This is a genomic window from Dysgonomonas reticulitermitis, from assembly GCF_054601275.1.
In genome coordinates this window covers 57,672-115,342 of record NZ_BAAHWU010000002.1, presented here as the reverse complement: position 1 = coordinate 115,342, position 57,671 = coordinate 57,672, and the positions used below count along the sequence as shown (strand labels likewise).

The window sequence follows — 57,671 nt, the reverse complement described above, 5'->3', positions numbered from 1 at the left end:
TGTTTTAGAAAAATCATTATCCCTGATCGTTGATAACATGCCGGAGAAATTTAGCCCCAGGTCAGAAGCTATGTAATAAATACATAATCCTACGGATACAATTAGGCAGAATGTTTTAAGTGAATCTGTCCATATCAGGGATTTTACACCTCCGCGATATGTATAGAGCCATACTAATCCTACAGTAAATATAACATTAAGAATAAATGGTAATTCGAGAGGAGCAAAGACTAATAATTGTAGTACAATGCAAACCAAAAACAGGCGTACAGCCGCTCCCAACATCTTAGAGATAAAAAAGAACCATGCTCCGGTTTTATATGATGAAATTCCGAAACGATTCTCCAGATACTCATAAATGGATGTAAGGTTCATTTTATAAAAAAGGGGGACTAACACGAAGGCAATGATAAATTGCCCTACAACGAATCCCATTACCATTTGCATGTATGAAAATCCACTGGCGGCAACCATTCCGGGCACTGATACAAAGGTTACTCCCGATATGGCAGAGCCTATCATTGCAAAAGCAACTATGTACCATGGCGATTTACGGTTTCCGGTAAAGAACCCTTGATTGTCAGCCTTGCGTCCTGTTATATAGGATATTGCAAAGAGGATGGCAAAATAAAACGCTATAGTTATTAATACTAGTATTGGGCTCATTCTTTTGATTTTTTATTCTTCGTATAACAAATAAGGTTTACGTTGTAGTCTGAATTTTTCCACATCGCTTTTCCACATTTTTTTGATTTCGTCAGCCGGTTTCCCGTCTATAATCATTTTTCGGATATAATCTACACCCACTAATTTTTCAAAGAAAGAACGGAAGAAGTGATCACCCATATTCAGATTATTATAGGCGTCTATTATATATGTAAGGTCAAAACCTTTGGCAAATATTTCATCGTCTGACATATTTCTCAAATCAACGCCATAACAGAGTTTATTTAGTTGAGGTGGATTTTTAGCGCCGGAAATGCTTCTTGGTGTAAAAGAAAAAGCGTATCCTTTCATATTGGGATGCCCGTATACTTCGAATGGAAAGGAAGTTCCACGTCCTAAACTCACGGGAGTGGCCTCAAATAAACAGGTCGAAGGATATAAGTAAATGGATTTCATAGTTGGCAGGTTTGGCGATGGTGCTACCGGTAATTTATATAACATCTTGTGTGTATAATTCTTACACTTGATAACTGTCAGGTCACATGTTTTACCATCAGTCAGCCATTTTTCTCCGTTTACCATCAATGCCAATTCTCCTAGTGTCATGCCATGTACAATAGGAATCGGTAGCCAACCAACACCGGATTTATGTTTCATATCTAGTATTGGACCATCAATATAATGTCCGTTGGGGTTGGGACGATCAAGGACTACTACTTTTTTCCCGTACTCAGCACAAACATCCATTAATCTGACCATTGTTACATAATAGGTATAAAATCTTAAACCTACATCTTGGATATCTATTATTAATATGTCGAACATATCCATAGATTCTTTACTGGGTTTACGCTCCTTTCCATCATAGAGAGAGCGGATAGGCACCCCTGTTTTTTCGTCTACAGAACTGCCTACATGTTCTCCTGCATCAGCATTTCCTCTGAAACCATGTTCCGGCGAGAATATTGCGACAACATTAATTTTTTCTCTTACCAGCATATCCACAAGGTGCTCATTGTTAACGATGCCTGTATGATTAGACATTACTGCTATGCGTTTTCCTTCGATAAGAGGATAGTATTCATTCGTAGATTCTGCTCCTACCTTAATATTGTTTTGCGCATGGGATACAGTGAACAAAATAAATAATAAAAGTGTGATATTCAATCTTTTCATGGTTTGAATCCTTTGGTTTGTTTTTTAATAGTCAAAGATAAAAGATTAGACACTAAGTTTCTTCGAGGTTCTGACTTAAAATGATTACAAAACAAATATATGATGATATTTTAAATTTCTATTATATGGAATAATATAAATCTTTGCAATTAACAATTATTTATAATTATATACGTAAATTAATAAAATATAGCCTTGCTGATTATACCGGTTTATCTTTGCTGACCGTGTTTGCGGGTTGGTGATACATCGTTTGCTTGCTATTATTTTAATTAATACTTTAGTTTAGTTAACATGTATGAATAAATGTATATGAAATGAAAATTTGATGTATCTTGCGGCTTTATCTGTTTGCATATTTTGCTTTTCTCTTTCTTTTGTTGCATTTTATATAAAAATATCTGAAATAAATATAATAAAATTTAAAATAGAAAAATGTATCTAAAGAGATCCATAAAAACCTTATATATTTGTATTGTTCAGGTAGATTATAATGCTATATATTATAATAAAGTAGTATTTATGAAGAACATCTCTATCCTAATTTTAATTGTTATTTCTCTGTTGTTTCTCACAGTATCACTGTATGGACAGCGCTTTCGTTTTGCTCTTGTTACAGATTTGCATGTAACGAAAGATTCGTTGGCTTATAATGATTTGAAACGAACAGTAGAACAAATTAATAATACGTCAGATATCAGTTTTGTGCTGGTGACCGGAGATATAACAGAGGAAGGGGACAGGGAATCGTTGTATAAAGCTAAAAGCTTACTGGATAAACTGAAAGTAAAATATTATATTATTTCGGGAAATCATGAAACCAAGTGGAGTGAATCAGGTTCTACTGATTTTGGACACATTTTCGGATCGGAAAGATTCAAATTTCAATATAATGGTTATACATTTTTAGGGTTTGCTACAGGTCCCATTATCCGCATGATGGATGGGCATGTCGCTCCTCAAGATGTAGCATGGCTCGAAAAAGAATTTTCTTCTGCCAAGCCTGATGAACCTTTTATCTTAGTTACTCATTATCCGCTACAAGATGGAGATGTGGATAACTGGTACGAGGTAACGGATGTAGCTCGTAAGTATAATGTAAAAGTTGTGCTCGGTGGGCATTACCATAGCAATAAACTATTGTCATATGATGGAATACCCGGGATATTGAACCGGTCGAATCTTCGCGATAAAGCTGATAACTTAGGCGGATATTCTATTTACGATATAACCGGTGATTCTATAATAGTATATGAGCAAAAAATAGGGCAGGAAATCCGAAAATGGGGTAGCTATTCTTTAAAAAAGGAATATTATACAGCGGACAATAGCCTGTATAAACGTCCGTCTGATACTGTTAATCAAATATATCCGCAAGTCCATAGAAAATGGATGGCTGAAATCGGTCGTACGATATACTCATCTCCAGTACTTTATGAGAAAAATATTTATGTAGGTGACGATGCGGGTTTTTTGACTTGTCTCTCTCTAAAAGACGGAAGAAAAATATGGGATTTTAAAAGCGGTAATCGGATTGTCGGTACCCCTGCTGCTAATAATGGTATTATAGTCTTTGGCTCCGCAGATAAAAATATATATGGATTGGATGCGTCATCAGGTAAACTAGTCTGGAAATATCCGGCTAAAGAAGCTGTTTTAGGGGCTGTGACTATTGATAATAATATTGCATATATAGGTGCAGGCGATCATACAATGAGAGCTTTGGATATAAAGACCGGTAAATTAGTGTGGGAATATAGCAATGTTAAAGGTTATATTGAAACACGCCCTCTTATTTATCAGAGTAAATTAATTTTTGGAGCATGGGATACAAACATGTATGCATTGGATATGCATACGGGACGATTGTTATGGACATGGAATAATGGTCTTCCCCGAATGCATTTTTCTCCTGCAGCTGTTTGGCCTGTGGCAGCTTACGGAAAAGTATTTTTTTCAGCTCCGGACAGGGTGCTTACCGCAGTAAACGCAGAGACAGGAAAAACGGTATGGCGTACAAATGAATCTACGGTTCGCGAGACGATCGGTTTATCGGCCGATGGTACTCGTATATATAGCAAAACAATGCAAGACAGTGTAGTTTGCTATTCAGCGATAGTTGACGAACCTAAAAAAATATGGTCTGTAAATGTTTCCTATGGCTATGATCATGCTCCATCAATGCCCGTGGAAAAAGATAATGTAGTTTTCGGCAGTACGAAGAACGGATTGATTTTCGCTTTGGATGCTAAAAATGGAACTGTTCTGTGGAAATATAAAATTGGGAATTCACTTATTAATACTGTAGTTCCACTTAGTGGAAAGGAATGTTTATTTACCTCAAGCGAAGGGATTGTAGGTATTATTTCCAACAAAAAATAATTGTCCCTAATTAATTGTACTCAAATTAAAACCAAATATTATTGTAAAACATAAATTGAAGCGCTTATGGTAATACTTTAAAAAAGCAAACAGGAATCTTTGAATCTATCTTTAAATCTTTTACATGTTTTTTATACCTATAATAATGAATTTGATTCAAAATTTATGTTTAAGGGATTACAAAAATAATGAGGAATTAAATACACTCGTATTTTATTTTGGATTCTTTTATTCTTGGAAATCTTAATTTTAACAATCGTTGACTGTCTATAAATAGGTTTCTTTTCATTATTTGCCAATTGATTCATTTAGTAGGAGAAGTATCAAATTAATAAACAAAGTATTATGAATAACTCAAAACAAGGCAAAAACAAGCTGCTAAAAAAAATTCTCTGTTTGTTAGCTGTTGGAATTGTATATTCCTTCACAAATAGCTATGCAACGGATCTAAAAGTGCATTCGGATGGGCAGTCAGAACAACAACAAGCAAGAATTACGGTTAAAGGGACGGTTACAGACACTGGCGGAGAGCCTCTGGTTGGAGTAAGTGTTGCCGTTAAAGGAACAACTCAAGGGGTTTTAACAGATGTTAATGGAAGTTACTCCATAACTACTACTTCAGGAGTAACCCTCGTATTCTCTTATCTGGGGTATACATCGCAATCGAAAGTAGTCGGAGCCCAAACTATTATAGATATAACCTTAGTAGAATCGGCTCAGACTATGGACGAAGTCGTAGTTACGGCTCTTGGCATCAAGAAAGAAAGGAAGGCATTGGGTTATGCTGTTTCCGATCTGGATTCGAAAGAGATATTGAAAAATAAGAATCCGAATGTCATCAATTCCCTGGCAGGTAAAGTGCCGGGTGTAAACATTACGCAGAACAGCGGTGCAGCAGGTGCAGGAGCAACTATCGTTATTCGCGGCGGAAATTCCACTTCGGAAGGGCGTGCCAACGAACCTTTGTTTGTGATCGATGGCGTGATTTACGACAACTCCACGCAGGTGATTGGTAACAGTGCAACCGACGGTATGACGCGTAACGCCACTACCTATTCCAATCGCGTGATGGATATTAATCCTGAGGACATCGAAAATTTGTCTGTTTTGAAAGGCGCGGCAGCGGCAGCGCTTTACGGATCGCGTGCGGCAGACGGTGCTATCATCATTACGACAAAGAAGGGTGCAGAAGGAGCTGTGAAAGTAGACTTTTCCAGTAAAATGAACACTTCATGGGTAACAAAACTGCCCGAAGTTCAAAAAGAGTTTGGACGTGGATATTATGAAAATAACGGTGTTTTCAGTGACATGACCTATCAGTCATGGGGAGAAAAGTTAGGAGTGGGCACTCAGTTGTACGACAATATCGGCAATTTTTTTCAGAGTGGAGTCGTTTATGATAATAATGTAAGCCTAGCCGGAGGTTCTAAAAACGGATCATTCTTCTTGTCAGCGTCCAATTACAATCAAGATGGTGTCGTACGACAGACAGCATATGACAAGACTACAATCCGTTTCAACGGGGAGCAGAAATATGGGCATCTGACGGTGGGCGCTAATGTGGCCTACTCTATTTCAAATACGGATAAAACGTTGACTTCTAGTGGTTTGTGGGATGGCGGCGGTAACGGAACCATGAACGCTATTTACAGCTGGCCCTTGACAGAAGACATATCGAAATATGTGAACGAGGACGGCTCAAAATACCGCCTGTTTGACGGACAGTGGGATTTGGCATCCGACAAGGAAAACCCATACTGGATTATCAATAAAAACAAGATGTCCGATAAGACAAAGCGTTTTACCGGCGCATTGAGTGCTTTGTTTAAGATTACAGACTGGTGGGACGTATCGGCGCGCTTAGGTTACGACCAGTACACCACGGACGCCTATTCCTATATTGCTCCGGGTAGCGTTGTGAAAGAAATGTATCAAAACGGACGTTTGAGTAAGAGCGATTACGGCTATACATACATTTCTACTAACGTGATGAGTAATTTTCATAAGACTTTCGGGGATGTAGACTTGAACCTGATGCTGGGTACTACGTCCGAAGATACGGAACGCCTGAGTCAGACGCATTGGGGATATAACTTTATCACCGCAGGTACAACCAGTTTTTCCAATATATCCAAGGAGAACCGGTTTTTTACGGATGCTACAAGCCGTAACCGGCTAGTTGGTATATACGGCGAATTACGTGCGTCTTACAAAAATATTCTTTACTTGACTGTAACAGGGCGCAATGACTGGTCTTCAACGCTTCCTTTGCAAAACCGTTCTTATTTTTACCCGTCTGTCAGCGCATCGGTTGTATTTACCGAACTATTACCGAAAAACGATATTCTTACGTTCGGTAAGATTCGTGCCAGTGAAGCCGGCGCGGGTAAGAGTGCTCCAGCTTATGCTACGCAGACTTATCTTGTCAGTCCTTTCACTTACGGTTCTTATACCGGCGTGGGTAATCAATATACAAGTGGTAACGCCTTCCTTGTGCCCGAACTGCAAACGGCATGGGAAGTGGGTACGGAATTGAAATTTCTCAACGGTCGGCTGGGACTGGATTGGACATATTATCACAGCCAGACTAAAAACCAGATTGCATCTCCACGTCTGTCCAATGCTAACGGATATATTATGTCTAGTATCAACTCAGGTTCTGTAATCAATGAGGGTATGGAAATAGCCCTCACCGCCAAGCCTATTCGGACAAAAGATATTGAATGGAACGTTACGCTTAATACATCTTACAACCGAGGCCGTTTAGGTACTTTCCTCGAAGGTGTAGGCAGTTTTATCCTACCGATGCACAGTTCGGTACCATCAAAGCCGCGTCTGTTCCTAACGGCGGTTATTTTCTTGGTATGGTCGGTACACGCTACGCTTATGAAACGAAGGAAGTAATCGAAACTGTAAATGGCAAAGAAGAGAAAAAACAAGTGGAAGTAGAGGGTGGACGCTATCAGGTAGATCCGACAACTGGCCTGTACAAGGTATCAGCTGAAACTGCAACGGTTGTAGGTAACCGCGAGCCGAAATTTATCGGCGGGTTGAACAATACGATCAGCTACAAGAACCTGACACTGTCCTTCCTGCTTGACTTCCGCCTGGGCGGGGACGTATATAACGGTACTGAATATTATCTGGCTTCCAATGGTTTGAGTAAGCTGACAACGGCTAACGGACGCGAATACGTTAACGTAAAAGGCGTTGACAGCAAGACTGGCGATGATGTTGACCTGACTTATTATGCCGATCAGAACTATACCATCAATGGTACGTCTTATTCGGGCAAAGCCATGATACAGAAATACTGGTCTAATTATCTGTCGAACTCTTATAACTTCATCACTTCTGTAAACTGGTTGAAACTGCGTTCGTTGTCTGTCAGCTATGATTTTACCGACCTGATCAAAAAACAGAACATTATCAAGAGATTGTCCGTAACGGTTATTGGCACCAACTTGCTGACCTTGACCAATTACAAAGGTATGGATCCGGAAGTAAGCACGGCTGGTGGTACGGGCGGTTCAGGAGCTACGGGCATTGACTACTGTAGTGTACCTTCCACATCCAGTTTCTCTTTGGGAGTGAATCTAACATTCTAAGTAAAAACAGATAAAATAGAAGATTATGAAGAAAATTAAATATATGGTCGTATTGGGTTGTATACTTATGTTGGGTATGATTTCCTGCAACGATTGGCTTGACGTCAATACCGATCCTGACAACCCGAACAATGAAACAGCGCTTTTAGCCAACAGGCTGCCGTGGATACAGAAGTTCTATCAGTACTCTGCGGGAGTTACCAATATGCGTACTTCCTGCCAGTCTGGAGTTTACTACAGCAACAGCGCCAACAATACTTATTTGGCTGTGACGTGGGCATGTCAGCCTGGTTCTACTACTACATCTTATCAGACATGGTTCGTTGCTGCGGCAGCTAATTTGAACGACATGTACAATACGGCTCAGAAGCAAGGCGCCTATCACTATATGGCTGCTGCTGACGTAATGCACGCACTGGGCTTCATGGAAATGCTTGACCTGTATGGTGAAATTCCATATACCGAAGCATTGGGCGCTTCCGTAAGCCCCGCTTATGATGACGGTAAGACAGTCTTTGAGGGTTGTATTGCCAAGCTGGACGAAGCAATTGAACTTTTCGGCAAAGCTCAGGAATCCGGAGCTGAACAGTTTTCGGCTGGCGATATGTGGAACGGCGGCAATGTGAATAAATGGTTGAAACTTAGCTACGGCTTGAAAGCTCGTTATCTGCTGAAGCTGTCCAAGAAAGCGGAATTTAGCCCGGACGCCCTTTTGGATTGTCTGTCTAAAGCCCCTCAATCCAACGCCGACAATACGGTGGCTGTTTGCTATAACAAGAAGGATGATGTGACCGATTACCTATTTGGCGACCCTATTATGACAAACGGTAATTTCGACTATGTGGCATGGGGTTCAAACCAACGCATCTCTAAATATTATTATGACTTGCTGACCAATATGCGTGGTTCTGGTGTGGAAGACCCGCGTATGAGCAAAATTGTTCCGGCCATGATGGTTAATATGAAATTGAGTACTGATGGCAAGGTTATGTCTTATGAATGGTTACGTTCCAAAGGGGTTGATTTTTACGGCCCGTCTGAGCGTTTGTTAAAGGGAGGCGCTACTTCTATCGCTCTTTATACATATGCAGATAAAGATACAGATGTGAAATATAGTTTTGCAGGCGCTCTACCTGCCGATCGTACGGCTTTTATTAATGGGCTGAATGCCGGAAACTATAATTATACAGCCGATGCTGATGCTATAACCGTTACCTATCCGAAGGGATCGCATTTTATAAACAATGGAAATTACATATTAGCAGGCGATACTGTATATGTAAATCTGCGTCAGTACTCTACACTGACAGGCGGCTCTGACGAGATGGATATGAATTGGTATGCCTCAACTTCCGGAAAAAGTGCCGGAGCCGTGGCTTCCACAGGCTCATTTCAGATCCGTCCAAACTCGGATCAGGAAATCCTAACTTACCACGAAATGTGCTTCATCAAGGCAGAGGTTTACATGAGAAAAGGAGAAAAGGCAAATGCGCTTACCGCATACAAGGACGGTATCAAGGCTCACATGGACATGATGCAGACTAAACTGACAGAATGGCAATCGGCGGGTTACGACAATCCGGACATGATGCCGATGGATATAAGCAAGATGTCTTCGTATCTGGCCAGTGCTGCTGTATGCCAAGATGCAGGCAGCCTGACAATGGCCGACATCATGTTACAAAAATATGTAGCTATGGGTTGTAGTCTTGAAAACTGGAACGATATGCGCCGTTTCAATTACAGTGCGGGCAATATTGGTAGTTTCGGCATGGTTTATCCGGGTTATGGACGTAGCCCGCTGTTTGCAGGTCAAGCAGAGATAACAGGTACTACGCCGACCGATCCTACTTACTGGATGCGTCGTTGGAGGATGCCTAACGCACTTGAGTTACAGTACAATACGGTAAATGCTATGGCTGCTAACAAGCATGCCATGGATTTGAATATCTGGTGTTACCCTGTTTGGTGGGATTGTGCTACAGATGACGAGTATAACAATTATATTAAGTGATATAAAAGGATTGTAATGAGCGAAAAGGAGCTATTTAAAAGCGCAGCTCCTTTTCTTCTCTTTTAATATAAAACTGGTTAAATGAAGCATATAATATCATTACTCATTTTGTTAATCGCAGGATGCAACCTATATGCGCAACTGTCGGTAGTAAGCCCTCAGAAAGCCGGGTTGGACAAGCAAAAACTAGCTTATGTTGATGCTGTTGTTCAACAGTCTATCCAGAAGGGAGAAATTCCTGGGGCTGTACTGGCTGTAGTACGTCACAAGAAAATCGCCTATTTGAAAGCTTATGGAAACAAACAGGTGTATCCTGATACTATCGCAATGACTACCAATACGGTGTTTGATCTTGCTTCGGTAAGCAAATCCGTATCAACGGCTATATCTACAATGATATTACTGGAAAGGGGACAGATCAGATTGAGAGACAATGTATCATTGTATATTCCCGGTTTTCAACCATGGACAGATCCTGATTCGGGAAGAAAAAAGAATATCAGGATCATAGATCTGCTTACTCATACATCGGGTCTTCCTCCTTATGCTTCGGTGGAAGAGTTAAAGAAAGAATATACAATGCCTAATCCGGATGGATTAATCACACATATATCGAAAGTGAAACGTAACAATGAACCCTCTACGGTATTCGACTATAGTTGTTTAAATTTTATAACTCTACAACGCATTATCGAAACAGTATCGGGAATGAGTTTACAAAATTTTGCCAAACAAAATATATTTATTCCTTTAGGCATGCGTCATACAGACTATAATCCTACCGGAGAAACATTGGATTGGGTGGCGCCTACTCAGAAACAAGCTGATGGTTCTGTGCTAAAAGGAAAGGTACATGATCCTTTGGCCGGTATAGTCAATGGAGGAGTTTCGGGCAATGCGGGGGTATTTTCCAATGCCGAAGATCTGGCTGTATTAACAGCCATGTTACTCAACAATGGAGAGGTAAAAGGTGTACGAATTTTAAGCCCTTTAACAGTGAAGACCCTTAGGAGTGTACCTCGCGGATTTGAAAAATTTGGCCGGGCTTTAGGTTGGGATGTATATTCCGGATATGCCAATGACGGAGATATTTTTGACGTTTCGGCTTATGGTCATACAGGTTATACAGGTACATCAATTACTATCGATCCTGAGAGTGATACAGCTGTCATATTGCTTACAAATCGTGTCCATCCCGAAGACAAAGGTGCTGTATCACGCTTGCGTGAAGTGGTTGCCAATGTGGTTGCTGCATCTATAACGGACATGAAATTCTGAAAGAAACAATATTGATCATAACCCCAAAGGTTGGTAGTCATGTTTGATTATCAACCTTTGCCATTTTAAAAAGCCTTGAGGCTTTTGATACACCCGCCCTCATTATATATGAAAAATGATTAAAAAATGTTCGTAAATATAAAAATGTATTTGTATGTTTTTATATTATGTCTGTGTTTCTGTATTTTATAATTATTTCACAAACTATTAAAATTAAAATATTGAAAATATATATAATAAAATACAAAATAAGGAAATATATCTAAAAAGATCGATAAAAACCTTATATATTTACATCGACCAATGATAGTATGCTATTCTATTTTATATGATTGTTTACACCATGAAAAGCATTTCTGTCTATATTTTACAGTCATTCCTTAATTTCTTTTGATTGGATCTATATGTATTATCCTGATATATGTTGGTCTTTGTAATAGGTGATGACGGAAGGAGGGTGCTGGAAGTTAAAATTTTATTAGTTGTAATGATATGAAAAAATTAAATTTCTGCTTGATTTTGCTAATGTTATTTTTTGCATCTGTTTCTGCCCAGTCCAATAAAAGGTTTATACGTGGCGTATGGATTGCAACTGTTGCTAATATAGACTGGCCTTCGCAAAAGGGTCTCCCTTCAGAAGATCAAAAACAGGAGATGATAAACTTGTTGGACAATGTGAAGGCGTATAACATGAATACTGTTATCTTTCAAATAAGACCGACTGCAGATGCCTTCTATAAGTCCAAATTCGAGCCTTATAGCCATTGGTTGACAGGAGTACAAGGCCAAGACCCGGGTTATGATCCGTTGCGATTTACTATTGACGAATGTCATAAACGAGGGCTGAATATACATGTGTGGCTCAATCCATATCGTATAAATAATGACACTGTGGGCTATAACACATATGCAAAAGATCATATTATGAATAAACATCCGGAATGGGTAATAAATTATGGTAAAGCTAAATATTTCAATCCGGGTTTGGATGAAGTCCGCGAATTTACATGCAATGTTGTAAAAGATATTGTAAGTAACTACGATATAGATGCAATACATATGGATGATTATTTTTATCCTTACAAAATTGCCGGACAAGAATTTCCTGATTCTATGACATTTGCAAAATATCCACGTGGATTTAAAAACAAAGAAGATTGGCGCAGGAATAATGTCAATTTGATAATAAAAGAAATAAACGAAACAATAAAATCTGCCAAGCCTTGGGTCGAATTTGGAATTTCTCCATTTGCTATTTGGCGTAATAAAACAGAAGACCCCCGCGGATCAGATACGAAAGCAATGACCAATTACGATGGTCTGTATGCCGATATTTTATTATGGCAGGAAAAAGGATGGATTGACTATGTACTACCTCAGTTATACTTTAATATAGGATACCAAATTGCAGACTATGCTATCCTGGCCGATTGGTGGTCAAAATATAATTATGGAGCGAATGTATATGCAGGCCTGGCTCCATATAGAATTTCTAAGGATGCCAAACAAAAAGAGTGGCATAACTCAAAGGAGCTTATCCGTCAGATAAAAAGAAATATGTCAGACCCTAATATTAAGGGAGAAATATATTTCAGTGCCAAATCTTTGTTTAACAAACCTGAAGTAAAATTAGAAAAGCAGTTGAGTAAAAAAGAATATAAATACCTGAGCATCTCACCCGAAAACAATAGAATTAAACGCATTGAACCTGAAAATCCGCAAGATGCATCAATTCAAATGATTGATGATCAAAATATTTCTTTAAAATGGCAGCGTGGCAAAAATGCCAAACGTTTTGTTATTTACAAATTTAAAAGGAATAAACCGGTAAATAAAGATAATCCCGAGAGCATTATTGCTGTAACCGGCTTAACAGAATTAGCAATACCATGCAAAAACAAGAAAGATTTAGAAAAATACAGATACGGAATAACTAGTTTGAGTCCTTCTCATTCTGAGAGTTCTATCGTATTTTTCAATTAATAGGTTTTTGGAATGATAAAAGTCAATGTTTTAAAGCATTGTGCTGTTCAATTTAAAGTCTAAAAATATCGAACTAAATTATCGAAAATAATGAATATATATACAAAACTGATAGCTTATGGAAATATTCTAACATCAAATATTCTAACATCTTATTTTTTATTTTAAATGTGTTTTATTAGGTCTTTGTATGTAGATCAAGTTAATAATACTATGCCCCGTAAAATTACGATCTCAATATATAGACTGTAATATTTAATTAATAACAAACTATTATGGACAACTTAAAAGAAAGTAAAAGTTCAATGCTGAAAAAAGTTCTTTGTTTGTTGGTCATTGGGCTTATATGCATCTTTATAAATAGCTATGCAGCGGATGCCAAAGTACATTCTGACGGACTGTTGGAACAGCAACAAACAAGAATTACAGTTAAAGGAAAAGTTATAGATTCTAGCGGCGAGCCCTTGGTTGGGGTAAGCGTTGCCGTTAAAGGAACCACTCAAGGGGTTATGACAGATGTTGATGGTAGTTACTCCATTACAGCTACATCTGGAGCAACTCTCGTATTCTCCTATCTGGGGTATACATCGCAGTCGAAAGTAGTCGGAACTCAAACTACTATAAATATAACCTTAGTGGAAACAGCCCAGACTATGGAGGAAGTTGTAGTAGTGGGCTACGGTACCCAGAAAAAAGAAAACCTGACCGGTGCCGTAACTTCGGTTGATGTTGGCAAAACATTAACCAGTCGTCCTATTGCCGATGTCGGACGCGGATTGCAAGGTTCTGTACCCGGGCTATCGGTTGTTGTGGCCAGTGGGGAAGTTGGTTCAGACCCAATAATGAAAATACGTGGGGCTGTCGGTTCCATCAATGGGTCTTCGTCTCCGTTAATATTGGTGGACAACGTAGAAGTGCCGAGTATACAAATGATTAATCCGGACGATATAGAATCTATATCTGTGCTGAAAGATGCAGCTTCAACTTCTATTTACGGTTCCAAAGCTGCCTTCGGGGTTGTTTTGGTGACCATGAAGAAGGGCGCTAATACAGAATCTGTGACAGTTTCTTATTCAGGAAATTTTTCTTGGCAGAATAGGTCTAAACCATTGAATATGGCCACGATAGACGGACTTCAATACACATTGGACGCTTACAGAACCCGTAATCCTGAAAGTCCGGGCACAGCTGCTGTGGGAAATATGTGGAAAATGAACGAGGAAAGTTTAGAAAAAACAAGGTTATGGATCGAAAAATACGGAGGCAAGGTTAACCCTACCGATCCGGTTGTCTATGGCAGGGATTGGTATGTAGATGCCGCAGGTAATAAACTGGGAATCCGTGTATACGATGCTATTGACGCTCTGGTAGCCGATTGGACGCCTACGACGACTCACAATCTGTCTGTCACAGGCCGTAACGGTAAAACTTCGTACAATGTAGGGTTAGGGCTGCTTGACCAGTCAGGTATGACTAAAAATGCAAAATTCGATGATTTCAGACGATATAACGTATCAATAAAGCTCTCTACGGAAATTAACAAGTATCTTGTATTGAGAGCCGGCGCTATGTATTCCGACCGGATAAAACGTTTCCCTAGCGTAAATGGATATACCGCCGATCCATGGCTGTACGCTTATCGTTGGGGTAGCTTGATGCCTGTGGGAACGGTGGATCAATTCGGCAATCAGATGAGGAATCCGGCTTACGAATTGGCCGAATCGACCACATCGAGTGTGCGCAACATTTATTCGAATATTAACTTGGGGGCTACTGTTAATTTTACTAAAAACTGGAACCTCAACTTTGACTACACTTTCTGGACACAAGAGGATATCACCGAAAGGTCTTACTCTATTTTTACAGGAGGAGATACATGGTATGGTCCTATCGCCTGGACGGACGGAGTGGGTGACCGTGTTTATGTGAATGCAAACGGAGATGTGGTAGATCCATGGGACTACGACGCAATGCCGGCATACCGCTTTAACCAGATTTCATGGCCGGGAGATGGAACATCTGCTGCTGCTTATATAAACAGGAATTCACTTAGGACAAACAGCCATACATTCAATGTTTATACTACATATAACTTGAAGTTGAACGAAACGAACGCTCTTAAGTTTATGCTCGGTATGAACAGTGTTGCTTCCGATTACAAGAGCCACTATGGACAATTAACAGGATTATACAATTATGAGAATCCTCAATTCAGTTATGCGACTGGCACGCCAACTGTATCGGGTACTGCCGGATGGAGTTCGTTGTTGGGTTATTTCGGACGTGCCAATTATTCGTTTAGCGACAGATATTTGCTGGAAGCCAACCTGCGTTACGACGCCTCATCTAAATTCCCCAGCCGTTTATGGTGGAAGGCCTTTCCTGCTTTCTCGGCGGGGTGGGTAATATCCAACGAGGAATTCTTCAAACCTGTGGAGAATATTTTTTATTTCGCGAAGTTTAGGGCTTCATGGGGTAGTATAGGCGACCAGTCTGTCTCAAATAATCTGTATATACCATCCATGGGTGGTGTAAGCAAGACCACATGGCTGGGCTCTGATGGAACACAAACTTATACGTATGCTACGCCGGCCGCAGTGCAAAGAGATATCAAATGGCAACGTATAGAAAATTTGGATCTAGGTATCGATCTCCAGTTCTTGAAAGGCGACTTGGGCGTTACGTTCGACTGGTTCAGGCGCGACACGAAAGATATGATTATGGCGGGTGATGCTCTTCCGTTCACGTATGGAGCTTCCGCGCCTCAAGGTAACTATGGTAACCTGAGAACAAAGGGATGGGAAGTGTCTGTCAATTATAATCACCGGTTTAGCAATGGTATAGGTATCAGTGCGTTGGCTACTGTATGGGACAATGTTACCTATATAACAAAAGGTCCGGATTGGCAAACGCCATGGGAAGACAGGTCTATTGGTAGTACCTTTGCTACGGGCGCAAGATACGGAGACATTTGGGGATATGTAACGGATCGCTTGTATCAGGAAGAAGACTTTGTGCGCGGCGATGACGGTAAATTTAAGAAAGTGACTATTATACTTAACGGGACGCCTAAGCAATCATACATGCTGGCAGGACAGAATCCTGTTTACCAAACTTGGTTTGAAGACGGCATCGGTGTCGTGATATTCCGTCCGGGAGATGTCAAGTTTATGGATATAAACGGCGACGGATATATTACTCCGGGCAGGGGAACTTTCGGCGATCCGGGCGACCGCAAAGTGATCGGTAACTCTACTCCACGCTACGAATACGGGCTCAGGCTGGGAGCCGACTACAAAGGTTTCGACTTATCTGTTTTCTTGCAGGGCGTAGGCAAACGCGATATATGGGGTAGCGGACAATTGGCTATTCCGGGCTATCATGCGTCGGACGGCGCTATGCCGCAGGCTATCGCCGGGGATTACTGGCGGCAGGACAGGACAGATGCCTTTTATCCCCGTCCGTGGGATAACCAGGGTGAAAATACCAATTACAGTTTGCAGGTACAAACCCGTTATTTGTTGAATATGGCATACGCCAGAATCAAGAATATCACGGTTGGTTATTCGATCCCTCCTAAATTGTTGAAAAAAGCACTTATGTCGAAAGCTCGTTTTTATGTCTCACTGGAGAACTTCATTACTTTCGACAACCTGAGTGGATTACCTATTGATCCTGAGGCTATAAGCGGTTACTCCATGTTTAGTAACAGCTACAATCTGGGACGCACCGGCACAGGTACGCCTATGTTCAAATCTGCCTCTGTCGGGGTACAGTTAAGCTTCTAAAACAATAAATTCGAAAAATATGAAAACAATAAATATCAAAACGATAATAATGTTAATCGCCATGTCCGCGCTGTTTTTCTTTACGGCTTGCGAGGATGTGCTCGACCGTCCGCCGCTGTCGGAAGAAAATGATGATTCATTCTGGACTAGCGAATCTAAATTGAGGTTGTACGCCAATGGCTTTTATCCACGTTACTTCGTGGGTTATAACTCAGGCTGGGGGACCGAATACGCACCTCTTAACGGTTATGAGTTCAGCGACGATATGGTGGCTAACGGCGCTCAAACGGGTTTTGAACTGTCTGTGCCTAACGATAGGGGAAATAATACCTCTACGCTTACTACGATTCCTTGGTTGGCAAATTATAGTGGTCCAAATTGGAATTTCGCATGGCCGCGGCGCGCGAATATTATGATTGACCGCATCAATAACCGGATGGGCGGCGTACTGAACGAGGAGCAGAAGAACCACTGGCTGGGAATCGGCCGCTTTTTCAGAGCGATGGATTACGCCGGGTTGGTGCAGGTTTTCGGCGATGTGCCATATTACGACCACGAAGTGAACAATGTTGATCCTGCCGATATATACAAGCCTCGCACACCCCGTGATGAAGTGATGGATGCCGTGTATGACGATTTTGTTTTTGCTATGCAGAATGTAAGGTCGGACGATGGTGCCATGAATGTGAACAAATATGTAGTGGCTGGCTTTATAAGTCGCTTGGCTCTGTTTGAAGGCACATGGCAGAAATACCATAAAAATAACAACGAACGCGCAAAGAAATTTCTCAATCTTGCTGTAGAAGCGGCCAATTTGATCAAAGGCAATGGTAAATACGATGTTGTGACTGAATTCCGCAATCTGTTCAATTCCGAAGATCTGGCGGGAAATAAAGATGTTATATTTTATCGTCACTATGATCCGAATTATGGTATAACACATTGTGTGTCTTCTTATTGCAATTTGTCGGAAAATAGATATACTAACCCGAGCCTGTCATTAGTAAAGGCGTTTATCTGCAACGATGGATCTGATTGGCAGACATCAGCAACCGCCGCTAACAAGAATTTTGACATGAGCAACCTGATTGCGACCCGCGACCCGCGTTTCGAAGCGACATTCTTCCCAAGGGCTACTACACGGTCTCTTAGTTCTTGTATTTACACTGTTAAGTTTATCAGCCGGATAGGTGTTAGTTATGAAGGAAGTGGTTTACCGGCAGAATTTACAAGTACGAATAATAAAAATGATTATCCTGTCATACGTTACGCGGAAGTATTGTTAAATTGGATCGAAGCCAAAGCCGAGTTAGCTACATTGGGGGGAGACGCTGTTACACAGGGCGATATAGACATTTCCATCAATAAGATACGCAACCGTCCTATTGCGTCGGAAGCTGTGGCTTTAGGCGTTAAGAAAACGGCCGCTTTGAGTTTGGCCGGGCTTCCAAGCAGTCCCGATAAAGGCGACGTGCCTCAACTAATCTGGGAAATCCGTCGCGAAAGGCGTATGGAAATGGCTTTCGAATATTCGCGCTTATTGGACCTGAAACGTTGGAAAAAACTGGAATATATGGACCCTACGCTGAATCCTGACATTATCAGGGGAACATGGATTAATGCCAATTCCACTGCGTTGAATTCCCTGCTTAAGCCCGATATATTGGCTGTTACCGATATGAATGGGACAGTAATAGTGTATAATGGCTCTAACGCCGCTCAGATGATTGGATTCTATTCTCCTACCAATATAACGGGACGCCAGGCTTTCCTCGGTGTGCTGAATGTGAATCCTTATCTGGCTCCGGTAGGAAGAAACCAACGGATCGAATACCAGAAGAAAGGTTATGAGTTGGCTCAGACCGAAGGTTGGCCTAGTGACTTATAAGATATGGGTTATGTTTAAAATTAAAATAACGTGATTATGAAGAATTTAACAAAATATATAGGATTGCTGGTTGTCCCGTTTTGTTTGATGATAGCCTCTTGTGAAAAAGAGGACAAATATCTTGACAGCACAGCTGACGAAGTTGTGATATATGGTATTAAAATTATCAACGGAGGGCTTAGCGGCACAGAGACTATCGTGGGTACGGTGGACGAGAATACGAAGGAAATTACTTTTCCGGAAGTTCATGAGGAGAGCGATCTTTCGCATGTCAGGTTTGAAGCCGAACTACCCGAAGGCGCTTATTTAGATGAAAATGATTATAATTTTGTGATGGATGAAGGCGATACCCAGAAGAAACGCCTTATAGCTGTTGTCAATGGTTTGAGAAAACGTTATTACTTTGCTACTATAAGGCTTGACGTACCGGTATGGGGTGCAGATTTTGCTAAGAGTAAAGTCAAAGTTTACGACTATTCGGCTGCTACTCTCAATCTGGCAGATTATGCCGCCGGTAGTATCGATAAACCTATATATAACAACGATGCTTCTTATGGACGCCAATATGGATTAAGTTTGCAGAATGTTTTGGTTGTTAATAGGAATGCGTCAGGGCCGGGCTTAATTAGATTGTCTGACATCAAGCAAGGTAATATCGGCAACGTATCTGCTTTAAACGGATCGGATGTGGCGACTGAAGCATGGTATTCGAGCGGAGGATTGATAACGAACGGCCATGTGTACATAAGTAATGGTACTCCTTGGGGTAATACTTTGTATATCAGGGTTTGGGAAGAAAGTCATCCGGAAGCGGTGCCTTCGATAATTTCTTATGATTACCCGGTAGCGCCGAGGCGTTATGACGGCTTTTTGTCTGCCAATATCAATGCCGAAGGAAACGGTTATCTTTTTATATCGGGCAATACCAATGTCCCTGTATCCGAAAAATTAATCAGATTTGCGGTTTCCGGATTTTCAACTAAAACAGATGTTGCTTTGTTCCCAGGCACAGAACCGCTTACCGGAACTTGGGCGGCTATTAACCATGTACCGGGAACAGACGACGAATATATTTATAGCGGATGGAACAGCAATAGCGCTCCAGCCAGATTAGTAGGTTCGAACGGAAGCGTTCAGTATGCTATTCCTACAGATAAGATCGGTGCGACTAAAGGAGATGCGAAAGTTGTTGTTTTCAACCAAGAGCGTTATCTGATTGTGATGGATGCTGCGGGAACTTTCTATGTATATGATATTACGAAGGGCGCTACAACACAGGCTGCGCTCGAATTAATGAATGTGGCTGATCCTTTGTTCTCATATTCATTGGGCGCGGCTGTTGCACCAGGAAACACTTCGATGACCACAGCATGGGTTGCCGATGGAAATGATACTTTGTATCTGCTGGCAGGCGGTGTACAAACTGGATTTGCAGTGTTTGAAGTTTCTAAAAAAGTGAAAGCGAATCAGTAAATAATAGAGACGTAAACAGTTTTTCCCTTTGTTTCATGACGAAGGGAAACTGTTACGAAAACCGTGCTCTATTTTACATATAAACTAATTTAAACATATGTATTTATGAGAAAAAGAATAAATATAATAAGCTTATTGCTTGTCTCGTTGGCCATGATAATGGCTTCGTGCAAGGATAGCGATGATCCGGTATCGGAAGAAACAGTGATTTATAAAATCGGTATCGCGAATGCTGGTCCTTGGGGCGATTTACATGTTGAGGGAATAATCGATGAAAAAGGAAAAAGCATTACTTTTGCAGAATTACCGGCTGGAACAGACCCTACTTGTATTCGTTTCGCCAAAAAGCTTTCCGATGGGGCTCAGCTGGATCAAAAGGAATATGATTTTTCATCGGCTACCTATCCGGTTTCTAAAACTATTACCGTGATTAATGGTTCGAGTACACAGGATTATGTGGTTATTCTCAGCTTTGAACCTGCTCCGGAACGGAGGATCTACTCTATCAATATCAATGCCGGTTTTGCAGGCGACGTACAGATTACAGGAATAATTGATGAAGAAAACAAAACAATTTCCTTCCCTGTGTTGCCAGCGGGGACTAATCCTGCAACCATCAGTTTTGACGCGGAGCTGTCCGAAGGGGCAATGCTGGATGCATTGACATATAATTTTACGTCGGAAACATGGCCTGTAACCCGTGATGTTACAGTAATCAGTGGAGTATTCACTACGGTATATTGGGTTACCATCGAAGGTATCGAAGAAGACGTAATACCTGCGACGGAAGGCGGCGCCGATTTCAGTAAAATCAAAGTTTACGACTATTCGGCTGCTACTCCTACTCTAAGTGACTTTGGGACAGGAAGCATTGACAGCCCGACTTATAGCGCAGCGAACACCGATGGCCGCCAATATAGTTTAAGCTTGAATAATGTGCTGGTTGTTAATCGACCTGACAAAGGACCGGTTCTACTTAGTATTGCAAACCTGAAAAATGGAACGCTTACACCTACCGCTTTGACAGATTATAATACCAATCCTAGTGATCCTCTCAGCGCGTCATATGCCGCTAATGGAGGCGTTTTGATTAATGGGCATATATATACTTGTAATTTACTTGCGTGGGGAACCGCCGGATTAATTTTCAGGGTTTGGAATGAAACCACTCCTACGGTTACACCTACGACTATCACTGTGAATACTACTGATATACAAGGATTTTCAGGTCGTTACGATGGCTTTGTGTCGGCTGACATCGATGCGTCGGGAAATGGATATTTATTTACGCATAGTAATAATAATGGAACAACAGGAGTGGCTAGAGTAGCTGTTTCAGGATTCACCACAAAAACTTCTGCTGCTCTCATATCATCTGTCACTCCGCATCCGGGCACATGGTCGACCTTGAATCGTGTAGGCGGAGCAAGTAATGAATATATCTATACCGGGCATGAGGGAGCGATCAATCTGACAAATGCCAATGCGGAAATATTGTACACTGTACCTGTAAGCGTTATTGCTACCGATCAGGGTGTCGATGCCAAAGTCTTTAACTTCAACGATGCGCGTTACTTGATTACTATGAGTGCTACCAGTGCCGGTGGAGATACATTCTTCAGAGTATACGATATTACGCAGGGCGCCACTGTGACAGGGTCTACGCAAGACGCTCTTCAGGCATTGACGGCTGAAAATATAAACGAGAAAAAGGTATTTGAATATAACCTGAAAGGAGCCGCTGGACAAGATAAGTCTATCAGCACTGCATGGATTGCAGACAGTGATAGGCTGTATCTATTGAGTGGCGCTGTGGGAGCTGGTTTTGCGCTGTTTGAAATACCTAAGAAACAACCTTAAAATAAAGTTTTACTTCCAATCCCTGTTTACAGGATAGGGATTGGAAGTGTTTAAAAAAAAGAAAGATGAAACAAAGCCTGAAATATTTATTATATGTATTAATATTGGCATTTGCCGTATCCTGCGGTAGCGATCCTGAATTGGAGCTTCCTGATCCTGGACCGGAACCCCCGCCGCCTACTGCGGAAATCGAGCTCGCAGTCAAGGAAATGCGAGCTGCATGGATTGCGACTGTCTGGAGTTTGGATTGGCCTCAGAACATACATGGGGTTGCCGGACAGAAAAAAAAGTATACAGACTTGTTGGAAACGTTGGCGGCGGCAAAACTGAATGCCGTGTTTGTTCAGATAAGACCGACAGCAGATGCATTTTATAATTCGCAGTATGAGCCTTGGAGCCGATGGATTACCGGTACGGCCGGACAGGACCCAGGCTATGATGTACTTGCTTTCATGATAGAAGAAACACATAAACGGGGATTGGAGTTTCACGCATGGATGAATCCTTACCGCATAACTACAAGAACTGATAAATCGGTTTCGTTTCCGGCTTTGGATTCTAAAATTCCTGCCAATTTGATAAAAGACTATGATAAGATACGCATCTATAATCCTGCTTTGCCAGCGGTTCATCAACGCATAGCGGACATAGTGAAGGATATGATTACCAAGTATGATGTGGATGGTATCCATTTCGACGACTATTTTTATCCTGACCCGGGGGATTATGCATCCACAGGGTTGAACGATGCTACGGAATATACTCAATACGGCACCGGTTATAGTTCAGTGGCGGCGTTTCGGCGGGGCAATGTGGATAAGATGGTGCAAAAGATTTATGAAACAATAGTCCAGTACAAACCCGGAGTCGCTTTTACCATTAGTCCGGCAGGATCGCCTTCTTATAACGACGAGCTTTATGCCGATACTAAAAAATGGTGCCAGCAGGGATGGGTAGACGCGATCATTCCCCAATTGTATTCTGCTACGGGATCAGCCTCTTCATCAACTACTTTTACCTATCGTGTAGGATGGTGGGATCAAAATTCTTACAACGCTATTCCGATGGTCGGGTACGCCTTGAATAAATTCGGCGATGGCGAGTCAACCGGTTTCCAAACTACCGTGGAATTGGTGAAGCAGTTTGCTGAAGCGCGGTTTTATTCCAAGATAAAAGGAAGTGTTTGGTACAGCGCGAAATATTTCGATGAAAATAAAATGGGAATTGTAAATGTGATTAAACAGCAGTTATATCCCCGCCCTGCCATTATTCCGTTTCTTGGCCGTAAAACTGTGGCGGAATCGGCTCCTGTCAGCAACGTTTCTATATCGGATGGTAAACTGACATGGAATGCCGCGTCTGGGTTGAGGACGATAATCTACAAAGTAGAAAACAAGAAAGGGCTGGTAGTTGCCATAACGTCGGATCGGGAATATACGCTTACCGAAAAAGGCGATTATTGCTTGACTACTCTAAATGAGGATAATGTGGAAAGCACGGTGCAAAAAATTACGTATCAGTAAGATAGTCGCTCGTGGCTATAAATTTAGATAACCTATAACGCAGATTCCTTCATCCCCGTATGGGGGATGAGAGTCTGAGACTTTTTTATGAAAAAAATTATTTTTATTTTATTTACAATATCTGTGCTATTTTCCGGTTGTGAAAAAGATGAAACACCTTGGGAAAATGAACAGGAACAAGAGCCGGAGGATGAACCTGTGAAACAGGTTGCAATCGCCTATGTCACATGGTATGGTACCGCCATTCCCGATCCGGCTTATATTACCCACTTGAATTATGCTTTCGCCGAACCTTATTTGAGGAACGGTGTTTATGAAGGATTTAAATTACAGGGCAACAGGGCGCGTTTTCAACAAATGGTTGATCTGAAAAAAATAAATTCCAATCTAAAAGTATGTATCTCTTTTACTAATACATTAGAAAATTCGGATAATCCGAGAGGCGGTGGTTTTTCACTGTTGGCCAAATCCGATGCGTACAGAAAAATTTTTGCCGAAGATTGCAAAGAATTTCTTGAAGAGTGGGGCATCGACGGTGTTGATTTGGATTGGGAATTTCCCGGGCTTTCATGGAGCAGTAACCATGCCAGCCCTTATGACGTGGCGGCGGATGTGGCAAATCACGTGAAACTGATGCGGCAACTGCGCGAAACTTTGGAAGATCGATACTTGCTTACGTATGCCGGCTATTGCCGCGATAAGGAAGCCGTGGCGGGAGGTTACCGTTATATCGATATAAAGGCGGTTGCCCCTTATGTGGATTTTGTGAACGTCATGACATACGATTTGGACGAAGCTCCACACCACCAGTCGGCTCTTAGCGATCCTTCTGCTTATTCGGATTGTACCCGTGCCATACAGGTTTATCGTAACGCTGGAATGCCGGCAAGTAAATTGGTTTTAGGCATTCCGTTTTATGGAAGACATTCCTTCTCAACGGCTCCTACGGCAATTAATTATAAAAATATTCTTACGCTTGATCCGGCCGTCTATAAGATAGATAACTGGGACAGCGCGGCTTCTGTTCCGTATGTAACAAAAGACGGCGTGTATTATTGCGGGTATGACAATGCAAGAAGTATTACTATCAAAGGTTCATGGGTAAAAAGTAGGGGTATGAAAGGCATGATGTACTGGGATTACGACGGCGACGACAGCAGGGGGACACTCCGCAATGCCGTCTGGAATGCAGTGAAGGGCAATAATTAAAAAAACACGAATTATTAAAGTATTAAGGGTGATTTCAATCCTCCAATTCTTAATATAATATCATATCTTTAAACAATCATATATTATGGCAGTCATAGGAATCGATTTAGGGGGAACAAAAATCACAGGAGCAGTTTTTGACAATAATGGAAACATGCTTCACAAAGTATCGTCTTTGCTTGAACATAAACAGGGAAGCGAAGTAGGTATCTTGGTAAAGAGCACAATCGATAACCTTGTAGCTCTTCATAGTATAACAGATATACAATCTGTGGGGATCTGTGTGCCCGGCATTGCCAATAGTAAAACGGGTAAAATATGGGCTCCGAATATTAAAGGATGGGATGACTATCCGTTACAAGAAGAAATAAGGAATCATATAAATAATCCATCTATTAAAGTCGATATAGCTAGTGATAGGACTTGCTATATACTGGGTGAGACCTGGAAAGGCGCTGCTGTAGGATGTAGTAATGCTCTTTTTATAGCTGTGGGAACAGGTATTGGAATAGGTATTTTAGTTGATGGGAAAATTCTTCATGGACACGGCGATATAGTTGGTGCTGCCGGTTGGCTGGCACTGGAAACTCCATATCTGGATGAGTACGAGATGTGTGGCTGTTTTGAAAGTCAAGCATCGGGAAATGGTATTGCATGGCAGGCCAAAAAAATAATAAAAGGAGATACTCTTTTCAAAGAGAGTATACTTTATAACAAAGATATTGAAACAATTATAGCACAAGATATATTTGCCGCATATGGACAAAAAGACCCATTAGCTAAATTTGTTCTTGGCAAAGCAATAAGAATGTGGGGAATGGCAGCAGCAAACTTGGTGAGTTTGCTAAACCCTGAAAAAATTATATGGGGTGGGGGTGTTTTTGGCCCTGCATCACAGTTTATAGACAATATATATGAGGAGGCATGTAAATGGGCTCAACCGGTAAGTATTGGTCAGGTCCGTTTTGAACAGTCTCATTTATCTGGTGACGCAGGACTTTATGGCGCAGGTTATCTGGCTATTCTTTCACTTAAATGAGTAAGTATATGTATAATAAAAACCTTGTCTACATCGCATCCTGTATAGGGATGGCATTTTTTGGAATAGCTTTTATTGTAATGGGGTCGGTACTACCTTCTCTGACTGAAAAATATAGCCTCGATACTGTAGGTGCTTCATCTCTAGTGACATTTCTTCCGGTTGGTGTATTACTCGGATCACTTATCTTTGGCCCGGTAGTAGACCGGTTCGGATATAAAATATTGCTTATTGTCAGTACTTTCATAACTATATTAGGCATAGAAGGATTATCTCTCTCTGACGATCTGTCAATATTGCGGGGTTGCATTTTCTTTATCGGACTGGGTGGAGGCATGCTCAACGGATCAACAAATGCCCTTGCCTCAGATGTTTCAGATGATCATAATCGTAGCTCCAGACTCAGTATATTAGGGGTTTCGTATGGGGTGGGAGCTTTGATTATCCCTTTTCTGCTTGGTGTACTTTCGAAAGATTATTCTTACGAAATAATCCTTCAGTGGACAGGGATTTTCATGCTCTTATGTGTAGCGTATTTTGTAGCGGTCAGATTTCCTGAACCGAAATTTAAACAAGGTTTTCCGGTAAAACAAGCTGCCTCTTTATTAAAGCAGCCTGTACTGTTGATCCTTAGTTTTTTTCTGTTTTTCCAAAGTGGAATGGAAGGCCTGTTTAATAATTGGACAACAAGTTATTTAAAAGCTACAACATCCATCGAAGAAGGAGATATTGTATTAACTCTGACATTTTTTGTGTTAGGGATGACATTGGCCCGTTTATTTTTAAGCTATGTTTTTAAGAAAGTAAAGCAAATTCATGTCCTTTCTGGAGCAATGACAATATCTTTGGTAGGAATAGCTTTATTAAACTGGTCAACAACATTTCCGGTGGTCACATTAGGCTTATTCTTAATTGGCTTTGGTTTATCAGCAGGCTTTCCTGTCGCAATCGGACTTATAGGCTCTGCATACAAAGAAACGTCAGGTACTGCAATCGGTATAGCTCTTTTTATAGCATTAGGTGGAAACTCTATTCTGAATTATGCTATGGGATATATATCCGGAACGTTCGATATAAATTCATTTCCTGTATTCCTTGCTATATTGTTAGCAATACAGTTTATTATCGTATTTACAAATCCAAAAATTATTAATAATAAAAATTAAAAGAAATTATGTTAGCATTAGAATGGTTGGCAAATGCGCGTGGCATTATGCAAAAAATTGAAGAAACTCAATTGGAAAATATTAAAAAAGCTGCTTTGGTAATGGCCGATAGCATTGAATCGAACCATTGGGTACATACATTCGGTTGTGGGCATGCAACTATTCCGGTAGAGGAGATGTATCCCCGTATCGGAGGATTCGTTGGATTCCATCCTATGGTAGAACTACCGATGACATTCTTTACAGGAATAACAGGGCAAATGGGAATTCATCAATTCTTATTTCTTGAACGTGCCGAAGGTTACGGTAATGCTATAATGAAAGCATACAACTTTGATAAGCAAGATTGTATATGGATTTTCTCGCATACAGGCATTAATAATGTAAATATTGATGTAGCTTTATGTGCTAAAGAACTTGGAATGAAAGTTATTGTATTCGGTTCGGCTGCTGAAGCAAAAGGAAAAGTAACACGCCATCCGAGCGGGAAAACTATATTTGAAATAGCAGACATAGTGGTTGATTCTTGTGTACCGGTAGTGGATGCATCTGTTCCTTTAAAGAATCACCAGGATAAAGTCGGCCCTGTATCTACATTGGCTTTTGTAACAATGGTATGGATGACAATAACTACTGTGGCTGAAATATTAGCCGACAGGGGAGTTAAACTCTATATACATCCTTCGCATAACGTTCCGGGAGATACAACTGCTCACGAACGGTTAGATGCCTGTCTGGCTGAATATAAGAAGAGAGTATCAAGTATATAACCGTCATAAACATGGCAGAAGAAAATAAACATATTGATCTGCAAAAAGAAACATATGGGAATCTGAAAGATTTACCATATTCTTATGCTGTGTTACCATGGGGTGCAACCGAACCTCATAATTATCATTTACCTTATCTTACCGATTGTTATCTTGCTCACGATATTGCAGTAGATGCGGTAGAAAAAGCCTGGTCGAAGTACGGGGTAAAAGGGATGGTATTGCCGCCTATTCCGTTAGGTGCACAGAATCCCGGACAGCGGGAGTTACCATTCTGCCTCCATACCCGCTACGAAACTCAAAAGTACATCCTTAGCGATATTGTTGAATCGCTTAACTATCAGGGAATCTATATCGTGGTGATAATGAACGGGCATGGAGGAAACAGCTTTAAGCCAATGATTCGTGATCTGTGTGTAGATTATCCTCAAATGTTGATTGTAAGCTGTGACTGGTTTGCTGTAGAGCCTCAGAACAATTATTTTGAAAATAAAGATGATCATGCCGGCGAAATGGAAACATCCGTTATGATGCATTACCATCCTGATCTGGTGAACTTGGAAGTTGCCGGAGATGGTGCCGGCCGGCCGTTCAATATTGATTCTTTAAACAACAAAGTAGGCTGGATACCACGCAACTGGACAAAAACAACCGCCGATACAGGGGTAGGGGATCCAAGGAAATCGTCTGCGGAGAAAGGGAAGGTATTTGCTGAAGTTGTTACGAATAAGGTTGCCAAACTATTTGACGAATTAGTAAATAAAACTATATATTAAAAAAACATGAGACTACGATGTTTATTATCCTTTATAATTGTGATTTTTGCTGTCACAGTAAATGCACAATCAGGAGGATCATGGGTTAGGATAAACCAATTAGGGTATCTTCCTGAAGATATCAAAGTAGCAGTGCTAATCTCAACCGAAGAGATCACGCCCGATTTATCGTTTCGTAGCAGTAACGGACAACCACCGGTTTTATCTGCGACTCAACATGGTACGCCGGATTTTTCACTTGTTAACGCAAAAACCGGAAAAACAGTATTCAGTGGTCATGGAAAAATAACGGATGCTACTTATTGGGGGTTAAAATCGGCCTTCCGCCTCGACTTTTCTTCTGTTCAGGCAGAAGGTGATTATTATATTGAAGCCGCCGGAGTGAAATCTCCTCAATTTAAGATTGGAGCAGATATTTATGAAGGATCTGTCGATTTTATGCTTAATTATATGCGTCGTCAACGTTGCGGAGAGAATAATTTTTTAGGCACTGTTTGTCATCAGCATGATGGTTTTATTGTTGATCACCCCACTCGTACAGGAGAACGTATTGATGTTCGCGGAGGGTGGCATGATGCTGACGATAAATTGCAATATGTTACCACCACTGCAAGCGCTATCTATCACATGATGTTAGCCTACTATCAGGCAAAAGATAAAACAATCTTCAAAGACAATTATCATGACGATGCCAGTCCGGGCAGTAACGGCATTCCCGATATTTTGGACGAAATCCGTTGGGGACTGGACTGGCTATCCAGAATGAACCCTGCACCTAAGGAAATGTATAATCAGATAGCCGATGACCGGGACCATGCCGGTTATGGTCTGCCCCAAAACGATAATGTAGATTATGGATGGGGACCAGGTAAGGGACGACCGGTTTATTTCATTACCGGAGAGCCTCAAGACTTACCCAATCCCAAAACCGGAGAGATTAAACTGAACCGTACCACCGGAGTAGCTTCCGCAGCTGGTAAGTTTGCTTCCTGTTTTGCGCTGGGAGCTGAACTATTCAAGAATATAGACCCTGCTTTTGCTAAAGTACTGTCTGGGAAAGCAGAGCCTGCATACGAATTTGCCCTTGAGAAGCCCGGAAATACTCAAACCGTCTGTGTGGTTTCACCATATTTTTACGAAGAAGACAACTATGTGGATGATATAGAATTAGCGGCTGCTACATTTTATACTCTTACCAAAGATCCGAAATGGCGTACCGAAGGCGATTACTGGGGACAATTAGAACCCGTTAATCCTTTGTGGGCATTTGGTTTTGCACGTCATTATCAGTTCTATCCTTTTGTCAACCAAGGGCATCACCTGATGGCAAAATCCGATGATGCAGTAACAAGTAAAAAATTCACCGACTTCATGCGTCAAGGATTACAAACCATTCGAAACCGTGCGGGGAATGAGCCGTTTATGAACGGTGTACCTTATGTGTGGTGCGCGAACTTTGCCGTTATTGGCGCTGCTTCTTATGCCCACCAATACAAAGATATTTCAGGAGACAATTCCTTTGAAGAGATGGAAGCTGCTTTACGTGATTGGATTTTGGGCTGTAACCCTTGGGGATTCTCGTTTATAGGAGGTTTTCCGAAAGGAGCCGTTTCTTCCAGAATGGACGATACCCGTTTGGGCGGATTGGTTGATGGCCCCATCGATGAAGGTTGGCATGATACATTGTTGGGTATTCCAAAAGTGAGTCGAAGTAAGGATTCTTTGGCTGTCTTTCAGAATGGCCCGGCTGTATTCCACGAACACTCCTATGGTACCAATGAGCCTGTGATCGATGGGACTTGCTACATGATGTATTACCTTTCCATGATGGAACAACTGGGAAAAGAACAGTCAAAAAAAAAAGTAATACCGTAACTGATGCCTATGGCGCTACAGTTCGTATTGATACAACAAAAAAAGTAATTCACCTGATTTTCTCAGCGGATTCGGTATTTGAAGGAGCAGCTTCTATATTGAAAACGTTAGATAAAAATAAAATTAAAGCTTCGTTCTTTCTTACGGGAAATTGTCTCCGTATGAAAGAACATGAAGCTGTAATCAAGGAAATTGTAAAGAAAGGACATTATATAGGAGGTCATTCCGACAAGCATTTATTGTATGCTCCATGGGGAGCAGAACGTAATAAGAGTTTGGTAAGTGCAGATAGCCTGATAAACGATTTTCATAGGAACATGGCAGAGTTGGCAAAGTTCGGAATTGACATTTCCAAGATAAATTATTATTTGCCTCCTTTCGAATGGTATAACAGGGATCACGTGAGGTTGATCGAGTCTCAAGGGCAAGTGTTGATCAATTTTACATCCGGGTTGAGAACGGCAGCCGATTACACTACTCCGGATATGAAAAACTATATGTCGTCTCAAAAATTGATCGATCAATTGTATGCGTTCGAAAAAGAAAATAATTTAAATGGCAGCATTATACTTATTCATCCCGGTACCCATGTGACTAGGACAGATAAATTATATTTAAGGTTGGATGAGATAATAAAGACACTAAAAAAGCAAGGTTATTCCTTTGAACGGTTATAAAATTATTGTTATATGAAAAGATTATTGATTATTTGCGCGTCTTTTCTGTTTTTGACTCCTTGTGGGGCCCAGACGCAGGACATTTCCGATCAGGTTCGGAACGAAATAAGTGACTATCTTACCAAATTCGCCAATAAGGATATTAAGACTTATCGGATTAAGGTAGATTCTGTTAATGTTAAAGGTAAATCTGTTAAGTTTTTTACGGGCATAAACTTGTCATACGTTCCATTTCGTCAAAACGATGTGGATAATATCTATACGTATATAAAAGGGTTATTGCCTGAAAAATATAAAAAGCATCAGGTAGAACTTATAACCGATACACAACCGATAGAAAATCTTGTTCCTTTTGGTAAAAAGAAAAAGGACTTATTTGCTAATAAATTAGATAAGCCTCTGGTTTCCAATTTGTCCCGACCTTATACATCAGAAAAGGGCTTGCAAAACCACCATCTGGCAATTTGGCAAAGTCACGGTTGGTATTATGAACAAAAGCTGGCCAGATGGGAATGGCAACGGGCACGTATTTTTCAAACAGTAGAGGACCTGTATACACAGAGCTATGTACTGCCATATCTTGTACCGATGCTTGAACATGCCGGTGCAAATGTCCTATTGCCACGTGAAAGGGATACACAACGTCATGAGATAATAGTTGACAATGACAAGAATATAGCTAATTCTTCTTACACGGAAAAGTCTGGAAAAGAATCATGGATTACAGGAACAAATAGCGGATTTGCAAATACTAAGACTATCTATCTGGATGGCGAAAATCCGTTTAAACTGGGTACATACCGCCAGATAAAAACAGTTTCGAAAGGAGATATAAGTCAATGCGAATGGATACCCGATATGCCGGAAAAAGGAGAGTATGCGGTTTACGTGTCGTACCAAACATTGCCAAACAGTACAGACGAGGCGCTCTATTCGGTTTATCATTTGGGTGGAAAAACGGATTTTAGTATTAATCAAAAAATGGGAGGCGGTACATGGATATTTTTAGGATTTTTTACTTTCGATAAGGGAAAAAATGATAACTGCAAGGTTGTATTGACTAACGGAAGTAGTAAATCGGGCCGTATTCTTACAGCCGATGCCGTCAAAATAGGAGGGGGGATAGGTAATATAGCCCGTCTGCCTCATCCAAGCGGTGTTGTAACAGATAACACAAAAAGCTCGGAGGCGATAGATGGCAGCAATCATAAGAAATTACCGGCTATTGATTATAAACCTGAGACCAGCGGTTATCCGCGATATACCGAAGGTGCCCGTTACTGGCTACAGTGGGCCGGTGCCCCTGACAGTGTTTATAACAAGAGTGAAGGGAAAAATGATTATACAGACGATTACCAGAGCCGTGGTTTTTGGGTTAATTATATCAGTGGAGGTTCTTCGGTATTACCTAAATCCGGAGGGTTGAATGTTCCGGTGGATCTGGCAATGGCTTTCCATACCGACGCCGGAACCACATATAATGATTCTATAATTGGTACTCTTGGTATTTATATGACGCATACTAACGAAGAAGTGTTTGAAAATGGTAAAACACGTTGGGCTTCAAGAGATCTGACTGATGCCATTATGGATGAAATAACAAAAGATATCCGTCGTGAATATGAGCCTAAATGGACACGCCGCCATATGTGGAATCGTTCGTATAGCGAAGCCCGTGTGCCTAATGTGCCTACTATGCTTCTTGAACTGTTGTCACATCAGAATTTCGCTGATATGAAATATGGGCTCGATCCCCGTTTTCGCTTTACAGTTAGCCGCTCTATTTATAAAGGAATGTTGAAATTTATTGCCCGTCAATATAATTATGAATATGTTGTACAGCCACTTCCTGTAAAATCGTTTGGAGCAGAATTTGCCGGAGAAACACAGGTTAATCTTATGTGGAAACCTGTTGAAGACATTACAGAACCTACTGCGAAACCGGATAAATATATTGTTTATACCCGTATTGGTGATGGCGATTTTGACAATGGAGTTATTGTACATGATACAAAACTCAACTTAGCTATTGACAAAGATAGAATGTATAGTTTTAAAGTAGCGGCAGTAAATGATGGTGGTGAAAGTTTCCCATCGGAGATACTTTCTGTGTATAGAAAATCAAATGAGAAAGGCCAGGTACTGGTAGTGAATGGTTTCGATCGTCTGTCTGCACCATATAGTTTTGCCACAAAAGATAGCATCGGTGGTTTTGTTGATTTCATCGATCATGGCGTTCCGGATAAAAAAGAGTATAATTATATCGGAAGCCAGTATGAATTCAGGCGTAGGATCCCGTGGATGGACGATGATGCAGCCGGATTTGGGGCAAGCAATGCTAATTTTGAGACAACAGTCATTGCAGGAAATACATTTGATTACCCTGCTCTTCATGGAAAATCTATAGCCAAAGCTGGTTATTCTTTTGTGTCAACTAGCCGTGATGCTGTTATCGATGGATTAGTAGATATGAATCGGTACAAACTACTTGATGTCATACTGGGTAAGCAGAAACAAACTAAAATAGGACGGGGTGTCCATCCGGCTGAATTTAAAATTTTCACTAAAGATTTTCAGGATAAAATTGCAGCTTATTGTAAACAAGGGGGAAATATTTTTGTTAGTGGAGCCTATGTTGCTTCCGATCTGTGGGATAATGAGAATGCCGACAACGAAGATAAGGCATTTGCTACTGATGTATTAAAATATAAATGGCGAGTAGGTAGGGCCGCTGTAGAAGGTAAAGTAAAAGGTGTCGCATCTCCATTTTCTTATATTACAGGTAATTATGAATTCTATACTAAGTTAAATCCTGTATTCTATGCAGTAGAATCGCCGGATGCAATTGAGCCGGCAGGAGATAATTGCTATACAGTATTCAGATATACCGAAAATAATCTAAGTGCAGGAGTAGCTTATTCAGGTGATTATAGAACTTGCATATTAGGTTTTCCATTCGAAGTTATAAAAGATGAAGCAGGAAGAGACAATCTTATGAAAAGTATTCTTTCATTTATATTCCAATAGGGTTCAAGTAATTAAATGAAAGATAATGGAAAAGAGCATGATGGGAATCATGCTCTTTTTATTAAAATATTAATAATAAATATTCTATAGGTGCCCGTTTTCACGATGATATTCAATCAGTCCTTTGATTGGGTTCTCGATTATCACATCGATATAGATTCCCAACTCTTGAGCTGTTTCCCTTAGTATGAATGAATACATCTTTGCTACCGATCCGACAAATCGAATTGGATATTCAGTGCATTCGTATTGTAAAATATTTCTTTCAAAAAAAGATCTCAAATTTCTTCGCACTAAATCATTGACATATGGATGCTCTAAATATTCATACAAAAAGAACGATAAGACGGATAATAGCTTATTCGGAAAAGGCCTGGAATATATATAATCCATTATTTCATCAGGATCTATCTTATATTTTTTATAGAATGGATCTATTAATTCTTGAGGAGCCAATCCTTTTAAGCAATCAGACAAGAAAAACTTTCCCAGAGAGGCTCCACTACCTTCATCACCCAGTATATACCCTAACGATTTGACATTTTTTACAATGTTCTCTCCGTCGAAAAAACAAGAGTTTGACCCTGTCCCTAAAATGCAGGCGATGCCTGCTTCATTTTGGAATAAAGCGCGGGCAGATCCCAAAAGGTCACTTTCTATAATTGTTGGCGTTTTGAATTGAGCTTCCAGAGATGCTTTGACTACATTCTTCTTTTCCAGAGAAGAACATCCTGCTCCATAAAAATATATATTATTAATCTTTGTTTTGAAAAAAACAGGAGGTAACTGTAAGCGTACAAGTCTACTTATCTCTTTTCTTGTTTGAAAAAAAGGATTTATACCATCTGACAGAAATTGTTCGGTAATACCGTTCCTATCTACCAGGCACCATTCCGTTTTAGTAGATCCGCTTTCAGCGAGTAATATCATAATACTTTTATGGTTAGGTTAGAAAGTTAAAAAAAATCATGCAAAGATAAATAAATTAAAGTAAAATATTAATCTATTAATCTATTATCACAATTTTTTTATGCCTATTCCTGCGGCTTCACTCAATTGTATTTTACCTTTTACAACGGTTGCCCCGCTAAAGCAATCATTGCTGATAAGTAAATTCCCATCAAGATCGGCCCAATCTACAGCCGGCGACAGTTGGGCCGCAGCCGAAATGGCACATGAAGTTTCAGTCATACAACCTATCATTACTTTCATATTTACCGCACGTGCTACAGTGAGCATTTTCCAGGCTTCGCGCATTCCTGTACATTTCATGAGTTTTATGTTGATTCCTGTGAACGCTCCCTTCAGGCGCAATACATCGGATAACCTTTGGAACGATTCGTCGGCAAATACAGGTAAAGGACTACGCTCTGTAACCCAAGCCGCGTCTTCCAGATTATATTTTGGCATAGGTTGTTCTATCATCACTATACCGCGTTCTTTCAGCCAAAAAATCATATCCAACGCATGATGTTTGTCTTTCCATCCTTGATTGGCATCTATCGCTATAGGTTTGTCTGTAACAGTCCGGATAGCTTCGATCATCTGCTTATCATTATCCCGTCCTAGCTTTACTTTGAGGATATTATAAAGCGGATCGGCTTCTCTTGTTTTCTGTTTTACTACTTCTTCTGTATCTATACCAATAGTGAAGGTAGTATCAGGTGTATTATCTTTATTCAGTCCCCATATTTTATACCAGGGTTGTCCCATTATTTTGCCCACCAAATCGTGTAAAGCTATATCTACGGATGCTTTGGCCGCCGTATTATTTTCGGCTATTTTATCTACATAGGAAAGTATATCATCAAGCTCGAATGGCCCGGAAAATTGTTCCAGGTTTACTTTCTTCAGAAAGTCCATTACAGATGCCTGTGTTTCTCCCAGATATGGCGGAAGTGATGCCTCTCCATATCCGGTTATGCCATCGTATGTAATTTCAGTTAACACAACAGGTGTAGTAGTCCGGGACGAATTGGCTATAGTAAATACATGGCGTAGTTGAAGGTCGTAAGGCTTAAAACTTAGCTTCATTTTTTCACCATTCAAAGAGATCGTTTTTTTATTATTTTGAGCGAATAAGCTTAAAGGATTTCCGGAAGTTATTCCAGTACCTATTGCTGCAATAGTGGCAGCTTTGATAAATGTACGCCTAGACTGAGACATATTACTGTTTTTTATTGTTTATAGAATGAATTTCCTTCGATAGACCAAATATTGGTGTTCTGTTTATCAACTGCTCCGACTATCCGTATTGCCCGAATGAATTCTTTTGTATTTCCTTCGTCATAATCAGGGCTTTGGGGATCAAGGCTACTAATGCGGATGCAACCGGATGCATGGATAAATTTCTTGTCGCCGGCATAGAAGGCTACATGGCGAACTCTTTCCTTTTTATCTGCTTGGGCTTTTTTACCAAAAAACATAAGGTCGCCTACTTGTAAATTCTCGTATCCGGTACTAATATCTACAGGTATTCCGGTGTAAGCTTGTTGCGAAGCATCCCGCATCAATATGATACCATGCATCAATAATACTGTCTTTGTAAGCCCACTGCAATCCATGCCTTTTACCGAGGTTCCTCCCCATACATAAGGTATTCCCATCAGTTTGTATGCTTCATTTACAAAGCTTTCACCTGTTGTTTCTTTCGATCTTCTCCACTCTTTATAAAGCATGCTCTGTTCCTTTTGAACATAGGCTTTACGTCCATCGGGATATGATACTTTATAAAATCCGTTTTCTTCCCCATCCAATTTCAGCATATTGGATGAAACTAAATCCGATACATGCTGGCTGTTTTTATCCGGCGCTTCATATGAAAATCCGAAATAATCCGTAAAAACCACTTTCGGAACTTTGTTCCATGTTGTTACTTCTTCTTGAGTCATGGGTGTAAACGAAGATGATTGTGTCCATCCGATATATCCATCCGGAGTTTGTATCCTATACCACCCGTCTTTTTGTAGTATCCGTACAGGTGTGCCGAGTATAGCCTGGGTTGCCATTTCTGCTGAAAATTTACCTTCTGTGCGGATATCTGCAACAGAAAGATTTATAACTCCAAAAGTTTTATCACCTAAATCTTTTGCGGGAAGTAATTCTACCTTATTAATGAATTTGCCGCTTTTGGCTTTTGCTTCTTCCTGCAATGCAATGTATGCCTCTACATCAGAAGTGATACCTGTTAAGGTTGGCTCTTTCTCGTAGTCATCAACTTTAACATCAAATACTTTCACCCTCTTGTCGGGTATATATTTATCTTTTACTGTCGTAATAGCTGTATCTAGTTCCAGATGTTTATATATAGGCTTGTCTGGCTTTTGTCCAAGTGTAGTATTTGAAAATATAAATACAGCAATGGCTAGTAGGCATAAGTTTTTCATAAGCAATATTGTAGATTAGATGAAAATATTAGCGATTTGTATAGTTACAAATATAATAAAAAACCATTATGTGTAGCGCGTTTGGATATGCTTTTTTCTTTCATGTATATTAAAATAACTAAAAATATGTAATTGAATATAAAAATATACTTTTCAACATCTTATTTTCTTTTAATAGAATTTATTATCGACCTCTCAATTAAATCTTTTTCTTTGTATAGATGATAAACGACAATGTATTAGAGAAATTGAAAGTATTGGCGGAGTCGGCAAAATACGATGTTTCCTGCTCTTCCAGCGGAACTGTCCGTAAAAATAAAACGGGCGGCCTCGGAAATACTGTGGGAGGAATGGGCATATGCCATAGCTTTACGGAAGATGGAAGATGTGTGTCGTTGTTAAAAATAATGCTGACCAATTTTTGTATTTACGATTGTGCTTATTGTATCAATAGGCGAAGTAACGATATTCGCCGGGCTACTTTTTCTGTACAGGAATTGGTTGATCTTACAATAGAATTTTATCGCAGGAATTACATAGAAGGCCTTTTTCTGAGTTCGGGTGTTATTAATAATCCGGACTATACAATGGAACGTATGGTTAGAGTGGTTAAGGAACTTCGGACTGTGCATAGATATAATGGATACATACATATGAAAAGCATACCCGGAGCCAGTCAGGAATTGGTGAATGAAGCCGGATTGTATGCGGACCGTATGAGTGTGAATCTGGAAATTCCAACAGAAACCAATTTGAAACTTCTGGCTCCTGAAAAAGATCATCGAAGTGTTTACCGTCCCATGCGTTACATTCAGCAAGGGGTGCAACAAAGCATTGAGGATAGGCGGAAATTTCGTTCGGCTCCCCGGTTTGTTCCTGCCGGACAGAGTACGCAAATGATTGTTGGAGCAACAAGTGAAAATGATAAGGATATTCTGCGGGTTTCGTCTATTCTTTATCAGCAGACACAGATGAGGCGGGTATATTATTCCGGTTTTATTCCGGTTAATAGTTACGACTCACGTTTGCCGGCTCTTAAACAAGCCCCTTTAGTAAGGGAAAATCGTTTGTATCAGGCCGATTGGCTCATGCGGTTTTATCAATACAGGGCGGATGAAATTGTTGATGACGCTCATCCTGATCTGGATCTGGAAATTGATCCGAAACTGGCTTGGGCTTTACGTCATCCCGAGATGTTTCCGGTTGATATAAATAAGGCGGACTATGTAATGATTTTACGGGTTCCGGGTATTGGTGTGAAATCGGCACAATTTATAGTTACCTCCCGCAGGTATGGTAAATTGAATGCTTTCCAATTGAAAAAGATAGGCGTTGTGATGAAAAAAGCTCAATATTTTATTACCTGCAACGAACTTCCTATGTATACCGTAAATGAGGCGACACCCGAATATGTGCGAAAAATATTGATCGAACCTAAAAAGAAAAAAGGCGACGATAGGCAGTTATCTATTATTTTCCCTGATAGCTAATGGTAGTATTCTTTTTCGATAAAACGTTGGAGGGGTTGCTAACGGCAGTCTTCGATGCATACAGCCGAAAGGTGTTTCCCGATAAGCTGTTGGCTGAAGGCGATATAGTTCCTATGTTTACAACAGAAGAATATACTGTTATTACGCAGGAGGAAAAAGCCATACGTGTGTGGACGGCTTTGGAAAAGAAAATGAGTAAAGGAGCCTGTAATATGCTTACGAATGCATGGTTGGCAGAAGAAGAGGGGAAAGATGATTTGCTATTCCGGTTTATTCGCAAAACAATAGATAGCAAAGTGTCTATCGAAACTAACTTTGGGGATGATGATGTATTGACATTGCATCGTTTAGCCAGAAAGGTTTCTCATGAAGAATTATACCTTAAACAGTTTGTCCGCTTTCAGAAAGCAGCTGACGATATTTACTTTGCTCCTGTTTCTCCACAACATAATGCATTACCACTGGCCATAGAACATTTCAAGGATCGGTTTGCCGATCAGAAGTGGATAATATATGATATTAAACGGCATTATGGCTATTATTATGATTTGCATACTGTTGTTGAAATGACACTCGACGATGATGAACATTTGCTAAGCGGTAAACTGGATGAAAAACTGATGGCAGAAGATGAAAAGTTGTTTCAGGAATTGTGGAAAGGTTATTTTAAATCTATGACCATCAAAGAGCGGATCAACTTGAAGTTGCAGCGCCAACATATGCCAAAAAGGTTTTGGAAATACCTGACTGAAAAACAGTAAACCCGGAAAGATATTACTCTATCCGGGCATTGGTTCTATTATTCTAAGTTTTCCTAATTTCCTAATCTAAATACTACCGGAATTATAAAGTATACGTTAACCGGTTCGCCGTTTTGTCTGCCGGGTATCCATTTTGGCATACTTTTAATTACTCTCAGCGCTTCTTTGTCACATCCCGGACTAACACCTTTTACAAGTTGAACGTTAGATATTTCACCGGTTTTGCTTACTACAAATCGGATAGTTACACGACCTTGGTTTCCCATTTCCTGATCCACAGCCGGATAGTTCAGATTCTTTTTGATAAAAGCATACATTTCAGCTTCTCCTCCCGGAAATGTCGGATTAACTTGTATGGTTCCTACATTATATATAGTAGGCTCACCCTTACCTTTACCGTTCCCTTCATCCATTACTTTAGTTGCTATTTCTTTTATGATGGCATCTTTATCCAATGAGCCATCTTTGACATCAAACGCGCCAATAATATCGGTTGACTTCACAGCTTCATCCATAGTAGTCATTTCACTAGGATCTGATGCTTGGTCGTCAGTAGTGATTGTCGGAGGTACAAATTTTGTCATAGGAGCAAACTTCGGCGGTTCCGGCATCTTTGGTTCTAAAATTTCTTTATCATCCTGCTTTACCTCTACATCTACAAGTGTTCTTTTTTCGTCTATACCTGCTATTTTGTCTTTAGTTGCTGCTTGAACTGTACTGATAATAGCAGGGAGCGCCGCGACAAATGCAGTGAAAAGAACGATAAGGCCAAAAGCGATCAAATGTCTTTTCCAAGATGATTGGCGAAGTGCAAAAGCACCGTATTCTTTATTTTTTCCTTCGAAAATAATGTCGCACCATTCTGTGGAATTTAAGTTTACTGAGTTTTTCATAACTGTAAGTTTTAAATTGTTGTTACTCTTTTCTCCCTTCTTTACCTTATAGATATTTATTCGTTGAAAATTCCATAAACGGCAAATAATTTTTGTTAGAGTCTGTTTAAATTTTATTCGTTCCGATTTTCAGAATGATTTTTTCTTTTCTGAAGCGCGAATAGCGGGCTATTCAAGCTGAAGAAAGGGAAAAATCAGATAAAAAGAGACTGAAAATGAACGAAAAAAGAGCTATAATAAAATGTATTGGTAAAATTTAAACAGGCTCTTAATATATTTTGTGAGATACCGTTTTATTTGATTTAATATTCTTACTTATCAGGAGTAAAGTGTTACATTTGTAACTTTAAAAACGTAAGGAAATGTCTGATTCTATAGTCATAATACCAACCTACAACGAAAAGGAAAATATAGAAGCTATCATCAGAACAGTATTTGATTTGCCAAGAGTTTTTGATATCCTGGTTATCGATGACGGTTCCCCCGATGGCACAGCAGCTATAGTAAAACAATTACAACAGGAGTTTGCCGACAGATTATATTTGATAGAACGGTCAGGAAAATTAGGATTGGGTACGGCATATATAGCTGGATTTAAATGGACGCTCGAACGTGATTACGAATATATATTTGAGATGGATGCCGATTTTTCACACAATCCGAATGATCTGCTACGTCTCTACGATGCTTGCGCTAACGAAGGGGCGGATGTGGCCGTAGGTTCGCGCTATTATAGTGGGGTTAATGTGGTAAACTGGCCTATGGGGCGTGTGCTCATGTCGTATTTTGCATCTAAATATGTGAGGATCATTACGGGAATGAAAGTACATGATTCTACAGCTGGATTTGTATGTTACAGGCGGATTGTTTTAAAGACAATAGACTTAGACAATATTCGCTTCAAAGGATATGCTTTTCAGGTGGAAATGAAATATACGGCATATTGCCTCAAATTTAAGATCAAAGAGGTTTCTATTATATTCGTAAACCGGATATTGGGAACATCTAAAATGAATTCAGGCATTTTTGCAGAGGGCGTTTTTGGGGTTCTTACCATGAGGTTTCGTCAATTGTTTGGGGGAATAAAAAAGAAGCAATAAATCGATTAGTAGTAAGAGAGTTAAAAGCAGGAAGTATGGTTTTGGCTTAACTCCTAAGTTTAACTCGTATCTTGTATCTTGTATCTTGTCTACTTGTAACTACTTACTACTAATTTAAATAAGTTGATAATGAAGATAATTTGTGTAGGGCTCAACTATCACGATCATAATAAAGAGATGAACAGAGTACCGTCGGGCAAAGATGATGATCCTGTTCTCTTTATGAAACCTGATACTGCTTTATTGAGTGGTGAAAACAATGATTTTTATATTCCGGATTTCTCATCTGAGATCCATTATGAAGCAGAACTTGTAATAAAGATAAATAAAGTAGGAAAAAATATTGCGGAAAGATTTGCTCACCGTTATTATGAAGAGATAAGCCTTGGCATTGACTTTACTGCAAGAGATATTCAAGGTGAGCTAAAGAAGAAAAGTTTGCCTTGGGAGATCTCGAAGGCTTTTGATAATTCTGCTGTTGTCGGGAGATTTGTTCATAAAGACCAATATAACAAACCAATTGATAATCTTGATTTTCGGTTGGATATAGATGGTAAAGCTGTACAAGTGGGCAATACATCCCATATGATACATCCTGTTGATAAGGTTATAGCATATGCCAGTCGTTTTTTTACACTGAAAACCGGGGATTTGATATTTACAGGTACTCCTGCCGGAGTGGGTAAGGTAACAATTGGAAATAACTTAACCGGTTCAATAGAAAGCGATCAGTTGTTTGAAGTGAGAATATGTTGACTCTTCAGATGTTAAATTTCGGAATAGAAACAATAAATAGTATAAAAAAGTGTTATATACTTAAGGTAAAGGGATATTACAAACTTATATATAAATAAACCTTAACAAATTAAATTAATTATCTAAACAGTGAATAAATGAAGAGTCTTTTAAAATCGATTTTGCTGGTGAGTATTTTTGCATTATCTGTAAATACTGTATTTGCACAGGATTTGAATCCGATAGTGACAGCTGTTCCATCATTGGTTATAACTCCTGATGCCCGAAGTGGAGGTATGGGGGATGCCGGTGTTGCAACGGCTCCCGACATATATTCACAGCATTGGAATCCTGCAAAATATGCTTTTATACAAAGTAAGGCGGGTTTCGGTTTGTCATATACACCATGGTTGAGAAAAATAGTGAACGATGTTGCGCTGGTATACGGAGTCGGCTATTATAAATTAGGGAACGAAAATAATCAGGCGCTAAGCGCTTCTATCCGTTATTTCTCTATTGGTGATGTTAATGTAACAGACCAATACGGACAATTTTTGAAGAGTGTTTCTCCATACGAAATGGCTTTTGATATAGGTTATTCACGTAAATTGACAGAAACATTTTCGGGAGCGGTAACTGTGCGTTATATCCGTACCGATTATACAGGTTCCTCTGAAGGTACTTTTGCCGGTAATGCATTTGCTGCGGATATAGCCGGTTACAATGAATCGTATATTAATGTAGGAAAATCGGAGAGTTTACTCAGCTTTGGATTTAATATTTCCAATATAGGTACAAAGATATCTACAGATGGAGGTCCCCGCAATGACTTTATTCCTACAAATTTACGTATCGGCGCGTCATTGATGTATCCGGTTAATGAAGTTAGTACATTGTCATTCAGTGCCGATATAAATAAATATCTGGTGCCAACGCCTCCTGTTCAGAAAGATGAAGAAACAACTGATGAATTCTTTAATCGTCTTACAGAATATAGGGATATCAATCCTATATCGGGTATTTTTAAATCATTTGGAGATGCTCCCGGTGGATTTTCCGAAGAATTAAAGGAAATTATGTGGTCGGTAGGTGCGGAATATGACTATGACAGTAAGTTCCGTATACGTACAGGATATTTTCATGAGAACAAGATGAAGGGAAATCGTCAGTATATAGGTTTTGGAGCAGGGTTTAAACTTACGGCATTCCAATTGGACGTAGCTTATATGCTTGCCACAGCTCAACAAAATCCATTAGATCAAACTCTTCGTTTTTCTTTGGCATTCGATATCGATGCCATGAAAAACCTGTTTAAATAATTGGGAAAAGTAAAATGAAAGTACGTGTAGGATTTGGTTATGATGTACATCGCCTTGCCGATAATCGCGAATTATGGTTGGGTGGAGTAAAAATAGAGCATAGCCAAGGCCTCTTGGGGCATTCTGATGCTGATGTTTTAATTCATGCTGTATGCGATGCACTGTTAGGTGCTGCAAATTTGCGGGATATTGGATTCCACTTTCCGGATACAGCAGGCGAGTATAAAAATATTGACAGTAAGATATTGCTGAAAAAAACACTGGATATAATCAGGGGAAAAGGGTATAGCGTCGGAAATATCGATGCCACTATTTGTGCTGAACGCCCTAAAATAAATCCGCATATACCTCAGATGCAGAAGGTAATGGCAGAAATCCTGCAAATCTCTGTAGATGACATATCTATCAAAGCGACAACTTCTGAAAAGATGGGGTTTGTTGGCCGTGAGGAAGGTTTTGCCGCATATGTCGTAGCTTTGATCGAAAAGTAGTAATTAAACACAGTGCAAGTATGAGTGTGGGACCAGTGATAGAAATAACAGGTGACGGGTCTCACACTCTTTTTTTGCCTGAACTGGAAGAACATTACCATTCGGTAAATGGTGCTATTCAGGAATCGAAGCATGTATTTATCGAAGCGGGATTACGTCATCTCAAGCGAGATGTAGTACATATATTCGAAGTTGGTTTTGGTACAGGGCTGAATGCTTTCCTTTCACTTATAGAATCGGATGCTTCCCGGGAAATACATTATACTACAATAGAAGCTTATCCTTTGCCTCTTTCTATTATTAAGCAATTGAACTACGCAGATAAATATTCGCAAGAACAACAAGATTTGTTTTATAAATTGCACGAAGTAGAGTGGGGGACAGAGCAATGGATTACGCCCGGTTTTTATTTAACTAAGATTCAAACTGATTTGAATCAACTGGATTTCAGTGTCTTAAAGTCTTTTGATATTATATACTTTGATGCCTTTGCACCTGATAAACAAGCTGAAATGTGGTCACAACAAATATTTGATCAGATGTATAATATAACAAATGAGCAAGGTATGTTAGTGACTTATTGCGCCAAAGGTGTGGTGCGTCGTATGATGCAGCAATCAGGATATAAGACCGAGCGGCTTCCCGGCCCTCCCGGAAAGCGCGAAATGCTCCGGGCAACGAAGTTATAAGATTTATCTTTATTTAAGCTTCCATTCAGCGCCATCTTTACCGTCTTTGATGTCAAATCCGGCTTTAACCAGTTCGTTACGTATCTGGTCCGATGTTGCCCAATCTTTATTATCTTTTGCTTTTTGCCGGATATCTAATAGCAAATCCATCGCTTTTCCAAAAGCTTCATTGTTATTGTTTGAGCTTGTTGCTTCATTACGGATTCCCAATATTCCAAACAGGAATGTATCAAAAATATCTTTGAGTTCGTTTACATCTTCCTGATTTAGTGTAATATTTCCGGCATTGGCAGAATTGATCGTTGTGGCGGCATCGCACAAGTGAGCAATTACTATTGCAGAATTCAAATCATCGTTCAGTGCCTCATAACATTTACCGCGAATACTTTTTACATCTACAGATGATGCCGTTGAAACAGGAACTTTATCTATTCGGGCATATGCGTCAAACAGACGTTCTAAACTCTTTTCGGCAGCCAGCAATGCTTCGTTACTGAAATCTACTGTACTGCGATAATGAGCCTGTAAGATGAAAAAGCGAACCGTCATCGGATTATAAGCTTTTTCCAACAGTTCATGATCTCCTGCGAATAGCTGCTCTAAAGTGATGAAGTTACCTAACGAGCGAGCCATTTTCTGTCCGCCTATAGTAATCATATTGTTGTGCATCCAGTATTTGACTACCTGATGTTTCTCCATTGCCGTATTTTGAGCTATTTCGCATTCGTGGTGTGGAAACATAAGATCAAGTCCGCCACCATGTATATCAAATTCTTTTCCCAGATATTTGATACTCATCGTAGAACACTCCAAATGCCAACCCGGAAACCCATCACTCCATGGGGAAGGCCAACGCATAATATGTTCAGGTGCAGCTTTTTTCCACAATGCAAAATCTACTTTGCTGCGTTTTTCATCCTGTCCGTCCAATTCGCGTGTTGTATTCAGCATTTCTTCGATATTGCGATGCGAAAGGATTCCATAATCAAAGTCTTTATTGTATTTTTCAACATCGAAATATACAGAACCGTTGCTTTCATAAGCATAACCGTTCTTTAGGATCCTTTTGATAGATTCTATCTGTTCTATGATGTGACCGGAGGCATGAGGTTCGATAGATGGAGGTAAAGTATTGAGGTCGTTCATTACCTTGTGGTATCTGTTGCTATAATATTGAACAACTTCCATCGGTTCAAGCTGTTCCAGACGTGCTTTTTTTGCAATACGGTCTTCTCCGCTACCTTCTTCATTTTCAAGGTGGCCAACATCCGTTATATTTCTTACATATCTTACTTTATAGCCTATGTGCTGCAAGTATCTGAACAATAAATCGAATGTAACTCCATGACGGGCATGTCCAAGATGTGCATCACTATATACTGTTGGACCGCAAACGTACATGCCTACATGAGGTGCATGGATCGGTTCGAAAATTTCTTTTTTACGAGTAAGAGTGTTATAAACAGATAGTTTTTGGTCAATCATTACGTATGCAATTATAAATGGAGTACAAAAGTAAAAAAATAGTTTGGTATAGACAATAAAATCCGATGACTTGAAAAGCTAGAATATATGAACTAAATCGGAGAACGAATCAACTTTATAAAGCCTGTTATTAGAAGTGTTTTCGTAGGCTAATTCATGTTTCCACATCGTGTGATATGGAATATATGTCGCATACATTCCTACTGCCAGAGCCGGATATATATCTGATTTCAGAGAATTACCTATCATCATTATATTCGCCGGCGAAGTATTGAGCGAAGCAGCAAGGCTTTTATATTCTTTTTCTGTTTTATCAGACATAATCTCTACGTGATCGAAATAACAAACAATTCCTGATCTATCGAGCTTTCTTTGCTGATCGAGAAGATCACCTTTGGTGGCTACAACTAATTTATATTCGTTATTCAACTTTTCTAATGTGTCTTCTACACCGTCGAGTAATTTAATAGGCATGTTTAGCAGATATTTACCGAGGCTGACTATTTGACTTATTGTTTTCCCGGATACGTTTCCGCTACTTATCTTTATTGCTGTTTCTACAAGCGAAAGGGTGAATGCTTTAGCTCCGTATCCGTAGCATTCCATGTTTTGCATTTCTACATCGAACAAAGCAGTAGATATGTCTTCTTTATTACCATACTCGGATAACAGGTTACAAAATTCTTTTTCCACCTCTTTAAATAAAGGCTCGTTATCCCATAGTGTATCATCCGCATCGAAAGCTATTATTTGAATGTCGTTTTTTATTTTCTTCATATTTGTTTGTAATACATCTGTTTTAGATAAAAATTTCTTTTTTGTTGAATAACAACACGTAAGATATTATCCGAATAACTGCCTGAAAGCTTCTTCTACTTTCCTCGCCTGAATGATCTCAATGTTTACCTTTGAAGTAAAACCTTTGAGGTTATTTTGAGGTACCAATATTTTTGAAAAACCAAGCTTTTCAGCTTCTAATATTCGCTGTTCTATACGATTTACGGGACGTATTTCTCCTGATAAGCCGACTTCCCCGGTCATACATACATGCTTTTCTATGGATATATCTAAGCTGGAAGAAAGAACAGCGCTGATTACAGATAAATCCATTCCCGGATCGTTGACTTTTAGTCCTCCGGCAATATTTAGAAAAACATCTTTTTGTATCAACTTAAATCCGGCGCGTTTTTCTAATACGGCTAATAGCATGTTCATCCTGCGCAGGTCGAACCCCGTAGCCGATCGTTGTGGTGTTCCGTATGCAGCCGTGCTTACCAGAGATTGAGTTTCTATAAGGAAAGGACGGATACCTTCTATGGCCGCAGCAATGGATACGCCACTCAGCCCTTCATGATTTTGGGTGAGAAGTAACTCGGAAGGATTGCTTACTTCCCGCAATCCGTTTTGTCTCATTTCATAGATGCCTAATTCAGCAGTGCTTCCAAAGCGGTTTTTTATACTCCGCAAAATACGATACATATAGTGTTGATCTCCTTCAAATTGTAGGACAGTATCTACAATATGTTCCAATACTTTTGGACCGGCGATGTTACCTTCTTTGTTGATATGTCCTATCAGAATTGCTGGAGTTCCCGTTTCTTTAGCGAACTTAAGTATGGCGGCAGAACATTCCCGCACTTGCGAAACGCTTCCCGGAGAGGATTCCACCGTATCTGTAAAGATCGTTTGTATGGAGTCGATAATTACAAAATCAGGTTTAAGGTTTTGGATATGTACAAATATTTGCTCGAGATTTGTCTCACATACTATAAAGCAGTTCTCGCTATTTGAGTTTATACGGTCAGCTCTCAGTTTCAATTGACGGGCGCTTTCCTCTCCCGAAACATACAGCGTTTTTATATTTTGCAGTCCGAGTACCGTTTGCAAAATGAGAGTGGACTTCCCGATCCCGGGTTCACCCCCTAACAAAACCAAAGAACCGGGCACTAATCCTCCTCCCAAAACGCGGTTGAATTCGCCGTCTTGCATATCTATCCTGGGGTCTTCGCCTGTTTCTACATCTTTTAATAACAAAGGTTTGGCTTTAGCGGAGTCAAATATGTGAAAGCCTCCTTTCGAAGGGTTCGTGTCTTTACTTATAACTTCTTCCACATATGTGTTCCATTCTCCACATACGGGGCATTTGCCCAACCATTTAGGAGAATCGTTTCCACAATTGGTACATACATATGCGGTTTTTACTTTTGCCATAATATTTTCTCTGCTTTGGTTACGCCTTTCTTCGTTTTCACCTGAATGATATATATACTATTCCGGAAAAGGCTCATGTCTACAGTATGGTTGCTTTCATCGAGATTCTTCTCGTTATACAATACATCTGCGTCCAGATTTATAACTCGCACTTGCTTTATCTTATCAGTATCCTCTTCGCCTTCTTCGTTATATACGTTTATCAATATGTTATTATCTTTTGCGGAGATATCTATATTGTTTTGAACATATAAGGTTACTTTCTTAGATTTTTCTTTTTTGTCAGTTATTGTCAGTTCGGCTGTACCTCTCTTTATTGCTTTTACCGTAATAACATCGCCGGATAATTCTGTTGTCGCAATGCTATTATCGGTAGATGTGATGGTATAATCACCATTTCCACTAAGGATATTTATTGTAGTCGATAAATTGGGTAGGAGGTTTATATTTGATTTATTCAGGAGCAACTCTTCCTCCAAGTTGCCATTGTTGTACAATCCGGGAAGAATTGTTTGCCCGGAATTTATTGGGTCTAAATATTTACTCATGTGTAAACTTTCGTCATTGGACTTATCCCAATGATATGAAAACTTACCATAAAAATCTGAGGCTGTGGGTAATGAACAACTGCTATTTCCACCTGTCAGAGATCCTATAACTAAACCATTCTGATTAAAAATAGGACTTCCGGAAGAACCCTTTTCAGTAGAACCTTCCGAATAGGATACAATCCAGAAAGAGTTTAGTGGAGAGGTATTGTCCCATTGCCCGGAAGCAGGGGCTTTGTCATACAAGGTAATTTTTTTTACATCTCCCTGCGGATGATGGATAATAGCTCCACTTGTAATATTATTGGCATTACTTCTGTCCCATCCGTTAAAATAGACATCCCAATCTTCCGGAATTGTTCCTGTTAATTGCAGCAAAACGCCATCGCTACCACCCGAAATAGGGTTGGCTACTTTTACAACCGCCCCTCTATGGAATTTATACGATGGTTTGATCTCTGTATTTTCGCACGTGGATGACTCGTAATTGAAAAATACGCTGAAATTGTCGGAGTTACTAATATCAACATTATCTAAGCAATGATATGCTGTCAGTATATATGGGGTACGGTCGTTATTTGTATTATTTATTAGGGTTCCGGTACATGCACTTCCGTTATTTTCTCCATCTGATGTCTTTCTTATCCTTAGACGGACTACGCCTTTCTTTTGAGCTTGCCACTCTACACCTTGTGCACAATTTATATTTATCATGCAGGCAGCAGCAGTTCCAAAACCGCTAATATTCCCTGTTTCATCGGAATATTTATATCCTACATCCAGCAGATGTATTTTAGGTTTTTCGGTAATATTCTTACTTGCAACGTATTCAAGTATAACATTATCTCCGGTCAGATCTTCGATTGAATAAGGTCCTCCGTTAGGGTTGTCTTCGTGGCTAAATACGATAGCGTTTTCAAAGTTATTTTTGTTGTATGCAAATAGTTGAGCCCCTTTTGGTAAATAAAAATCTTCCATACTGATATAAAATCCTTTTGACAAGGGTACGCCGACTTCCAATTTCCAAATATTCTCTTTCTTGGTAGAGGATTCAGACCAAACGCCAATCGTATCCATATTTACGTCCAAAGGATATATTTTAGCTTCCAAAAGAGGTTGCCCTAACTTTTTACGCATAGCATTGTCCACAGTGAAGTTTGTTTTTTTTGTGTCGATTATTAAAGACACTTCTGATTTATCTTCATTGAAGCGATACTGTTCTTTTTGTGCAAAAAGGAATGTAAACGGGGTACAAAATATTACTCCGGTTAATAATATTTTTGAAAAAATGATTTTCATAATTTTTCTATTAATTGTAGGATATATTTATTTATATCATCTCTGTTTATTAATTCTCCAGGTTCGTATATAACGACTGCTTTTGTGTAATAAGGCTCACGTTTTGTCAGATTCTCTACTACAAAATCCAGAAGTTCTTCTTTACTTTTATCTTTTATAAGAGGACGTTTATCTTTGCATGTGTTTAATCTTTCAGATAAGGCTTTAGGCGTAGCTTTGAGATAAACAGTAGTTCCTGCGTTGTTCATGTAGTCCATATTATCAAAGAAACAAGGGGTTCCGCCTCCGGTAGAAATGACAACATTTTCGAAGTCTCCAACCTCTTTAAGCATATTGCTTTCTATAATACGAAATTCAGATTCTCCCATTTCCTGGAAAATCTGACTAATCGTTTTTTGGTATCGGGCTTGTATAAAATGATCAAGATCAATGAAATCAAGATTAAGTTCTTTTGCAAGTTCCCTGCCGACTGTTGTTTTGCCGGCTCCCATATACCCAATAAGGAATATTCTTTTCATTTAGATTTTTTCAAAGCTTTATACAAAAATAGAAAAAAATAGATACAATTGATATATCATTGACCGGATTGCTAATTTCGTATTTATAGTTACCTTTGTGTCTCAAAAATATGATATGACTAAAATTTCTACTGTTCTTTTCGATTTTGATGGAGTTATTGCCGATACCGAACCTCAATATGACATTTATATAGAAGAATTAGGCGAGAAGTATAATCTTGGTATAGAGAATTTTGCTACGTTGGTAAAAGGTACTACCACTCCTGATATCTTGAAAAAGTATTTTTCGCATTTATCTCATGATGAGCGATTGAAGATAGAGCGGGATATGGACGGTTTTGAACAGGAGATGGATTTCCCTTTGGTCGCTGGTGTGATGGAATATATCAATTATTTGAAAGAGAATAACTACAAAGTAGGTTTGGTAACAAGCTCACAGGAATTAAAAATGAAAAGGGCTTTAAAGCTGCTGGATTTATCGGAGACCTTCGATACTATTGTTACGGCTGCTCGCATCATTGATGGAAAGCCAAACCCAATGTGTTATCTGTTAGCAGCAAAAGACCTGAACTCTGCGCCGGACGAATGTATCGTGTTTGAGGACTCGTTTCATGGTATTCAGGCGGGTAAGTCTGCGGGAATGCGGGTTGTCGGTTTATCAACTACAATAGATAAAAAAGATTTAGTAGAAAAGGTTAATCATGTTATACCCGACTTTTCGGACATACAGCAAGTCATTGATTTTCTTGCATAAGTCCCGATAACCCTTTGTAAAGAAATTTATTGAAGTCTTGTTCAAAGTTGGCTGTAAATATGTCTTGACCTAATTGGGCCTGTATTTCTTCAATCTCCCAGAATTTACCATCTGCCAATTCTTCTGTGTTTAAGACAAAATTGCCATTATATATTGTATAAAAGCAATAACTCAATTCCCGTTCCCTGTCAGTTTCGATAACATATTGTGTTATATATTCCGGCTCGATTCCTACAAGGCTGAGTTCTTCTAATGCTTCGCGCATGGCTGCTGCTTCGGGAGTCTCGTTTAAGTTGATGTGTCCTGCCACCGAAGAGTCCCATCTATTAGGCTGGACATCCTTTGTCGCAGATCGTTTTTGAAGGAATAATTCGCCTTTACTGTTGAATATATGTAGATGAATCACTGGGTGTAGCAGCTTGGAGCCATCGTGACAAACACTTCGAGGCGCTTGTCCGATAACATATCCTGTTTCATCTACTAATGGAAAGATTTCTTCTTGTATCATATATTGCTTTTGAACAAAATATTTTCAGATCGCCCGTTTTTGTATATCATAGCATCGTTTTTAATACCCTTTCGCAAAGATTCTTTCTGCTCGTCGGGCAAAGATACTATATCCTTACAGGTTTCACAGCAGCAGCCATTCATTTTTTCCGCAACCGCATCAAAATTTTGACCCCTACTGGAATAAACAGTCATCAGTAAACAGTAGTTAGTCGTCAGTAGTTAGTTAGCAGTCAACAGTCGACAACTTGTACCTCGTATCTCGTCTACTCGTAACTTTTTAACTAAAAAGTAACAAACCTCCACAGTGAACAGTTATCAGTCAACAATTAGTTACAAGTTATCGTCGCTTCGCGCCATTTGCTAATTTGCTAATTTTCAAATTCGCTAATTCGCTTATTTTCAAATTATCACTGTATCTATAGATAAAACCAGCTAGCGGATTGAGAGTTGGAAAGCAAAAAGTAGCAGCGAACAAACCGAAGTCAAAAGCAAGTAAACCTCTTAAAAGTCGAAAATAAATAAAATGTCGAAATTGTACCATATTTATAGCGAAATTATGAAAGTCCTTATCCGAATCAATTTCTATATTTGTACTAAACCTATTTATGCATACATTATGAAAAGCACAATTAAATTAAAAGTTCTGTCATTACTAATAATAATTTCTTCATATCTATCGATTCATTCCCAGAACAAAGGCGATGAACAAGGGATGGATTTAGGAAAACTAGACTTATATCAAGACACTTTGGCTGTCAAAGATGCTCTGACCGGATGGTGGAAAGAAAGTATGAAAAACAACCACGAACGAATGTCATGGTTCAACGATGCTAAGTTCGGCTGTTTTATCCATTGGGGGGTATATTCCGTCCCTGCCGGTATTTGGAAAGGCAGAAAAATCGGAGGCTATACAGAACATCTGATGCGACAAGCCAGAATTCCTTTAGAAACATATAAGCGGGAGTTAGTATATCCCTTTAACCCATCCGAATTCGATGCCGATGAATGGGTACAAAATGCTGTAAATGCCGGAATGAAATACTTCATCATTACGGCAAAACATCATGATGGTTTTGCCCTCTACCCTTCTGATGCATATCCATATGACATTCGAATGTCTCAGTTCAAACGCGACCCTATGAAAGAACTGCGCGATGCTGCCCGCAAACACGGAATAAAGTTTGGATTCTACTATTCCCATGCATTCGACTGGGAACATCCCGATGCACCCGGAAATGACTGGGATTATGATAATCCCGGAGGTGACAAACTGTTGCATGGAGCTAACTGGTGGCTTAACTTTCCGGAGTTTCTGCCTCATGCAAAAAAATATGTCTCTGAAAAATCAATTCCTCAAATTATAGAACTTATAAAAAAATATAATCCCGACATTTTATGGTTCGACACGCCACACAAATTGCCTCTATATGAAAATATACGGATATTGCAAGCAATCCGGGAAAACGACAATGAGACAAAAATCGTAGTTAACGGACGTTTAGCACGATACTCTATTACGCAATATGGAGACTACAAGAGTACAGCAGACAGAGCGGCATTCTTCCCTCCTGAAGAAGGATATTGGGAATCGATACCAACCACCAATGAATCATATGGGTATAGCAAAGTAGATTTTTCTCATAAACCGGTAAGTTATTTTGTTCGTTTATTAGCCAGTGCCACGGCCAAAGGCGGCAATATATTAATGAACGTGGGTCCTATGGGTAACGGTAAATGGGATGATACAGATGTAAAGATATTTCAGGGCGTAGGTAACTGGTTGAAAGTATACGGAAAAGCTATTTATGGAAATGAAAAAACAGATTTACCAATACAACAATGGGGTGTAACAACCAAAAAAGAGGACACTTTATATCTGCATATATTTCACTGGCCAAAAGACGGGAATCTTGTAGTTGGAGGGTTAACCTCCGATATAGAAAAAGGATGGATAGTATCGGATAACCGGGCAAAGACACTAAATATAAAAAGAATCGATTCTAAAGACTTATCTATAAAACTACCGTCAATAGCTCCTGACACCACTAGTACAGTGATTGCCTTGAAAGTAAAAAAAGAAAATAAACCATACCCTATCAGGCTATTAACGCCTGATTGCGAAAACACACTGTTAGTATTCGACAGTCAAAGAATAGGAGAAGGCCTAGGATTTGGAGATGGAAAATACAGTAGGAACTATGTAGCAGGATGGAAAAATAACGACCAATACATGCAGTGGGATCTGAGAATCTCTCGATCTACCGAATTTGATATTTATATTGACTATAATACCGAATCGGCTAAAGATTCCGGCATTGTAACCATTCAAATAGCAGATAATTTATACAATGTGAATTATACTCCATTGAGTGGATGGGGTAAGATAAATACAATTCATGCCGGTAAAATAAAATTGAGGAAAGGAGAATTTAAGGGTACATTAAAAGGAATAGAATATGAAGGAACACAATATATGCGTCCTATAGCTATCCGGTTAGTACCGATAAATAGTAAATAAAACTTCTATATCCACAGTACATAAAATATTATTACTCAGAAATATACAGTTAAAATAATGAATTACAAGCCGATACTTAAAGTATCGGCTTTTTTCTTATCCTCTCATAATGTTAAATGAAAACCATATTTAGTTAAAATATATTTTAATCAAAATATTTAATCATTTAATTAATTTATATTTGTCGCATAATTTCCAAAGTATGCAAAAAGATCAAACAACAGAAGAGAAAATAAAGCTTGCAGCCAAAAAGCTTTTCCATGAAAAAGGTTACGGACAGACCAAGACAAGAGATATAGCTGAAGCGGCGGGTATTAACACTGCCCTGCTAAATTATTATTTCAGAAGTAAAGAAAATCTTTTTAACATTATAATGCTCGAAAGTCTTCAGGATATGTTCTTTTTTATACGAGACTTAGCAAATGAGAAAAATTCAAATTTAGAAGCAAAGATAGAAGCTATAGTAAACCGGTATATCGAAATTTTCAGGGAAGAGCCCAATTTACCTCTATTTGTATTAAGCGAAATTCAGGCTGATCCGGAAAGGCTGATGCAAAAAAGTAAGATTCCTAAAAATATTTTAACTGACAGTTATTTTTTCAAGCAAATAGATGAACAAATAAAAAAATCGGGAGTAAATATTACCCCTATACATGTATTCTTAAATATCATATCTCTGACTATACTGCCCGTCGTCGCGCGCCCCATTATATCCTATATGTATGATATGAATACAACTGATACCAAATATTTTATAGAAGAAAGACGACAACTTATTCCCTTGTGGATAAAAACAATGCTCAAACTTGATAAATAAATATGAAGTTTATGAAAAAGAATATCCTTTTAATTACACTTCTGCTGATTTGCAGCACAGCTTATACTCAAGCCATCTTAACTTTGGATGGATGTCATCAAAAAGCAATGGATAATTATCCTCTGATTAAACAATACGGGCTAATATCCCTCACGGAACAATACTCGTTGGAAAATATTTCAAAAAAATATCTCCCTCAGTTCTCTTTGAACGGACAGGCTACATATCAATCGGATGTAACAAAAATCCCTATCGATCTGTCATCACTACCTATACCAAACGCCGAAATACCCACGATGAAGAAAGATCAGTATAAAGCAACCGTAGATGCTACACAACTAATCTGGGACGGAGGTACGATCAATGCCCTGAAACAAGTAACCAAAGCCAATACTGATGTGGAAAAACAAAAAATAGAGGTCGGCATATATTCTATTAAAGAAAAAGTAAATCAACTATATTTTGGCATATTGGTAATAGATGAGCAACTAAAGATACTCGACCTGACAGAAGCCACAATGAAAGCAAACAAAGATATAGCCCGGTCTATGTTCAATAATGGAGTAGCTATGCAATCCGATCTGGATCAAATTGATGTAGAGTTGCTAAACATAGGCCAAAACCGAACTGAACAGTTAAGCATGAGGCAAGCATATTTAAGCATGTTGGGACTATTCATTCATCAGGAACTGGATAATAAAACCATCTTACAACAACCGGCCGGTAATATTGCATATGGGAATATTACACGCCCCGAATTGTCCTTGTATCAGTCGCAACGGCTACTTCTCGACAAACAAGAGAGTTCGATAACAGCTAAAAATTTGCCTCAGATAGGTCTATTTGCTCAAGGGGGATATGGACGCCCGGGATTGAATATGCTGGACACCAAATTCAAACTCTTCGCTATCGGAGGCGTTAAGTTGAGCTGGAATTTCGGTAACTTGTATACCAAAAGCAATGAACGGAAGCTTATTGCCAATAATAAAAACAGTATCGATGTACAGCAAGATGTTTTTCTGTTCAACACAAATGTACAATTAACCCAACAACAGTCTGAAATTCAAAAGACACAGAAACTGCTGGCCAAAGACAATGAAATTATCCAATTGAGGAATCGTATCAGAAAAACAAGTGAAAGCAAATATAAAAACGGAGTATATCAAACCAATGAGCTTATCCGTGATATAAATGCCGAAAACCAGGCAATGCAAGCTAAAGCGCTTCATAATATACAATATCTGATAAGTATCTATAATTATAAATATATTCAAGGAAACTAATATGAAACGAAGCATGATTTTTGTCAAATCACCAAAGTCCATGATAATAAAAATCATGTGAGTTCCATATGGCAATTAAAAACAAAATTATTTACTTATGAAATATACAATACTGATAGCAGTACTAATACTTGTTTGCTCGTCTTGCGACCGCAACAAATTCAATCATGATGCATCGGGAACATTCGAAGCTACTGAGATTATCGTTTCAGCCGAAGTATCCGGCAAAATAGAGCAATTCGATGTAACTGAAGGTGATGAGCTAACAAAAGGCCAGTATCTGGGATACGTGGACACAACCCAATTGTATCTGAAAAAACTACAATTGCAGACTACGTCCAAAGCCGTAACTGTAAGGCGTCCGGATGTGTCCGTTCAGGTAGCAAGTACTAAAGAACAGATATCAAAGGCCGAAACCGAAAAGCGTCGTGTGGAAAATCTCTTGAAAGACGGTGCCGCTACACAAAAGCAACTGGATGATGTCAACTCTCAGCTGGCTGTGCTTCAACGATCTTTAGCTGCGCAATTAAACTCTCTAAGCACATCTGTAAACAGCCTGAATGAGGAAAGCAGCGCCTATGAAATACAAGTAGCCCAAATAGAAGACCAGTTGTCTAAAAGCCGTATCATCAATCCTGTCGCCGGAGTCGTATTAAGCAAGTATGCGGAAGCAAAGGAAATGGCCT

At 39.6% G+C, this 57,671-nt stretch carries 43 protein-coding genes (2 of these 43 cut by a window edge); 31 read left to right on the top strand and 12 right to left on the bottom strand.

Going from position 1 to position 57,671, the window contains the following annotated elements; all coding sequences use genetic code 11:
- Together ACYPZI_RS01560 and ACYPZI_RS01555 are read right to left on the bottom strand one after the other, a co-directional pair.
- Positions 1-666, bottom strand: the 5' portion of a protein-coding gene (locus tag ACYPZI_RS01560) for a sodium:solute symporter (protein WP_459597936.1). It extends 801 nt beyond the left edge of the window; the window shows 666 of its 1,467 coding nt (coding positions 1-666); the start codon lies at positions 664-666; the stop codon falls past the left edge of the window.
- A 12-nt stretch (positions 667-678) separates the two neighbouring features.
- The gene (locus tag ACYPZI_RS01555) at positions 679-1,842 is read right to left on the bottom strand and encodes an exo-beta-N-acetylmuramidase NamZ family protein (RefSeq protein ID WP_459597934.1); all 1,164 of its coding nucleotides are present in this window, start codon (positions 1,840-1,842) and stop codon (positions 679-681) included.
- 522 nt (positions 1,843-2,364) lie between these two features.
- Between ACYPZI_RS01555 and ACYPZI_RS01550 the strand changes: the two genes are divergently transcribed.
- The 19 genes from ACYPZI_RS01550 (at position 2,365) to ACYPZI_RS01460 (ending at position 34,178) form a co-directional block, all read left to right on the top strand.
- Entirely contained in the window at positions 2,365-4,224 is a 1,860-nt protein-coding gene (locus tag ACYPZI_RS01550) for an outer membrane protein assembly factor BamB family protein (protein ID WP_459597932.1), read from the top strand.
- A gap of 345 nt (positions 4,225-4,569) precedes the next feature.
- Complete coding sequence (locus tag ACYPZI_RS01545) at positions 4,570-7,128, top strand: SusC/RagA family TonB-linked outer membrane protein (protein ID WP_459597930.1); 2,559 nt, start codon at positions 4,570-4,572, stop codon at positions 7,126-7,128.
- Positions 7,089-7,832 (top strand): hypothetical protein, encoded by a 744-nt coding sequence (locus ACYPZI_RS01540; RefSeq protein ID WP_459597928.1) that lies wholly within the window; start codon positions 7,089-7,091, stop codon positions 7,830-7,832. The genes ACYPZI_RS01545 and ACYPZI_RS01540 overlap by 40 nt, the downstream gene beginning before the upstream one ends.
- Before the next feature lie 25 nt (positions 7,833-7,857).
- The gene (locus tag ACYPZI_RS01535) at positions 7,858-9,846 is read left to right on the top strand and encodes a SusD/RagB family nutrient-binding outer membrane lipoprotein (RefSeq protein ID WP_459597926.1); all 1,989 of its coding nucleotides are present in this window, start codon (positions 7,858-7,860) and stop codon (positions 9,844-9,846) included.
- Between the two features lie 81 nt (positions 9,847-9,927).
- On the top strand, positions 9,928-11,124 hold the full coding sequence (locus ACYPZI_RS01530) for a serine hydrolase domain-containing protein (protein ID WP_459597924.1): 1,197 nt from the start codon (positions 9,928-9,930) through the stop codon (positions 11,122-11,124).
- A gap of 492 nt (positions 11,125-11,616) precedes the next feature.
- Positions 11,617-13,107, top strand: a complete 1,491-nt coding sequence (locus tag ACYPZI_RS01525; protein WP_459597922.1) for a glycoside hydrolase family 10 protein — start codon at positions 11,617-11,619, stop codon at positions 13,105-13,107.
- Positions 13,108-13,382: 275 nt separating this feature from the next.
- Complete coding sequence (locus tag ACYPZI_RS01520) at positions 13,383-16,895, top strand: SusC/RagA family TonB-linked outer membrane protein (protein WP_459597920.1); 3,513 nt, start codon at positions 13,383-13,385, stop codon at positions 16,893-16,895.
- A 19-nt stretch (positions 16,896-16,914) separates the two neighbouring features.
- A complete protein-coding gene (locus ACYPZI_RS01515) occupies positions 16,915-18,783 on the top strand; it encodes a RagB/SusD family nutrient uptake outer membrane protein (protein WP_459597918.1) in 1,869 nt (622 codons plus the stop codon).
- 36 nt (positions 18,784-18,819) lie between these two features.
- Complete coding sequence (locus ACYPZI_RS01510; protein ID WP_459597916.1) at positions 18,820-20,256, top strand: DUF4623 domain-containing protein; 1,437 nt, start codon at positions 18,820-18,822, stop codon at positions 20,254-20,256.
- A gap of 105 nt (positions 20,257-20,361) precedes the next feature.
- The gene (locus ACYPZI_RS01505) at positions 20,362-22,116 is read left to right on the top strand and encodes a DUF4623 domain-containing protein (RefSeq protein ID WP_459597914.1); all 1,755 of its coding nucleotides are present in this window, start codon (positions 20,362-20,364) and stop codon (positions 22,114-22,116) included.
- A 65-nt stretch (positions 22,117-22,181) separates the two neighbouring features.
- Positions 22,182-23,639 carry a glycoside hydrolase family 10 protein gene (locus ACYPZI_RS01500; protein WP_459597912.1) on the top strand — a complete coding sequence of 486 codons (1,458 nt, stop codon included), beginning with the start codon at positions 22,182-22,184 and terminating at the stop codon, positions 23,637-23,639.
- A gap of 87 nt (positions 23,640-23,726) precedes the next feature.
- The gene (locus ACYPZI_RS01495) at positions 23,727-24,848 is read left to right on the top strand and encodes a glycoside hydrolase family 18 protein (RefSeq protein WP_459597910.1); all 1,122 of its coding nucleotides are present in this window, start codon (positions 23,727-23,729) and stop codon (positions 24,846-24,848) included.
- Between the two features lie 85 nt (positions 24,849-24,933).
- Positions 24,934-25,887 (top strand): ROK family protein, encoded by a 954-nt coding sequence (locus ACYPZI_RS01490; RefSeq protein WP_459597909.1) that lies wholly within the window; start codon positions 24,934-24,936, stop codon positions 25,885-25,887.
- 8 nt (positions 25,888-25,895) lie between these two features.
- On the top strand, positions 25,896-27,053 hold the full coding sequence (locus ACYPZI_RS01485) for an MFS transporter (protein WP_459597907.1): 1,158 nt from the start codon (positions 25,896-25,898) through the stop codon (positions 27,051-27,053).
- A gap of 8 nt (positions 27,054-27,061) precedes the next feature.
- Entirely contained in the window at positions 27,062-27,823 is a 762-nt protein-coding gene (locus ACYPZI_RS01480) for a sugar isomerase domain-containing protein (protein ID WP_459597905.1), read from the top strand.
- Positions 27,824-27,834: 11 nt separating this feature from the next.
- A complete protein-coding gene (locus tag ACYPZI_RS01475; RefSeq protein WP_459597903.1) occupies positions 27,835-28,599 on the top strand; it encodes a creatininase family protein in 765 nt (254 codons plus the stop codon).
- Positions 28,600-28,605: 6 nt separating this feature from the next.
- Complete coding sequence (locus ACYPZI_RS01470) at positions 28,606-30,474, top strand: glycoside hydrolase family 9 protein (protein ID WP_459597901.1); 1,869 nt, start codon at positions 28,606-28,608, stop codon at positions 30,472-30,474.
- Complete coding sequence (locus ACYPZI_RS01465) at positions 30,399-31,151, top strand: polysaccharide deacetylase family protein (protein WP_459597900.1); 753 nt, start codon at positions 30,399-30,401, stop codon at positions 31,149-31,151. The genes ACYPZI_RS01470 and ACYPZI_RS01465 overlap by 76 nt, the downstream gene beginning before the upstream one ends.
- 12 nt (positions 31,152-31,163) lie before the next feature.
- Positions 31,164-34,178 (top strand): golvesin C-terminal-like domain-containing protein, encoded by a 3,015-nt coding sequence (locus ACYPZI_RS01460; RefSeq protein WP_459597899.1) that lies wholly within the window; start codon positions 31,164-31,166, stop codon positions 34,176-34,178.
- 84 nt (positions 34,179-34,262) lie between these two features.
- On the opposite strand, the gene ACYPZI_RS01455 is transcribed toward ACYPZI_RS01460, so the two are convergent.
- The 3 genes from ACYPZI_RS01455 to ACYPZI_RS01445 form a co-directional block, all read right to left on the bottom strand.
- The gene (locus ACYPZI_RS01455; RefSeq protein ID WP_459597897.1) at positions 34,263-35,108 is read right to left on the bottom strand and encodes a hypothetical protein; all 846 of its coding nucleotides are present in this window, start codon (positions 35,106-35,108) and stop codon (positions 34,263-34,265) included.
- An 87-nt stretch (positions 35,109-35,195) separates the two neighbouring features.
- Positions 35,196-36,344, bottom strand: coding sequence for a dipeptide epimerase (locus tag ACYPZI_RS01450; protein WP_459597895.1), 1,149 nt, complete (start codon positions 36,342-36,344; stop codon positions 35,196-35,198).
- An 11-nt stretch (positions 36,345-36,355) separates the two neighbouring features.
- On the bottom strand, positions 36,356-37,564 hold the full coding sequence (locus ACYPZI_RS01445) for a C40 family peptidase (RefSeq protein ID WP_459597893.1): 1,209 nt from the start codon (positions 37,562-37,564) through the stop codon (positions 36,356-36,358).
- A gap of 224 nt (positions 37,565-37,788) precedes the next feature.
- On the opposite strand from ACYPZI_RS01445, the gene ACYPZI_RS01440 reads away from it, so the two are divergent.
- Positions 37,789-39,054 (top strand): putative DNA modification/repair radical SAM protein, encoded by a 1,266-nt coding sequence (locus tag ACYPZI_RS01440; protein WP_459598156.1) that lies wholly within the window; start codon positions 37,789-37,791, stop codon positions 39,052-39,054.
- Positions 39,054-39,815: a TIGR03915 family putative DNA repair protein gene (locus tag ACYPZI_RS01435; RefSeq protein ID WP_459597891.1), complete on the top strand. Its 762-nt coding sequence runs from the start codon at positions 39,054-39,056 to the stop codon at positions 39,813-39,815. Before ACYPZI_RS01440 ends, ACYPZI_RS01435 begins: the two co-directional genes overlap by 1 nt.
- 53 nt (positions 39,816-39,868) lie before the next feature.
- On the opposite strand, the gene ACYPZI_RS01430 is transcribed toward ACYPZI_RS01435, so the two are convergent.
- Positions 39,869-40,708, bottom strand: a complete 840-nt coding sequence (locus tag ACYPZI_RS01430) for an energy transducer TonB (protein ID WP_459597889.1) — start codon at positions 40,706-40,708, stop codon at positions 39,869-39,871.
- A 362-nt stretch (positions 40,709-41,070) separates the two neighbouring features.
- Between ACYPZI_RS01430 and ACYPZI_RS01425 the strand changes: the two genes are divergently transcribed.
- From ACYPZI_RS01425 to mnmC2, 5 genes are all read left to right on the top strand, one after another.
- Complete coding sequence (locus tag ACYPZI_RS01425) at positions 41,071-41,808, top strand: polyprenol monophosphomannose synthase (RefSeq protein WP_459597887.1); 738 nt, start codon at positions 41,071-41,073, stop codon at positions 41,806-41,808.
- 129 nt (positions 41,809-41,937) lie between these two features.
- Positions 41,938-42,564: a fumarylacetoacetate hydrolase family protein gene (locus ACYPZI_RS01420; RefSeq protein WP_459597885.1), complete on the top strand. Its 627-nt coding sequence runs from the start codon at positions 41,938-41,940 to the stop codon at positions 42,562-42,564.
- A gap of 137 nt (positions 42,565-42,701) precedes the next feature.
- On the top strand, positions 42,702-43,862 hold the full coding sequence (gene porV / locus ACYPZI_RS01415) for a type IX secretion system outer membrane channel protein PorV (protein WP_459597883.1): 1,161 nt from the start codon (positions 42,702-42,704) through the stop codon (positions 43,860-43,862).
- 14 nt (positions 43,863-43,876) lie between these two features.
- Positions 43,877-44,353 (top strand): 2-C-methyl-D-erythritol 2,4-cyclodiphosphate synthase, encoded by a 477-nt coding sequence (gene ispF / locus ACYPZI_RS01410; RefSeq protein WP_459597881.1) that lies wholly within the window; start codon positions 43,877-43,879, stop codon positions 44,351-44,353.
- Positions 44,354-44,373: 20 nt separating this feature from the next.
- Entirely contained in the window at positions 44,374-45,042 is a 669-nt protein-coding gene (gene mnmC2, locus ACYPZI_RS01405) for a tRNA (5-methylaminomethyl-2-thiouridine)(34)-methyltransferase MnmC2 (RefSeq protein ID WP_459597879.1), read from the top strand.
- A gap of 9 nt (positions 45,043-45,051) precedes the next feature.
- Here mnmC2 and cysS read toward each other — a convergent pair whose 3' ends face one another.
- The 5 genes from cysS to ACYPZI_RS01380 all read right to left on the bottom strand — a co-directional run bounded on the left by cysS (position 45,052) and on the right by ACYPZI_RS01380 (position 51,103).
- Entirely contained in the window at positions 45,052-46,527 is a 1,476-nt protein-coding gene (gene cysS / locus ACYPZI_RS01400; protein ID WP_459597877.1) for a cysteine--tRNA ligase, read from the bottom strand.
- Between the two features lie 78 nt (positions 46,528-46,605).
- Positions 46,606-47,295 carry an HAD family hydrolase gene (locus ACYPZI_RS01395; RefSeq protein WP_459598154.1) on the bottom strand — a complete coding sequence of 230 codons (690 nt, stop codon included), beginning with the start codon at positions 47,293-47,295 and terminating at the stop codon, positions 46,606-46,608.
- A 75-nt stretch (positions 47,296-47,370) separates the two neighbouring features.
- Positions 47,371-48,738, bottom strand: coding sequence for a DNA repair protein RadA (gene radA / locus ACYPZI_RS01390; RefSeq protein WP_459597875.1), 1,368 nt, complete (start codon positions 48,736-48,738; stop codon positions 47,371-47,373).
- Complete coding sequence (locus ACYPZI_RS01385) at positions 48,726-50,585, bottom strand: trypsin-like serine peptidase (protein WP_459597873.1); 1,860 nt, start codon at positions 50,583-50,585, stop codon at positions 48,726-48,728. Before ACYPZI_RS01385 ends, radA begins: the two co-directional genes overlap by 13 nt.
- Positions 50,582-51,103 (bottom strand): shikimate kinase, encoded by a 522-nt coding sequence (locus ACYPZI_RS01380; protein WP_459597871.1) that lies wholly within the window; start codon positions 51,101-51,103, stop codon positions 50,582-50,584. The genes ACYPZI_RS01385 and ACYPZI_RS01380 overlap by 4 nt, the downstream gene beginning before the upstream one ends.
- A 115-nt stretch (positions 51,104-51,218) precedes the next feature.
- Between ACYPZI_RS01380 and ACYPZI_RS01375 the strand changes: the two genes are divergently transcribed.
- Entirely contained in the window at positions 51,219-51,857 is a 639-nt protein-coding gene (locus tag ACYPZI_RS01375) for an HAD family hydrolase (protein ID WP_459597869.1), read from the top strand.
- Here ACYPZI_RS01375 and ACYPZI_RS01370 read toward each other — a convergent pair.
- Positions 51,838-52,365, bottom strand: a complete 528-nt coding sequence (locus tag ACYPZI_RS01370; protein ID WP_459597867.1) for an NUDIX hydrolase — start codon at positions 52,363-52,365, stop codon at positions 51,838-51,840. The two genes, ACYPZI_RS01375 and ACYPZI_RS01370, sit on opposite strands and share 20 nt — an antisense overlap.
- Before the next feature lie 618 nt (positions 52,366-52,983).
- Here ACYPZI_RS01370 and ACYPZI_RS01365 point away from each other — a divergent pair.
- The 4 genes from ACYPZI_RS01365 to ACYPZI_RS01350 form a co-directional block, all read left to right on the top strand.
- Positions 52,984-54,885 carry an alpha-L-fucosidase gene (locus ACYPZI_RS01365; RefSeq protein ID WP_459597865.1) on the top strand — a complete coding sequence of 634 codons (1,902 nt, stop codon included), beginning with the start codon at positions 52,984-52,986 and terminating at the stop codon, positions 54,883-54,885.
- 202 nt (positions 54,886-55,087) lie between these two features.
- Positions 55,088-55,702: a TetR/AcrR family transcriptional regulator gene (locus ACYPZI_RS01360; RefSeq protein WP_459597863.1), complete on the top strand. Its 615-nt coding sequence runs from the start codon at positions 55,088-55,090 to the stop codon at positions 55,700-55,702.
- Between the two features lie 11 nt (positions 55,703-55,713).
- Positions 55,714-56,985 carry a TolC family protein gene (locus tag ACYPZI_RS01355; RefSeq protein ID WP_459597861.1) on the top strand — a complete coding sequence of 424 codons (1,272 nt, stop codon included), beginning with the start codon at positions 55,714-55,716 and terminating at the stop codon, positions 56,983-56,985.
- Positions 56,986-57,082: 97 nt separating this feature from the next.
- On the top strand, positions 57,083-57,671 hold the 5' portion of the coding sequence (locus tag ACYPZI_RS01350; protein WP_459597859.1) for an HlyD family secretion protein. The gene runs 308 nt beyond the window's last position; 589 of the gene's 897 nt are visible here — the first part of the coding sequence; the start codon lies at positions 57,083-57,085; the stop codon falls past the right edge of the window.

Bases quoted from the DNA above. Each gene is read 5' to 3' on its own strand.
- ACYPZI_RS01555 (WP_459597934.1), bottom strand. From the start codon at position 1,842: ATGAAAAGATTGAATATCACACTTTTATTATTTATTTTGTTCACTGTA.
- ACYPZI_RS01550 (WP_459597932.1), top strand. From the start codon at position 2,365: ATGAAGAACATCTCTATCCTAATTTTAATTGTTATTTCTCTGTTGTTT.
- ACYPZI_RS01545 (WP_459597930.1), top strand. From the start codon at position 4,570: ATGAATAACTCAAAACAAGGCAAAAACAAGCTGCTAAAAAAAATTCTC.
- ACYPZI_RS01540 (WP_459597928.1), top strand. From the start codon at position 7,089: ATGGTCGGTACACGCTACGCTTATGAAACGAAGGAAGTAATCGAAACT.
- ACYPZI_RS01535 (WP_459597926.1), top strand. From the start codon at position 7,858: ATGAAGAAAATTAAATATATGGTCGTATTGGGTTGTATACTTATGTTG.
- ACYPZI_RS01530 (WP_459597924.1), top strand. From the start codon at position 9,928: ATGAAGCATATAATATCATTACTCATTTTGTTAATCGCAGGATGCAAC.
- ACYPZI_RS01525 (WP_459597922.1), top strand. From the start codon at position 11,617: ATGAAAAAATTAAATTTCTGCTTGATTTTGCTAATGTTATTTTTTGCA.
- ACYPZI_RS01520 (WP_459597920.1), top strand. From the start codon at position 13,383: ATGGACAACTTAAAAGAAAGTAAAAGTTCAATGCTGAAAAAAGTTCTT.
- ACYPZI_RS01515 (WP_459597918.1), top strand. From the start codon at position 16,915: ATGAAAACAATAAATATCAAAACGATAATAATGTTAATCGCCATGTCC.
- ACYPZI_RS01510 (WP_459597916.1), top strand. From the start codon at position 18,820: ATGAAGAATTTAACAAAATATATAGGATTGCTGGTTGTCCCGTTTTGT.
- ACYPZI_RS01505 (WP_459597914.1), top strand. From the start codon at position 20,362: ATGAGAAAAAGAATAAATATAATAAGCTTATTGCTTGTCTCGTTGGCC.
- ACYPZI_RS01500 (WP_459597912.1), top strand. From the start codon at position 22,182: ATGAAACAAAGCCTGAAATATTTATTATATGTATTAATATTGGCATTT.
- ACYPZI_RS01495 (WP_459597910.1), top strand. From the start codon at position 23,727: ATGAAAAAAATTATTTTTATTTTATTTACAATATCTGTGCTATTTTCC.
- ACYPZI_RS01490 (WP_459597909.1), top strand. From the start codon at position 24,934: ATGGCAGTCATAGGAATCGATTTAGGGGGAACAAAAATCACAGGAGCA.
- ACYPZI_RS01485 (WP_459597907.1), top strand. From the start codon at position 25,896: ATGTATAATAAAAACCTTGTCTACATCGCATCCTGTATAGGGATGGCA.
- ACYPZI_RS01480 (WP_459597905.1), top strand. From the start codon at position 27,062: ATGTTAGCATTAGAATGGTTGGCAAATGCGCGTGGCATTATGCAAAAA.
- ACYPZI_RS01475 (WP_459597903.1), top strand. From the start codon at position 27,835: ATGGCAGAAGAAAATAAACATATTGATCTGCAAAAAGAAACATATGGG.
- ACYPZI_RS01470 (WP_459597901.1), top strand. From the start codon at position 28,606: ATGAGACTACGATGTTTATTATCCTTTATAATTGTGATTTTTGCTGTC.
- ACYPZI_RS01460 (WP_459597899.1), top strand. From the start codon at position 31,164: ATGAAAAGATTATTGATTATTTGCGCGTCTTTTCTGTTTTTGACTCCT.
- ACYPZI_RS01455 (WP_459597897.1), bottom strand. From the start codon at position 35,108: ATGATATTACTCGCTGAAAGCGGATCTACTAAAACGGAATGGTGCCTG.
- ACYPZI_RS01450 (WP_459597895.1), bottom strand. From the start codon at position 36,344: ATGTCTCAGTCTAGGCGTACATTTATCAAAGCTGCCACTATTGCAGCA.
- ACYPZI_RS01445 (WP_459597893.1), bottom strand. From the start codon at position 37,564: ATGAAAAACTTATGCCTACTAGCCATTGCTGTATTTATATTTTCAAAT.
- ACYPZI_RS01435 (WP_459597891.1), top strand. From the start codon at position 39,054: ATGGTAGTATTCTTTTTCGATAAAACGTTGGAGGGGTTGCTAACGGCA.
- ACYPZI_RS01430 (WP_459597889.1), bottom strand. From the start codon at position 40,708: ATGAAAAACTCAGTAAACTTAAATTCCACAGAATGGTGCGACATTATT.
- ACYPZI_RS01425 (WP_459597887.1), top strand. From the start codon at position 41,071: ATGTCTGATTCTATAGTCATAATACCAACCTACAACGAAAAGGAAAAT.
- ACYPZI_RS01420 (WP_459597885.1), top strand. From the start codon at position 41,938: ATGAAGATAATTTGTGTAGGGCTCAACTATCACGATCATAATAAAGAG.
- porV (WP_459597883.1), top strand. From the start codon at position 42,702: ATGAAGAGTCTTTTAAAATCGATTTTGCTGGTGAGTATTTTTGCATTA.
- ispF (WP_459597881.1), top strand. From the start codon at position 43,877: ATGAAAGTACGTGTAGGATTTGGTTATGATGTACATCGCCTTGCCGAT.
- mnmC2 (WP_459597879.1), top strand. From the start codon at position 44,374: ATGAGTGTGGGACCAGTGATAGAAATAACAGGTGACGGGTCTCACACT.
- cysS (WP_459597877.1), bottom strand. From the start codon at position 46,527: ATGATTGACCAAAAACTATCTGTTTATAACACTCTTACTCGTAAAAAA.
- radA (WP_459597875.1), bottom strand. From the start codon at position 48,738: ATGGCAAAAGTAAAAACCGCATATGTATGTACCAATTGTGGAAACGAT.
- ACYPZI_RS01385 (WP_459597873.1), bottom strand. From the start codon at position 50,585: ATGAAAATCATTTTTTCAAAAATATTATTAACCGGAGTAATATTTTGT.
- ACYPZI_RS01380 (WP_459597871.1), bottom strand. From the start codon at position 51,103: ATGAAAAGAATATTCCTTATTGGGTATATGGGAGCCGGCAAAACAACA.
- ACYPZI_RS01375 (WP_459597869.1), top strand. From the start codon at position 51,219: ATGACTAAAATTTCTACTGTTCTTTTCGATTTTGATGGAGTTATTGCC.
- ACYPZI_RS01370 (WP_459597867.1), bottom strand. From the start codon at position 52,365: ATGATACAAGAAGAAATCTTTCCATTAGTAGATGAAACAGGATATGTT.
- ACYPZI_RS01365 (WP_459597865.1), top strand. From the start codon at position 52,984: ATGAAAAGCACAATTAAATTAAAAGTTCTGTCATTACTAATAATAATT.
- ACYPZI_RS01360 (WP_459597863.1), top strand. From the start codon at position 55,088: ATGCAAAAAGATCAAACAACAGAAGAGAAAATAAAGCTTGCAGCCAAA.
- ACYPZI_RS01355 (WP_459597861.1), top strand. From the start codon at position 55,714: ATGAAAAAGAATATCCTTTTAATTACACTTCTGCTGATTTGCAGCACA.